Annotated in this window: 54 protein-coding genes and 1 pseudogene (1 of these 55 only partly in view); 21 read left to right on the plus strand and 34 right to left on the minus strand. The window is 66.4% G+C overall.

The window, feature by feature from the left end:
• From U1E69_RS06265 to U1E69_RS06290, 6 genes are all read right to left on the minus strand, one after another.
• Positions 1–711: serine hydroxymethyltransferase (locus U1E69_RS06265; protein WP_322243494.1), on the minus strand; the 711-nt coding region annotated here is incomplete at its 3' end.
• 17 nt (positions 712–728) lie between these two features.
• Positions 729–3,374: a phosphoenolpyruvate carboxylase gene (locus U1E69_RS06270; protein ID WP_322243495.1), complete on the minus strand. Its 2,646-nt coding sequence runs from the start codon at positions 3,372–3,374 to the stop codon at positions 729–731.
• Positions 3,374–4,342 (minus strand): D-glycerate dehydrogenase, encoded by a 969-nt coding sequence (locus U1E69_RS06275; RefSeq protein WP_322243496.1) that lies wholly within the window; start codon positions 4,340–4,342, stop codon positions 3,374–3,376. The genes U1E69_RS06270 and U1E69_RS06275 overlap by 1 nt, the downstream gene beginning before the upstream one ends.
• A gap of 14 nt (positions 4,343–4,356) precedes the next feature.
• The gene (gene sucD, locus U1E69_RS06280; RefSeq protein WP_322243497.1) at positions 4,357–5,250 is read right to left on the minus strand and encodes a succinate--CoA ligase subunit alpha; all 894 of its coding nucleotides are present in this window, start codon (positions 5,248–5,250) and stop codon (positions 4,357–4,359) included.
• Positions 5,250–6,440, minus strand: a complete 1,191-nt coding sequence (locus U1E69_RS06285; RefSeq protein ID WP_322243498.1) for a malate--CoA ligase subunit beta — start codon at positions 6,438–6,440, stop codon at positions 5,250–5,252. Before U1E69_RS06285 ends, sucD begins: the two co-directional genes overlap by 1 nt.
• 12 nt (positions 6,441–6,452) lie before the next feature.
• Entirely contained in the window at positions 6,453–7,700 is a 1,248-nt protein-coding gene (locus tag U1E69_RS06290) for an aminotransferase (protein WP_322243499.1), read from the minus strand.
• Positions 7,701–8,011: 311 nt separating this feature from the next.
• Between U1E69_RS06290 and U1E69_RS06295 the strand changes: the two genes are divergently transcribed.
• Together U1E69_RS06295 and U1E69_RS06300 are read left to right on the plus strand one after the other, a co-directional pair.
• Positions 8,012–8,614, plus strand: coding sequence for a response regulator transcription factor (locus U1E69_RS06295; RefSeq protein WP_322243500.1), 603 nt, complete (start codon positions 8,012–8,014; stop codon positions 8,612–8,614).
• A gap of 78 nt (positions 8,615–8,692) precedes the next feature.
• The gene (locus U1E69_RS06300; protein ID WP_322243501.1) at positions 8,693–9,670 is read left to right on the plus strand and encodes a CoA ester lyase; all 978 of its coding nucleotides are present in this window, start codon (positions 8,693–8,695) and stop codon (positions 9,668–9,670) included.
• A gap of 198 nt (positions 9,671–9,868) precedes the next feature.
• Here U1E69_RS06300 and U1E69_RS06305 read toward each other — a convergent pair whose 3' ends face one another.
• From U1E69_RS06305 to yajC, 4 genes are read right to left on the minus strand one after another with little or no spacing between them, the layout of a single operon-like run.
• Positions 9,869–10,225, minus strand: a complete 357-nt coding sequence (locus tag U1E69_RS06305) for an Mth938-like domain-containing protein (RefSeq protein ID WP_322243502.1) — start codon at positions 10,223–10,225, stop codon at positions 9,869–9,871.
• A 9-nt stretch (positions 10,226–10,234) separates the two neighbouring features.
• The gene (gene secF / locus U1E69_RS06310) at positions 10,235–11,206 is read right to left on the minus strand and encodes a protein translocase subunit SecF (RefSeq protein WP_322243503.1); all 972 of its coding nucleotides are present in this window, start codon (positions 11,204–11,206) and stop codon (positions 10,235–10,237) included.
• 10 nt (positions 11,207–11,216) lie between these two features.
• Positions 11,217–12,884, minus strand: coding sequence for a protein translocase subunit SecD (gene secD, locus U1E69_RS06315; protein WP_322243504.1), 1,668 nt, complete (start codon positions 12,882–12,884; stop codon positions 11,217–11,219).
• A 10-nt stretch (positions 12,885–12,894) separates the two neighbouring features.
• On the minus strand, positions 12,895–13,227 hold the full coding sequence (gene yajC / locus U1E69_RS06320; protein WP_322243505.1) for a preprotein translocase subunit YajC: 333 nt from the start codon (positions 13,225–13,227) through the stop codon (positions 12,895–12,897).
• Between the two features lie 184 nt (positions 13,228–13,411).
• Between yajC and serS the strand changes: the two genes are divergently transcribed.
• Together serS and U1E69_RS06330 are read left to right on the plus strand one after the other, a co-directional pair.
• Positions 13,412–14,716, plus strand: a complete 1,305-nt coding sequence (gene serS, locus U1E69_RS06325) for a serine--tRNA ligase (RefSeq protein WP_322243506.1) — start codon at positions 13,412–13,414, stop codon at positions 14,714–14,716.
• Between the two features lie 62 nt (positions 14,717–14,778).
• The gene (locus U1E69_RS06330; RefSeq protein ID WP_322243507.1) at positions 14,779–15,486 is read left to right on the plus strand and encodes a hypothetical protein; all 708 of its coding nucleotides are present in this window, start codon (positions 14,779–14,781) and stop codon (positions 15,484–15,486) included.
• Positions 15,487–15,544: 58 nt separating this feature from the next.
• On the opposite strand, the gene der is transcribed toward U1E69_RS06330, so the two are convergent.
• The 5 genes from der to U1E69_RS06355 form a co-directional block, all read right to left on the minus strand.
• A complete protein-coding gene (gene der / locus U1E69_RS06335) occupies positions 15,545–17,014 on the minus strand; it encodes a ribosome biogenesis GTPase Der (RefSeq protein WP_322243508.1) in 1,470 nt (489 codons plus the stop codon).
• A gap of 48 nt (positions 17,015–17,062) precedes the next feature.
• A complete protein-coding gene (locus U1E69_RS06340; RefSeq protein ID WP_322243509.1) occupies positions 17,063–18,418 on the minus strand; it encodes a PQQ-binding-like beta-propeller repeat protein in 1,356 nt (451 codons plus the stop codon).
• Between the two features lie 44 nt (positions 18,419–18,462).
• Positions 18,463–19,119 (minus strand): tetratricopeptide repeat protein, encoded by a 657-nt coding sequence (locus tag U1E69_RS06345; RefSeq protein ID WP_322243510.1) that lies wholly within the window; start codon positions 19,117–19,119, stop codon positions 18,463–18,465.
• An 81-nt stretch (positions 19,120–19,200) separates the two neighbouring features.
• Positions 19,201–22,554, minus strand: coding sequence for a caspase family protein (locus tag U1E69_RS06350; RefSeq protein WP_322243511.1), 3,354 nt, complete (start codon positions 22,552–22,554; stop codon positions 19,201–19,203).
• A gap of 98 nt (positions 22,555–22,652) precedes the next feature.
• Positions 22,653–24,551 (minus strand): ABCB family ABC transporter ATP-binding protein/permease, encoded by a 1,899-nt coding sequence (locus U1E69_RS06355; RefSeq protein ID WP_416200259.1) that lies wholly within the window; start codon positions 24,549–24,551, stop codon positions 22,653–22,655.
• Positions 24,552–24,634: 83 nt separating this feature from the next.
• Here U1E69_RS06355 and U1E69_RS06360 point away from each other — a divergent pair, with 83 nt between their 5' ends.
• Positions 24,635–25,003, plus strand: coding sequence for a metalloregulator ArsR/SmtB family transcription factor (locus U1E69_RS06360; protein WP_322243512.1), 369 nt, complete (start codon positions 24,635–24,637; stop codon positions 25,001–25,003).
• Here U1E69_RS06360 and U1E69_RS06365 read toward each other — a convergent pair.
• Positions 24,952–26,466: a LysM peptidoglycan-binding domain-containing protein gene (locus U1E69_RS06365; protein ID WP_322243513.1), complete on the minus strand. Its 1,515-nt coding sequence runs from the start codon at positions 26,464–26,466 to the stop codon at positions 24,952–24,954. The two genes, U1E69_RS06360 and U1E69_RS06365, sit on opposite strands and share 52 nt — an antisense overlap.
• A 95-nt stretch (positions 26,467–26,561) precedes the next feature.
• Here U1E69_RS06365 and U1E69_RS06370 point away from each other — a divergent pair, with 95 nt between their 5' ends.
• Entirely contained in the window at positions 26,562–27,125 is a 564-nt protein-coding gene (locus U1E69_RS06370) for a TIGR00730 family Rossman fold protein (protein WP_322243514.1), read from the plus strand.
• A 51-nt stretch (positions 27,126–27,176) separates the two neighbouring features.
• On the opposite strand, the gene U1E69_RS06375 is transcribed toward U1E69_RS06370, so the two are convergent.
• The 8 genes from U1E69_RS06375 to U1E69_RS06410 all read right to left on the minus strand — a co-directional run bounded on the left by U1E69_RS06375 (position 27,177) and on the right by U1E69_RS06410 (position 34,748).
• Positions 27,177–27,779 carry a superoxide dismutase gene (locus U1E69_RS06375; protein WP_322243515.1) on the minus strand — a complete coding sequence of 201 codons (603 nt, stop codon included), beginning with the start codon at positions 27,777–27,779 and terminating at the stop codon, positions 27,177–27,179.
• 123 nt (positions 27,780–27,902) lie between these two features.
• Entirely contained in the window at positions 27,903–28,310 is a 408-nt protein-coding gene (locus U1E69_RS06380; RefSeq protein ID WP_322243516.1) for a hypothetical protein, read from the minus strand.
• 100 nt (positions 28,311–28,410) lie between these two features.
• A complete protein-coding gene (locus U1E69_RS06385) occupies positions 28,411–28,956 on the minus strand; it encodes a sarcosine oxidase subunit gamma (RefSeq protein WP_322243517.1) in 546 nt (181 codons plus the stop codon).
• Positions 28,949–31,867, minus strand: a complete 2,919-nt coding sequence (locus tag U1E69_RS06390; RefSeq protein WP_322243518.1) for a sarcosine oxidase subunit alpha family protein — start codon at positions 31,865–31,867, stop codon at positions 28,949–28,951. The genes U1E69_RS06385 and U1E69_RS06390 overlap by 8 nt, the downstream gene beginning before the upstream one ends.
• Positions 31,864–32,199 (minus strand): sarcosine oxidase subunit delta, encoded by a 336-nt coding sequence (locus U1E69_RS06395; RefSeq protein ID WP_322243519.1) that lies wholly within the window; start codon positions 32,197–32,199, stop codon positions 31,864–31,866. The genes U1E69_RS06390 and U1E69_RS06395 overlap by 4 nt, the downstream gene beginning before the upstream one ends.
• Before the next feature lie 25 nt (positions 32,200–32,224).
• The gene (locus U1E69_RS06400) at positions 32,225–32,980 is read right to left on the minus strand and encodes an FkbM family methyltransferase (RefSeq protein WP_322243520.1); all 756 of its coding nucleotides are present in this window, start codon (positions 32,978–32,980) and stop codon (positions 32,225–32,227) included.
• A 60-nt stretch (positions 32,981–33,040) separates the two neighbouring features.
• Positions 33,041–33,397, minus strand: a complete 357-nt coding sequence (locus U1E69_RS06405) for a hypothetical protein (RefSeq protein WP_322243521.1) — start codon at positions 33,395–33,397, stop codon at positions 33,041–33,043.
• 103 nt (positions 33,398–33,500) lie between these two features.
• Complete coding sequence (locus U1E69_RS06410) at positions 33,501–34,748, minus strand: sarcosine oxidase subunit beta family protein (protein WP_322243522.1); 1,248 nt, start codon at positions 34,746–34,748, stop codon at positions 33,501–33,503.
• A 242-nt stretch (positions 34,749–34,990) separates the two neighbouring features.
• Between U1E69_RS06410 and ccmI the strand changes: the two genes are divergently transcribed.
• From ccmI to U1E69_RS06425, 3 genes are read left to right on the plus strand one after another with little or no spacing between them, the layout of a single operon-like run.
• A complete protein-coding gene (ccmI, locus tag U1E69_RS06415; RefSeq protein WP_322243523.1) occupies positions 34,991–36,181 on the plus strand; it encodes a c-type cytochrome biogenesis protein CcmI in 1,191 nt (396 codons plus the stop codon).
• Positions 36,178–36,657 carry a Holliday junction resolvase RuvX gene (gene ruvX / locus U1E69_RS06420; protein ID WP_322243524.1) on the plus strand — a complete coding sequence of 160 codons (480 nt, stop codon included), beginning with the start codon at positions 36,178–36,180 and terminating at the stop codon, positions 36,655–36,657. The genes ccmI and ruvX overlap by 4 nt, the downstream gene beginning before the upstream one ends.
• Complete coding sequence (locus U1E69_RS06425; RefSeq protein WP_322243525.1) at positions 36,654–36,884, plus strand: DUF1289 domain-containing protein; 231 nt, start codon at positions 36,654–36,656, stop codon at positions 36,882–36,884. The genes ruvX and U1E69_RS06425 overlap by 4 nt, the downstream gene beginning before the upstream one ends.
• A 117-nt stretch (positions 36,885–37,001) precedes the next feature.
• Here the strand turns inward: U1E69_RS06425 and U1E69_RS06430 are convergent, their stop codons facing one another.
• Together U1E69_RS06430 and U1E69_RS06435 are read right to left on the minus strand one after the other, a co-directional pair.
• A complete protein-coding gene (locus tag U1E69_RS06430; protein WP_322243526.1) occupies positions 37,002–37,742 on the minus strand; it encodes a hypothetical protein in 741 nt (246 codons plus the stop codon).
• Complete coding sequence (locus tag U1E69_RS06435) at positions 37,736–38,554, minus strand: sulfite exporter TauE/SafE family protein (RefSeq protein ID WP_322243527.1); 819 nt, start codon at positions 38,552–38,554, stop codon at positions 37,736–37,738. Before U1E69_RS06435 ends, U1E69_RS06430 begins: the two co-directional genes overlap by 7 nt.
• Positions 38,555–38,719: 165 nt before the next feature.
• On the opposite strand from U1E69_RS06435, the gene U1E69_RS06440 reads away from it, so the two are divergent.
• The gene (locus tag U1E69_RS06440; protein WP_322243528.1) at positions 38,720–39,913 is read left to right on the plus strand and encodes a multidrug effflux MFS transporter; all 1,194 of its coding nucleotides are present in this window, start codon (positions 38,720–38,722) and stop codon (positions 39,911–39,913) included.
• Here U1E69_RS06440 and dusA read toward each other — a convergent pair.
• Entirely contained in the window at positions 39,892–40,917 is a 1,026-nt protein-coding gene (gene dusA, locus U1E69_RS06445) for a tRNA dihydrouridine(20/20a) synthase DusA (RefSeq protein WP_322243529.1), read from the minus strand. The two genes, U1E69_RS06440 and dusA, sit on opposite strands and share 22 nt — an antisense overlap.
• A 351-nt stretch (positions 40,918–41,268) precedes the next feature.
• Positions 41,269–41,460, minus strand: a complete 192-nt coding sequence (locus U1E69_RS06450) for a RidA family protein (RefSeq protein WP_322243530.1) — start codon at positions 41,458–41,460, stop codon at positions 41,269–41,271.
• A 644-nt stretch (positions 41,461–42,104) separates the two neighbouring features.
• Here U1E69_RS06450 and U1E69_RS06455 point away from each other — a divergent pair.
• The 7 genes and pseudogenes from U1E69_RS06455 (at position 42,105) to U1E69_RS06485 (ending at position 46,335) form a co-directional block, all read left to right on the plus strand.
• Entirely contained in the window at positions 42,105–42,248 is a 144-nt protein-coding gene (locus tag U1E69_RS06455; protein ID WP_322243531.1) for a hypothetical protein, read from the plus strand.
• Positions 42,249–42,552: 304 nt separating this feature from the next.
• A pseudogene (locus U1E69_RS22590) lies at positions 42,553–42,831 on the plus strand (EamA family transporter); the annotation flags it as partial.
• A gap of 91 nt (positions 42,832–42,922) precedes the next feature.
• Positions 42,923–43,345 carry a hypothetical protein gene (locus U1E69_RS06465; protein ID WP_322243533.1) on the plus strand — a complete coding sequence of 141 codons (423 nt, stop codon included), beginning with the start codon at positions 42,923–42,925 and terminating at the stop codon, positions 43,343–43,345.
• Positions 43,345–43,941 carry an NAD(P)H-dependent oxidoreductase gene (locus tag U1E69_RS06470; protein WP_322243534.1) on the plus strand — a complete coding sequence of 199 codons (597 nt, stop codon included), beginning with the start codon at positions 43,345–43,347 and terminating at the stop codon, positions 43,939–43,941. Before U1E69_RS06465 ends, U1E69_RS06470 begins: the two co-directional genes overlap by 1 nt.
• A 9-nt stretch (positions 43,942–43,950) precedes the next feature.
• Complete coding sequence (locus U1E69_RS06475) at positions 43,951–44,406, plus strand: creatininase family protein (protein ID WP_322243535.1); 456 nt, start codon at positions 43,951–43,953, stop codon at positions 44,404–44,406.
• Positions 44,407–44,409: 3 nt separating this feature from the next.
• Entirely contained in the window at positions 44,410–45,651 is a 1,242-nt protein-coding gene (locus U1E69_RS06480) for an amidohydrolase family protein (RefSeq protein WP_322243536.1), read from the plus strand.
• A gap of 210 nt (positions 45,652–45,861) precedes the next feature.
• The gene (locus U1E69_RS06485) at positions 45,862–46,335 is read left to right on the plus strand and encodes a LysR substrate-binding domain-containing protein (RefSeq protein WP_322243537.1); all 474 of its coding nucleotides are present in this window, start codon (positions 45,862–45,864) and stop codon (positions 46,333–46,335) included.
• A gap of 168 nt (positions 46,336–46,503) precedes the next feature.
• On the opposite strand, the gene U1E69_RS06490 is transcribed toward U1E69_RS06485, so the two are convergent.
• Together U1E69_RS06490 and U1E69_RS06495 are read right to left on the minus strand one after the other, a co-directional pair.
• On the minus strand, positions 46,504–47,556 hold the full coding sequence (locus U1E69_RS06490; protein ID WP_322243538.1) for a flavin monoamine oxidase family protein: 1,053 nt from the start codon (positions 47,554–47,556) through the stop codon (positions 46,504–46,506).
• A gap of 67 nt (positions 47,557–47,623) precedes the next feature.
• Entirely contained in the window at positions 47,624–47,854 is a 231-nt protein-coding gene (locus tag U1E69_RS06495) for a hypothetical protein (protein ID WP_322243539.1), read from the minus strand.
• Between the two features lie 85 nt (positions 47,855–47,939).
• Here U1E69_RS06495 and U1E69_RS06500 point away from each other — a divergent pair, with 85 nt between their 5' ends.
• Complete coding sequence (locus U1E69_RS06500; protein WP_322243540.1) at positions 47,940–48,131, plus strand: hypothetical protein; 192 nt, start codon at positions 47,940–47,942, stop codon at positions 48,129–48,131.
• A 160-nt stretch (positions 48,132–48,291) separates the two neighbouring features.
• Here the strand turns inward: U1E69_RS06500 and U1E69_RS06505 are convergent, their stop codons facing one another.
• Positions 48,292–49,227, minus strand: coding sequence for a hypothetical protein (locus tag U1E69_RS06505; protein ID WP_322243541.1), 936 nt, complete (start codon positions 49,225–49,227; stop codon positions 48,292–48,294).
• Positions 49,228–49,384: 157 nt separating this feature from the next.
• On the opposite strand from U1E69_RS06505, the gene U1E69_RS06510 reads away from it, so the two are divergent.
• The 3 genes from U1E69_RS06510 to U1E69_RS06520 are packed head-to-tail and all read left to right on the plus strand — an operon-like array spanning position 49,385 to position 52,007.
• Positions 49,385–49,924 carry a hypothetical protein gene (locus U1E69_RS06510; protein ID WP_322243542.1) on the plus strand — a complete coding sequence of 180 codons (540 nt, stop codon included), beginning with the start codon at positions 49,385–49,387 and terminating at the stop codon, positions 49,922–49,924.
• A 44-nt stretch (positions 49,925–49,968) separates the two neighbouring features.
• Positions 49,969–50,628 carry a response regulator transcription factor gene (locus U1E69_RS06515; RefSeq protein WP_322243543.1) on the plus strand — a complete coding sequence of 220 codons (660 nt, stop codon included), beginning with the start codon at positions 49,969–49,971 and terminating at the stop codon, positions 50,626–50,628.
• Positions 50,628–52,007: a HAMP domain-containing sensor histidine kinase gene (locus U1E69_RS06520; protein WP_322243544.1), complete on the plus strand. Its 1,380-nt coding sequence runs from the start codon at positions 50,628–50,630 to the stop codon at positions 52,005–52,007. Before U1E69_RS06515 ends, U1E69_RS06520 begins: the two co-directional genes overlap by 1 nt.
• A gap of 100 nt (positions 52,008–52,107) precedes the next feature.
• On the opposite strand, the gene U1E69_RS06525 is transcribed toward U1E69_RS06520, so the two are convergent.
• The 3 genes in view from U1E69_RS06525 to U1E69_RS06535 are tightly spaced (each overlapping or abutting the next) and all read right to left on the minus strand, a layout consistent with a single transcriptional unit that may run on beyond the window.
• Positions 52,108–53,367 (minus strand): glycerate kinase, encoded by a 1,260-nt coding sequence (locus U1E69_RS06525; RefSeq protein WP_322243545.1) that lies wholly within the window; start codon positions 53,365–53,367, stop codon positions 52,108–52,110.
• Positions 53,367–54,362, minus strand: a complete 996-nt coding sequence (locus U1E69_RS06530; protein WP_322243546.1) for a LacI family DNA-binding transcriptional regulator — start codon at positions 54,360–54,362, stop codon at positions 53,367–53,369. The genes U1E69_RS06525 and U1E69_RS06530 overlap by 1 nt, the downstream gene beginning before the upstream one ends.
• A protein-coding gene (locus U1E69_RS06535; protein ID WP_322243547.1) for a dihydrodipicolinate synthase family protein crosses the window boundary here: on the minus strand, positions 54,362–55,347 show its 3' portion. Its footprint extends 184 nt past the window's final position; the window shows 986 of its 1,170 coding nt (coding positions 185–1,170); its start codon lies beyond the right edge, outside the window; it ends in the stop codon at positions 54,362–54,364. The genes U1E69_RS06530 and U1E69_RS06535 overlap by 1 nt, the downstream gene beginning before the upstream one ends.

Consider the following 55,347-nt stretch of genomic DNA (forward strand, 5'->3'; position numbering starts at 1 on the left):
CTTGTGCGTCGTGGTGGTGGCGACATGGGCGTGCGGGAAGGGGCTGGGGTAGAGGCCCGCCGCGACGAGGCCCGCGAAGTGCGCCATGTCGACGAGGAGGTAGGCGCCGACCGAATCCGCAATCTCGCGCATTTTCGCGAAATCGATGATGCGCGGGATGGCCGAGCCGCCGGCGATGATCATCTTCGGCTTGTGCTCGGTCGCCAAGGCCTGGACCTGGTCGTAGTCCAGCGTCAGGTCCTGCTTGCGGACCCCGTATTGCACGGCATGGAACCATTTGCCGGACTGGTTCGGCGCGGCGCCGTGGGTCAGGTGGCCACCGGCGTCGAGGGACATGCCCAGGATGGTGTCGCCGGGCTTCAGCAGCGCCTGGAACACGCCCTGGTTCGCCTGGGAACCCGAGTTCGGCTGGACGTTGGCGAAGCCGCAGTTGAACAGTTGCTTCGCGCGGTCGATGGCCAGGTTTTCCGCGATATCAACGTATTGGCAGCCGCCGTAGTAGCGCTTGCCCGGGTAGCCTTCGGCATATTTGTTGGTCATGATGGAGCCTTGGGCTTCCATCACGGCGCGGGAGACGATGTTTTCCGAGGCGATCAGCTCGATCTCGTGGCGCTGGCGGCCAAGTTCCTGGGTCACCGCCCCGAACAGCTCGGGGTCGCGCGAGGACAGGGGTTCGGTGAAAAAACCGGTGTCGCGGTGGGGGGCATTCATGGGTGTGCTCCTATGGGTCAGCCGGTCCAGCCAAGGCCGGAGGCGATGCAGGTCATCGATTGCATGAGGGGGACGGTGGTGCCGCCGGAGCCCTGCCGGGATTGGCGGAGAAGGTCGATCTGCAGGCGGTTCAGGCGGTCCAACTGCGGGCGCAGGTCCTCGCAACGGGATTGCATCTTGGGGAAACGGTGGCCAAGCGCGGTGCCGGTGATGTCGCGGAGGCTTGCAAGAGCGGCAGAGTGTTCGGCCTGGATGCGGCCGAGGATCGGGGCGCGGATGGCGGGGTCCTCGACGAGCGAGGCATAAGCTTCGGCTATTCCCATGTCGGTCAGCATCAGGGATTTTTCCACCTCGTCCACCATCAGGCGGAAAAGGGGATGGCGGGCGAACATGTCGGCGAGGAGGCGGTCGGCATTGGGGCCGCGCACCTGACGGAACGAGCGGAGCGCCGATCCGAAGCCGTACCAGCCGGTGATCATGTGACGGTTCTGCGACCAGGCGAAGACCCAGGGGATCGCCCTGAGGTCGCCCAAGCTGCGCGCCCCGAAGCGGCGGGCGGGGCGGGAGCCGATCTTGAGCATCGCCAGTTCCTCGACGGGGCTCGCCTGCTGGAAGTAGTCGAGGAAGCCGGGCATCCCGAGGAGGTTGACGTAGGCGGTCTGCGACAGCCCGGCGAGGGCCTCAAGCGCGTCGATGTGTTCGGGATCGGCGGCGGGTTGCACGCGGACCGGAAGGTGCGACAGGACCGAGGACGCTAGAAGCTCCAGGTTGCCGACGGCGGTGCCCCGGTTGGCGTATTTCGAGGAGACGACCTCGCCCTGTTCAGTCAGGCGCAACCGGCCCTGCACGGTGCCGACGGGCTGGGCGGCGATGGCGCGGCCGGTGGGGGCTCCGCCGCGGCTGACCGATCCGCCGCGTCCGTGGAAGAAGACAGGGCGCAGGCGGTGGCGGGCGAGGCTTTGGGTCAGGCGGCGTTGCGCCTTGTCCAGTTCCCAGGTGGAGCAAAGGAAGCCGCCGTCCTTGTTGCTGTCGGAGTAGCCGAGCATCACTTCCACGGTGCCGTCGCGGGTGCGGAGGCTGCGTTCGGCCAGCGGGACCTGAAGGACCGCGTCGAAGACTTCCGGCGCGCGGCGGAGGTCGTCGATGGTCTCGAACAGGGGGACGACTTGCAGGTCCAGCTTCTCGGCCCCGAAGCCTGCGTGGCGGGCGAGGAGGTAGATGCCGAGGATGTCGTCGGCGGTGCGGGTCATCGACAGGATGAAGGGGCCGATCGCCTCGGGGTCCTCGGACATGCGGGCCTGGCGCATGAGGGCGAGGAGGTCGAGGAGTTCCTTTGCCTCAGGTGACAGGCGGGCGCGGTCGGCGTGGGTCAGGTCGGGGCGCGAGAGGTCCTCACGCAGGCGGCGGGACCAGTCGGGGGTGCCGTAGGCGGGGGCCGGGGCGGTCAGCGACCACAGTTCCGCGATGACCGCGGTGGTGACGGTGGAGTTCTGCCGGACGTCAAGGGTGTGGGTGCGGAAGCCGAAGACCTGGGCCTGCCAGCGCAAGGGCGTGATGTACCGGGCGGCAAGGCGGTCGGCGCGCAGGGCGTGGAGGGCGTCTTCAAGGCTGCGGAGGTCGGCCAGGAAATGGCTGACCGAGGGGTAGCCCCCTGCCCCGTCGCGCGTGGCCTGCAGCCGGTCGGCGATGGCGGTCAGGGCCTGACGGAAGACCTCTCCCGGGTTGCGGGAGGCAAGGTCGGTGGCGCGGAGGCCGAGGATCGCACGGATGCGGTCGTCCAGCGCGGGGGGAAGCGGCGTGATCCGGGTGGTGATGCTGATCCGTGCGGCGGCAAGGCGGGCGGCGTCGATGTAGCGTTCCAGGATTGCGCGGCGGGAGCCGTCGAGTGCGTCTTTGGTCGTCTCGGTGGTGACGTTCGGGTTGCCATCGCGGTCGCCGCCGATCCAGGAGTGGAAGCGGACGCAGGGGGTGATGGCGAGGCCCTCGCCAAAGCGGTCGGTGGCGGCGGCGGTGAAGCGGTCGAAGAGCTGCGGGATGGCGTCGTAGAGGGCGTCGCGGAAGAATTGCAGGCCCCATTCGATCTCGTCCGCAAGACGCGGGCGTTCGATGCGCAACTTTCCGGTCATCCAGAGAAGGTCGATCTCGGATTCGATGTCGGCCAGGATGTCGTCGCGTTCGCGCGGGGTCCAGCGCTGCGTTTCGAGCGAGACGAGAAGCCGGTAGATGCGGCGGTGGATTTCCAGGACCGTGACGCGTTTCGCCTCGGTCGGGTGGGCGGTGAGCGTGGGGCCGACCGAAAGGCGGGTGGACAGCTGGGCGAAATCCTCACGAGTCATTGACGGATCGAGGGCGGACAGGGCGGAGGCGAAAGAGCCTTCGACGGCTGCGGGGCCTTCGGCGGCTTCGGTCATGCGGCGGCTGCGCATGGCGGCGTTTTCGTCAATGATCCTGGTCAGTTGGAACCAGATGTTCACAGCCTGCATCAACGGCACTGCTGCCTCGGGCGAGGGCAGATGTGCCGCTGGCGTCATTGCCGCGTAAAGCACCTCGGGCGCGCGGCGCTGGATGACGTTGGTCCAAAGACGGCGGAGGTCCTGGCGGAGGGCGGCGGTATAATCGTCGCCGTCTTCGGCTGCGTCGGCAAGCTGCGGGACGGCGGACATCAGGCCACCCTGTCGCGGGGGGCGCGGCCGTCGAAGAAGGCGGTCAGATTTTCGAGGACGCGGAAGCCCATTGCCTCACGCGTTTCCCGCGTGGCCGAGCCGAGGTGGGGGAGGAGGACGAGGTTGTCGGCGTTCAGAAGGGCGTCGGGGACTTGGGGTTCGCGTTCGAAGACGTCGAGGCCTGCGCCGGCGATGGTGCCGAACCACAAGGATTGCGCGAGGGCGTGTTCGTCGATGACCTCACCCCGCGCGGTGTTGATGAGGAAGGCCGAGGGCTTCATCAGGTCAAGGCGGCGGGCGTTGATGAGGTGGCGGTTGGCGGTGCCGCCGGGGCAGTGAAGCGAGACGAAGTCGGCTTGCGGCAGGAGGTCCTCGACGGTGGGGACCTGGGTGGCGTTGTAGCGGGCGAGGACTTCGGCCGGGACCGGGGAGCGGTTCTGGACGATGATCTTCATCCCGAAACCGAAGTGCGCGCGTTGGGCCATGGCCTGGCCGATGCGGCCGAAGCCGATGATGCCAAGGGTCGCGCCCGAGACCTTGGTGCCGATCAGGTGGGTCGGGCGCCATCCGGTCCAGCGGCCTTCGCGGAGCTCGCGCTCCCCTTCCCCTGCCCGGCGGGCGGTCATGAGGAGGAGGGTCATCGCGATGTCGGCTGTGCATTCGGAGAGCACGTCGGGGGTGTTGGTGACGGCGATTCCCCGGTCCTTGGCGGCGTTGGTGTCGATGTGGGCGAAGCCGACGCCGTAGTTCGCAAGGATCCTGGTCCGGGGGCTGGTCTCGAAGACAGCCGCCGGAAGCTTGTCGGTGACGGTGGGGAGGATGGCATCGTAGCGGGTCATCGCGTCGCGGAAGTCGTCCTGAGACAGCGGTTTGTCGGCGCTGTTCAGGTCGACGTCGAAATTGGCGGCCATCTGCGCCTCGACAGCGGCAGGCCAGCGGCGCGTGACCAGGACCTTGGGCTTTTGCATCCTCCCCTCCCCCATCACGCGGCGCGCTTGGCCATGACGCGGGCCACGGTTTCGCCGATGACCGAGGGGTTCTCGGCCACGGTCACACCGGCGGCGGTGAGGATTTCCACCTTTTCCGACGCGCTTTCGCCGAAGGCCGAGATGATCGCGCCCGCGTGGCCCATCGTGCGGCCTTTGGGGGCGGTCAGGCCCGCGATGTAGGCGATGACCGGTTTGGTCATGTGGTTCTGGATGTATTCGGCGGCTTCGGCCTCTTGTGGCCCGCCGATTTCGCCGATCATGCAGACGATGTGGGTGTCGGGGTCGGTCTCGAACCGCTCCAGGATGTCGCGGAAAGAAGAGCCGTTGATCGGGTCGCCGCCGATACCGACGGAAGTCGAGATGCCGATGCCGCGGTCCTTCAGCTGCTGGGCGGCCTCATAGCCAAGGGTGCCCGAGCGGCTGACGATGCCGACGTTGCCCTGCAGGTAGATGTGGCCGGGCATGATGCCCAGAAGCGCCTTGCCGGGGCTGATGGTGCCGGCGCAGTTCGGCCCCGTCAGGACCATGCGGCGTTCGCGGGGGTAGCGCATCATGTAGCGCTTCACCCGGATCATGTCCTGCGCCGGGATGCCGTCGGTGATGCAGACGCAGTAGCGGATGCCCCCGTCGGCGGCTTCCATGATGCTGTCGGCAGCAAAGGGCGGTGGCACGAAGACGAGCGAGGTGTCGCAAGAGGTGGCGGCGACGGCCTCTTTCATCGTGTTGAAGACCGGGATGCCCATGACGGTTTCGCCACCCTTGCCGGGGACCACGCCCGCGACGACTTGCGTTCCGTAGTCGAGCATTTCCTTGGTGTGGAACTGCGCCATGCGGCCCGTGATGCCCTGCACGACGACGCGGCTGGAACGGTCGAGAAAGATGCTCATTACACGGCCCTCATCATTTGCTTGCGGTCGTTCTTCCAGGCGATCACGGCGCGCTCGGCGGCTTCCATCAGCGTGTTGGCGCGGATGATCGGCAGGCCGGATTGCGCGAGGATCTTCTGGCCTTCCTCGACGTTGGTGCCGGACAGGCGGACGATGACGGGCACGTCCACGGGTTCGGCGCGCAGGGCCTGGACGACGCCTTCGGCCACCCAGTCGCAGCGGTTGATCCCGGCGAAGATGTTCACAAGGACCGCCTGCACGTTCTTGTCGGACATGACGAGACGGAAGGCCTTGGCCACACGCTCGGGCGTGGCACCGCCACCGATGTCGAGGAAGTTGGCGGGCTCACCCCCGGCCAGCTTGATCGTGTCCATCGTCGCCATCGCCAAGCCCGCGCCGTTCACGATGCAGCCGATGTTGCCCGAAAGGCCGATGTAGGCGAGGCCCCGGTCGGCGGCGCGGCTTTCGCGGGGGTCCTCCTGCGACTTGTCGCGAAGCTCGGCGATCTGGGGGTGGCGGAAGAGGGCGTTGGTGTCGAAGGTCATCTTCGCATCGAGCGCGAGGATGCGGTTGTCGGCGGTCACGACCAGCGGGTTGATTTCCACCATCGTCGCGTCAAGGTCGCGGAAGGCGCGGTAGCAGCCCTGCAGGGTGCGGACCATCTGCTGGGTCAGCGCGGCGGGGATGCCAAGCTTGTAGGCAATCTCACGCGCCTGGAATTCTTGCAGGCCGACGGCGGGTTCGACGGTGGAGCGGACGATCGAATCGGGGCGCGAGGCCGAGATTTCCTCGATCTCCATCCCGCCTTCAGACGACGCCACGATCATCACCCGCTGCGAGGAACGGTCAAGAACGAAGCCAAGGTAGATCTCGCGGTTGAAGGCGACGGCGGCCTCGACATAGACGCGGTAGATGCCCTTGCCTTCGGCGCCGGTCTGATGCGTCACGATCTTGCGGCCGAACATGGATTCGCTTGCCTCGTGGATCTCGCCTTCCGAGTTGCAAAGCTTGACGCCACCGGCCTTGCCGCGGCCCCCGGCGTGGACCTGGGCCTTGACGATCCAGCGGTCGCCCCCCAGCTCGCGCGCCCGGTAAGCAGCCTGTTCGGGGCTGTAGGCGAGCGCGCCCGCAGGCACGGCGACGCCGAATTTGGCAAGGATTTCCTTGGCCTGATATTCGTGGATGTCCATTGGTTCCTCCCGTTATTCGGCAGCGATGGCGGCGGCGTAGTGGGTTTCCAGCGCCTTCAGCGCCTTGCCCACATCGACGTTGGCGCCCATCGCGTTCATCTCGTTGGCGAAGCGGGTGACGATCTCGGTGATCGCGGCCTCACTCAGCTGGTTCAGAATGCCGATGCGGACCTGAACGGGTTCCGACAGGGTCGGCCAGATGCCAAAGCCCTTGGCACGGGCCGAGGCCACCAGTTCCTTTTCGCGGCCCGCCAAGGCGCCGGGCAGGTTCAGCACGACGAGGCTGGTCATGTTGGACGTGACCTCACACCCCAGCGCCTGCACAGCAGACCGCAAAGCGGCCTCGTGGTGGGCGTAGTCGGCGGCCTTTTGCGCGCGGCCGTGCTGGAGGTTGATCCGCAGTGCCTCGTGAAAGGCGGCGACGGCGTAACCGGAGTGGGTGCGGTGGTAGCTGCCCGCGGCGGTGTCCTTGCCGTCAACGATGCCCCAGTGGCGGGCCTCGAAGATCGGGTTGTGGACGTAGGAGTAGCAGCCGTTCTCGCGCAGGTGGGCGATGTATCGGTCGGTGAAGCTGACGGGGGCGTAGGTCAGCGGCAGGCAAAGGACACCCTTCTGCGGGCAAGAGGCCCAGCCGACCACGCCGGGGAAGTCGTCGATGGCGAAATCCTCGATCCCGAGGGAGGAGACGGCGTCGACAAGGCCCATCACGTTGTGCTTGACGCAGGCGTCGGAGAAGCCACGGATGTCGTTGATCCGGCCCGAGCCGGTTTCCCAATGCGCCATCGTGGCCCAGGTGGGTTTGTGTTCGGCGAGGGCCGTTTCGATGATGTCGGCGGTGACCGACTGGCCGTGCGGGACCTGGATGACGGTGGCGCTGGCGGGCTTGGGGTCGAGGGAGTTCGCCTTCAGGTCCTCCCGCGTTGCGGCCCGGGTGCGGACGGTCAGGGCGTCGATGCCGCTGAAGGTTCCGTTCACGAAGCAGACCACAGTGTCGCCCGGCAGGATGGCAGAGAAGAGGGCGTCAAGCCCGCTCCACCCCGTGCCGGCGACGCCGAAGGTGTAGGTGTTCTTGGTGCCCCAGACCTTGCGCAGCATGTGCTTGCATTCGATCATGCCGCGCAGGACGTCGGCCTGCATGTGGTCGGCGATGCCCGCCTGGGCAAAGGCCGCCAGAACCCGCGCGTCGGTGTTGCCAGGACCAGGGCCAGCGGCCAAAGTCTCGGGTATGACAAGTTGCGGAAAAAGTTCGGTGTCGGTCATGCGGCGCCCCTCCCAAGGCCTATGCGTCTGGACCGTCGTCGGGGCGGGACCTGCGACGCTTCCGGGTGCAGCGGAAGAAAGGTCGCGGGGTCTGCCGTGGACGTTGGTCCTTGCTGCACAGGAAAGCGGCAGTCGACAAATGTAACAACATTCCTATATCCTGCTTTTGGATATCTATTTGGGTGGGGTTATCCCTATCCATACCGGTGGGAATACGGTTGTATACCAACCAGAACCCACCCGAACGGGTAGGGTGAGGCGGTTTGATGGCGCTTTGGGACGATCAACAGAAGGTGGTAGCGGTAACGTTGATGCTGGCGGACTCCAATCCGCTGATGCTGACCGCGATGTCCGAGATCTTCGAGAAGGATCGCCGATTCTCCTTGGTCGCCACGGCGGCGACGGCCGAGGGATTCCTGGGCATGGTGATGCGCATGCCGGTGCAGGTGGGGGTGATCGACTGGAACCTGCCGGCGCTTGGCGGCGCGCGGCTGATCGACGTCTTGCGTGCACAGGCGAACGCACCGCGGCTGGTGGTCTATGCCGAGGATACCGGGGACGTCCCCCGGAAGGCGATGGCGGCGGGGGCGGCGGGGTTCGTCTCACGCTCCGAATCGGTGGAGCGGCTGTTGGAGACCTGTGCTGCCGTGGCGAAGGGGCAGATGGTGTTTCCATTCCTCGACGTGCGGGGGTTGAAGCAGGACCCGATTGAATCGCTGTCGCCAAGAGAGCGGACGCTGCTGGAGGCCCTGTCGAAGGGACTGACCAACCGGGAACTGTCGCGCGATCTGGAGATCAGCGAAAACACGGTGAAGTTTCACCTGTCGAACCTGTTCGAGAAGCTTTCGGTGAAGAACCGGGCACAGGCGATTGCGTTTTTCTACGCCAATCGCGCCTCGCGTGGCGAAATGTGATGCATTTTCGGGCTTGACGCGGGGGGCTGGCATCGCCGATGGGTAAGGCGGGTGCAGCTCCTGACTTAGGAGCCCAACATGTCTTTCCACGTCATCACGCAGGCCCCCGCGCGCCTGAACCGCAGCGAGCTGGCCGTTCCGGGCAGCGCCCCCCAGATGTTCGAGAAGGCCGCCGCGTCGGATGCGGATGTGATCTTCCTGGACCTGGAAGACGCCGTCGCGCCGGACGACAAGGCGCAGGCGCGCAAGAACATCATCAAGGCGCTGAACGAGCTCGACTGGGGCAAGAAAACCATGTCGGTGCGGATCAATGGCCTCGACACCCATTTCATGTATCGCGACGTGGTGGATGTGGTCGAGCAGGCGGGTGAGCGGCTGGACCTGATCATGATCCCGAAGGTCGGCACCGCGGCGGACGTCTATGCGGTCGACATGATGGTCACGCAGATCGAGGACGCGAAGGGCTACAAAAAGCGGATCGGGTTCGAGCATATCATCGAGACGGCGCTGGGGATGCAGAACGTCACCGAGATCGCGGGGGCGTCGAAGCGGAACGAGTCGCTGCATTTCGGGGTGGCGGATTATGCGGCCTCGACCCGGGCGCGGACGACGATCATCGGGGGGGTGAACCCGGATTATTCGGTGCTGACCGACAAGCTGGAGGACGGCTCTCGCCAGGTCCATTGGGGCGATATGTGGCACTATGCGCTGGCCCGGATGGTGGTGGCGGCGCGGGCGAATGGGCTGCGGCCGGTGGATGGGCCGTTCGGCGACTTTTCGGACCCGGACGGCTACCGGGCGGCGGCGAAGCGGGCGGCGGTCTTGGGGTGCGAGGGGAAGTGGGCGATCCATCCCAGCCAGATCGCGCTGGCCAATGAGGTGATGAGCCCGTCGGAGGCCGAGGTTACCCGGGCGCAACGGATTCTGGCGGCGATGGAGCAGGCGGCTGCCGAGGGCAAGGGGGCCGTCTCGCTGGACGGGCGGCTGATCGACTACGCCTCGATCCGTCAGGCGGAAGTGCTGGTCCAGAAGGCCCGGCAGATCGCGGCGGGGTAAGCCTGTCCACGCAGGACGAGTCTGGGCGTTCCTGCAATTCCAAGGGGTTGCGCGTGGGCGTTCAGGATAGCTTAACCATGTGATCGGCCGGTGGGAGGTCACTCCCACCGGCCTTCTGCTGTGCTGCGGTCGGAGCCTCCGGCGGGGATATTTGGGCCAGTATGAAAGCTGGACCCGGTGCGTGGGGTACAGCTCGCCCTATTCGACCGGGATCAGCGCGACGGCGACGCGGCGGCCTTCGCCGAGAAGGACGTTGTAGGTTCGGGCGGCGGTGGGGGAGGCCATCACCTCGACCCCGATCCCCTGCCCTTCCAAGGCCGCGCGGAACGCAGGCGGGACGTGGGCCACGTTGGCGCCGGTGCCGACAAAAAGGACGTCGATCTTGTCGACGAGGGACAGGGGCGCGGCGGTATCATTGTAGCCACCCCAGGGGCCGGCGTCCCAGGGGGTGATGAGGCAGGGGCCACGAAAGATGTGCCCGGCCACGCGGAAAAAGCCGGGGCCGTAACCCTCGATCGCCTTGGCCGTGCCGTAGGTGACTTCGGTGAGCCGCATCAGGCCGCCTTACGCATCGACGTTGGCAAATTCGCTCTTGTCCGATTTCTTCGGCTTGTCGCCCCGGTCGAGACCGATGAACAGGACCAGGTTCTTTGCGACGAAGATCGACGAATAGGTGCCAAGCACGACGCCAAGGAAGATCGCGAACGCAAAGCCGCGGATCACGTCGCCGCCAAAGACCAGCATCGCGCCCAGGGCAACCAGCGTGGTCACCGAGGTCATCAGCGTCCGGCTGAGCGTTTCGTTGACCGAAAGGTTCATCACGTCTTTCAGCGGCATCGTCTTGTACTTCAGCAGGTTTTCGCGCAAGCGGTCGAACACGACAACAGTGTCGTTGATCGAATACCCGAGGATCGTCAGCAGGGCCGCGATGATGGTCAGGTCGAACTTGAGCTGGAAGATCGCGAAGACGCCGATGGTGATGAAGATGTCATGGATCAGCGCGATGATCCCGCCCAGCGCGTACTGCCATTCGAAGCGCAGCCAGATGTAGACCGCGATGCCGAGGCTGGCGGCAACCATCGCGGTGACCGCTTTCCAGATCAACTCTCCCGAGACTTTTGGCCCGACGGATTCGACCGATGGAAAGGTGATCGACGGATCCAGCGCCTGCAAGCGGGCTTCGACCTCGGCGATGATCTCGGGGGTGATGGATTCGACGCCATCGACCGGCGCGATGCGCACCTGGGCGACATGCTGGTCTGCGGCGAAGGCAGGGTCGAAAACCTCGGTGATCGCGACGTCACCAAGATCAAGGCCATCAAGCGCAGAGCGGTAGGCACCGACGTCGACGGGCTGCGTCGCTTCGGTCCGGATCGTGGTGCCGCCGCGGAAGTCGATGCCGAAGTTGAGACCCATGACTGCCCAGGCGACGATGGCGACCACCGTCAGCAGCATCGAGCCGCCAAAGGTCAGCCACTGGTTCTTGAAGAAGTCGATGTTGGTCTTTTCGGGGGCAAGTCGGAAACGCCAGGCCATGATCTTCGCCTTATACCGTGATGGTCGCGGGCTTGCGCACGCGGAACCAGAATTCGACGATCAACCGGGTCACGTAGATGGCCGTGAAGACCGAGGTGATGATGCCGATGCCAAGGGTGATCGCAAAGCCGCGGACGGGGCCTGCGCCGACGGTGAACAGGACGGCCGCGGTGATGAAGGTCGTGATGTTGGCGTCAATGATCGCCGACAGCGCCCGTTCGTAGCCCAGTTCCACGGCCCGGCCTGGACTTTTGTTCAGGCGCAATTCCTCGCGGATGCGTTCGAATACCAGAACGTTTGCGTCGACGGCCATCCCGATGGTCAGAACGATGCCCGCGATGCCCGGCAGGGTCAGTGTCCCGCCAACCGCGGAAAGTGCAGCAAATATCAGCGCCATGTTGATCGCAAGGGCGATGTTGGCGAAGAGGCCGAAGAGACCGTAGCTTGCGACCATGTAGATCATGACCGCGCCGCCGGCGACCATCGCGGCAATCTTGCCGGCGTCGATCGAATCCTGCCCAAGTTCCGGGCCGATGGTGCGTTCTTCCAGGAAGGTCATCTCGGCTGGAAGCGCACCCGCGCGCAACAGGACGGCAAGGCGCGTCGATTCGTCGACGTCGAAGTTGCCGGTGATGATGCCCGAGCCGCCGGGGATGTGGCTTTGGATCACCGGGGCCGAGATCACCTCGTCATCCAGGATGATGGCGAAGGGCGCCCCGATATTGGCGGCGGTGTAGTCGCCGAAAGCGCGTGCGCCGGTCGTGTCGAAGCGGAAGCTGACGGCGGGCTGGCCGTTCTGGTCGAACGAGGGCTGGGCATCCACCAGATCCTCGCCCGAAACGACGGGCGTTTGTTCGACAATGTAATAGACCCCCTCTTCGTCCATCGAGGGGAGCAGCACGTTGCGCGGACCCGGTTCCGCGCCGGCGTCCGTCGTCCGGCTGATGACGGCGTTGAAGGTAAGCTGGGCGGTCTGCCCGATCAGGGCCTTAAGCTCCTGCGCCGAGCCGATGCCGGGGACCTGGATCAGGATGCGGTCGGTGCCCTGGCGCTGGATTGTGGGTTCCCGGGTTCCGGCCTCGTCCACCCGGCGGCGGATGATTTCCAGCGACTGCTGGATCGTGCGCTGGTCGGTGGCCTGCTTTTCGGCTTCCGACAGCTGGACGACGATGTCGTTGCCTTCCGAGGTTACGTCGATGGTGCTTTCCCCGACCCCGGTCAGCGTGACGACGCTGGAGCCAAGGGCGCGGACGGCCTCGATCGCCGCAGGCATGCCTTCGGGGTTCGAGACGGTGACCCGCAGCATATCCTCTGGCGAGGGGGCGCGGCGCACCGCACCAACCTGGTCGCGCAAGTCGCGAAGCGCATCGCGCACTTCGGGCCAGAGGGCGTCGATACGGGTTTTGTAAACGTCCGCGACCTGGACTTCAGCCAGAAGATGCGCCCCGCCCCGCAAGTCAAGGCCAAGGTTCATCAGGGCCGAGGGCAGGAAGCCCGGCCATTCGGCCAGGGCGGCCTGTTGTTCGGGTGTCGCGGAGCCCCCGGCGGCCTCGATGGCGGCAGCGGCGTCATTGTGGCGTTCGACCTGCGCGTAGAAAAGATTCGGGACTGCTGCCAGGATGCCCCAGCCGCAAACCAACAGGATGAGAACGCGCTTCCACAGCGCCATCGATTCCATGATTTCGGACCTAGTTCGTTGCCGGTTCGGTCTTGTTCAGGACGGTCGTGATGGTGTGCTTCAGGACCTTGACCTTGACGCCATCGGCGATCTCGACCTCGACCATGCCGTCTTCCTGGACCTTCGAGACCTTGGCGACGATCCCGCCCGAGGTCACGACCTGATCGCCGCGGCGCAGCGCCTCGACCATGGCGCGGTGTTCCTTCATCTTCTTCTGCTGCGGACGGATCAGCAGGAAGTAGAAGATCACGAAGATCAGGATAATCGGCAGGAACTGCGCGAAGACGGCGGCACCTCCGGGCGCGGCTGCGGCGTCCTGGGCGAAAGCGGGCGTGACGAACATGGGCATCCTTTCCTGCGGGGTCGGAGGGTCGGTCTTGCCGCCCCCCTTTGGGATTGTCGGCTGATGTAAGGCCTTTCGCGGCGCTTTGCCAGAGGGGGCGCGCGGTTCGCGTCTGGGGCGACGGCTTCCCCCCTGCCGCGATATCGGGCATAAGCGCCAGCGTACCAATCCACTGAGGTCTGCCATGCACGATATCCGCTTCATCCGCGAGAACCCGGCTGCCTTCGATGCGGCGCTGTCGCGTCGGGGGCTGGCGCCGCTGTCGGCGGATTTGCTGACCATCGACGAGGCGCGGCGGGCGAAGATCCTGGCGGCAGAGACGGCCGCGGCGGCGCAGAATGCGGCGTCGAAGGACGTGGGTGCAGCGAAGGCGCGCGGGGATAATGCCGAGTTTGAACGGCTACGCGCGCTGGTGGCCGAGAAGAAGGCCGAGGGCGCGCGGCTGACCGAGGAAGCCGGGGCCGAGGATGCCCGGCTTCGCGATGCCTTGATGCGGATCGCGAACCTGCCGCTGGACGAGGTCCCCGAGGGCCCGGACGAAAGCGGGAACGTGGAAATCCGGCGCTGGGGCTCGCCCCGTGTCTTGGACTTCAAGCCGTTGGAACATTTCGATATTCCGGCTGCGAAGGGCGGGTTGGATTTTCAGACTGCAGCCAAGCTTTCGGGCAGCCGCTTTGTCGTGCTGCGCGGTGCGGTGGCTCGGGTGCATCGGGCGCTGGCGCAGTTCATGCTGGACCTGCACACCTCGGAGCATGGGCTGGCCGAGACCTGGACCCCGGTCCTGGTCAAGGAAGACGCCATGTACGGCACCAACCAGCTGCCGAAATTTGCCGAGGACAGCTATCAGACGACGAATGGTTGGTGGCTGATCCCGACGTCAGAGGTGACGCTGACCAACTCGGTCGCGGGGGATATCCTGGACGAGGGCGCGCTGCCGCTGCGCCTGACGGCGCACACGCATTGCTTCCGGTCCGAGGCAGGGTCGGCGGGCAAGGATACCACGGGCATGCTGCGCCAGCACCAGTTCGAGAAGGTCGAGATGGTGACGATCTGCACGCCGGAAACCGCTTTGGCCGAACACGACCGCATGACCAAATGCGCCGAGGCCGTGCTGGAGCGGCTGGGCCTGCCCTACCGCACCATCGTCCTTTGCACCGGCGACATGGGATTCGGCGCGCAGAAGACGCATGATCTTGAGGTCTGGCTGCCGGGGCAGAACACCTTCCGCGAGATTTCCTCGGTGTCCACCTGCGGCCAGTTCCAGGCGCGGCGGATGAATGCGCGCTATCGTCCTGCCCGTTCCGAAAATGCAGGCGGCAAGCCCGAGTTCGTGGCGACGCTGAACGGCTCGGGCCTGGCGGTGGGGCGCTGCCTGATCGCGGTCCTGGAGAACGGACAGGAGGCCGATGGCTCGGTGACTTTGCCTGCGGCGCTGGTGCCCTATCTTGGCGGCAAGACCCGGATCACGGCCGAGGGCGTGCTGGTCTGACGCAGGAGCCGATGGAAGGGTCGCGGGTTCCCCCTACCCTGTTGTTTTTCATGGAGGCCGGAATGTCCCGACCGCTTGCGCTGATCCTGTTCCTGGCCACCATCGCATTCGCCGTGGCGCCCTTCATCACGCCGCCTTTCACCGGATATCGGCCCGGCCAGTTCCCGGTCGAAATTGTCCGCCCGGCCATCCAGCCGGCGGGCTATGCCTTTGCGATCTGGTCGGTGATCTATCTGTGGCTCATCCTCCACGCGGGATATGGGCTGTGGAAGCGGAAGGACGATCCGGCCTGGGTCCGGGTGCGGCCTGCGCTGACGGTGGCGCTGCTGCTGGGGACGGTTTGGCTGGCGATTGCCGGGGCAAGCCCGATCTGGGCGACGGCGGTGATCCTGGTGATGGCGGCAGCTGCGATCACGGCCTTTCTGCAGGCCCCGACCGAGCCGGACCGCTGGTTGCTGTCCGCTCCGCTGGCGATCTTTGCGGGCTGGCTGACGGCGGCCTCGCTGGTGTCGACCGGGGTGCTTCTGGCGGGTTACGGCTACGCCGGGAACGAGGAGGCTGCCTATGACATGCTGGGCGTCATCCTGATCCTGGCGCCGTTGATCCAGTCTCGGCGGCCCCGCATGCCGGTCTACTCGCTGACGATTGGCTGGGCGCTGATTGGCGTGGCAGTGGCGAACTGGGGCGCTGGGACCTATGTCGCTGGCGCGGCGCTGGGGATCGGTGCGGTGGTGTTGGCGGCGGCAGTCTGGTTCTGGCGGCGCGCATAGCGGAGCCAAATTCCTTGAGTAAGGAATTTGACAAGAATTTTACTTAAAATTCTTGGGCTTACTGCCCGGTGTTCTTTTCCTTGTGCTTGCGCAGGCGCGACGGCGTGTGGAACTTGCGGTCCTTCCACGGATTCTCGTTGCCCTGGCTGCGCAGGAACACCCGGATCGGTGTGCCCGGCATGTCGAAATGGTCGCGCAACCCGTTGACCAGATAGCGCCGGTAGCTTTCCGGAAGCTCGTCGGGGCGTGAGCACTTGATCATGAAGCCAGGCGGCCGGGTCTTGGCCTGCGTCATGTAGCGCAGCTTGATCCGGTGGCCGCCGGGGGCTGGCGGCGGGTGCGCCTCGGTCATCGCGCCAAGCCAGGAGTTCAGCTTGGCGGTCGGGATGCGGCGGTTCCAGACGTCATGCGCCTTGCGGATCGCGTCGTGCAGGCGGTCAAGGCCCCGTCCGGTCTTGGCGCTGACGGTGATCAGCGGCGCGCCGCGCAGCTGCGGCAGAAGGCGGTCGAACATCTCTTTCAGCTCGGGCAGCTTTTCCTGCTTTTCGTCTTCCAGGTCCCACTTGTTGACTGCGACCACGACAGCGCGGCCTTCGGTCTCGGCGAAGTCGGCGATGCGGAGATCCTGCACCTCGAACGGGATTTCGACGTCCAGAAGGACGACGACCACTTCGGCAAAGCGCACGGCGCGGATGCCGTCAGAAACGCTGAGTTTTTCCAGCTTTTCGGTGATCCGGGCCTTCTTGCGCATGCCCGCGGTGTCGAAGATGCGGATCGGGGTGCCCTGCCATTCGGCGCGGACCGAGATCGCGTCGCGAGTAATTCCGGCCTCGGGGCCTGTGAGCAGGCGGTCGTAGCCAAGGATCTTGTTGATCAGCGTCGATTTTCCGGCGTTCGGGCGGCCAATCACGGCGATCTGCAGCGGTTTCTTTGCCGTCGGGTAATGGGCGGTCTCGTCCGCCTCAAGTTCGGCGTCGGCTTCGGAAAGATCGATGTCGACTTCGGGGGCGTTCTCGGCCTCACGCTCGGCGAATTCGCCTTCGAGGGGTTTCAGCTCGCGGTAGAGGTCATCCATCCCCTCGCCGTGTTCGGCAGAGATGCGGATCGGTTCGCCAAGGCCCAGGGAGTAGGCCTCCAAAGCGCCGGCATCACCGGCCTTGCCTTCGGCCTTGTTGACGGCAAGGAAGACGCGGGCGTTCTTCTTGCGCAGGATGTCGGCGAAGACTTCATCGGTTGGGGTGACGCCGACCCGGCCGTCGATGACGAAGAGGCAGGCGTCGGCCATCTCAACCGCGCGTTCGGTCAGGCGGCGCATCCGGCCCTGAAGGCTGTCGTCGGTGACTTCCTCAAGCCCGGCCGTGTCGATCACGGTGAAGCGCATGTCGAAAAGCTTGGCATCACCCTCGCGCAGGTCGCGGGTCACGCCGGGCTGGTCGTCGACCAGCGCAAGCTTGCGGCCCACGAGGCGGTTGAAGAGCGTCGACTTGCCCACATTGGGGCGTCCCACGATGGCGAGGGTAAAGGTCATGGTCTAGGTCCGGCAATGGCGAAGCGGTTGCCATACACGGGATGGCCCCTAGCGGAAAGCGTGAAGTTGCCCGTTGCCGCCAACGACATACATCGTGCCGCCCGCGACGGCGGGTTGCGCGGCCGCTCCGCCGGGGATTTCGGCGGTGTAGGCCAGCGTGCCGTCCGTGGGGTCGAAGGCGCGCAGCAGGCCGTCGGAGGAGACGACCATGATGCGCCCACCCGCCAGGACCGGCCCGTAATGGGCGAAGATGCCCTTGCGGCGCTTGGGCTTGTCGTTGGTGAAATAGGGCATCTCGACGGCCCAGATCACCTCGCCCGTGCTCGCATCAAGGCGCACGAGTTTGGCTTCGTCGTTCACCAGGAAGAGCGAGCCACCCGCAACGGCGACGGGGCCGAGAGCGCCCTCACCAGCAGACCAGATCCGTTCGCCCGAGGAGGCGGACATGGCGACAGTGCGGCCGTTGCCGGTCCCGGCGAAGATGGTCTTGCCGGCGATGACGGCGTCTCCGGTGACGTCCGCGGTCAGGGCATAGGCGCGGCCAAGGCGCTTGCCGGCCAGCGAGGATTGCCAGACCTTGGTGCCGCCGCCGATCTTCAGGACGGCCATCAGGTCACCCGCAGCCGAGGGGAAGATCACCGCCCGGTCGCCGATGGTGGGGGCGGCAGAGCCGACATAGGCGGTCTTGCCGGGGGTGCCGATGACCTGCCAGATCACCTTGCCGTCGGCCGCATTGATCGCCCAGGCGGACCCATCGCGGCCCGAGACGTAGACGGCTTCTCCGTCCGTGGCGGGTGCGCCGCTGATCGGCGCATCGACACGCTGGCGCCAGATCACCGCACCAGAGGCTGCGTCCAGGGCGACAAGCTCGCCGTAGCCGGTGGTGGCGTAGACCCGGCCCCCTGCAGTGGCAAGGCCGCCCGAGGACTGGCCGCCGCCCTTGTCGAAGCTGGCGGTCAGGTCGGTGGACCAGAGTGTGCCTCCACTGGTAGAGGTGGCGGTCACGCCGGTGCCGGAGTCGATGGTGTAGATGCGCCCGTCGGCGACGACGGGGGCGACCGAAATGCGGTTCTTGCGGTTGGAGCCGGAACCGATGTTGGCCGACCAGACACGCTGCGGTGTGGCCGACAGCGCGGCATGCGGCATCAGGTGACGCGCGTTGCCGGCGCGGTGGGTCCAGTCACCGCCGGTCTGCGGTCCCAGCGAAATGGCGACGCTCAGGTTCTCTGGGGCAGCGGGGGCCGTCGGGGCCGGTTGGCCCTCGACCGGGACCGAGGCCGCCAGGTCGGCGCGGACCGGGAAGCGTTCGCCCGAAAGGATCACTTCGCGCTGCCCGCAGGCCGCCAGAAGGGCCAGCAGACCGATCCCGGTCACCAGCCTGCCGCCCATCTGCCTGACCTTCATGCCTGCCACCTGAATCGACATTTCCGATCTTTCCATCCCGTGTCTCAGCCGCCCGCGGTTTCGGGCAAGGTGCCGCCCAGCGCGGTGACGACCTGCGCCAGCCGCGCCCGAAGCGAGGCCGAAGCCTCTTGATCCTGCATCAGGGAGGTCAGGGCGGCGATCGCCTCGTCCGGCTTTCCCTCTTCGATCAGAAGGTAGGCCAGCTGTTCCTCGGCCAGCGCGCGGTAGGGACGCCCTGGGGCCGCGATGCCTTGCAGGGCGGTCCGCCGCTCGGCCAAGGGCTGGTCGGTCCCGGCCACCAGCACGCGGCGCAGCGTGGCAAGGTCGCGGTAGGGAACGGCAAGCGTGGTGTCCGCCGCCACCTTGTCAAGCGCGGCCAGCGTCGTGGCTTTGTCCTCGTCGGGGTCAGAGGCAAGGATCAGCTGCAGGACGGCCGTCTGTTCGGTCGCCGACGGCACGGCGGCCAGCGCCTCGCGGCGTTCTTCGGGCGTACCCTGGTCAAGCGCGTCGATCAGGGCGTTGCCGAAAGCCTCGGCCCGGGCGGTCTCGCGCGAGTTCGACCATTCGGTCCAGGCCGTGCCACCGACAAGGCCCAGAATCAGGACCACGCCGACCCAGCCGTATTGGCGGAACAGCCGGAACAAACGGTCGCGGCGCACCTCTTCGGTGACTTCTTCGATGAAGCTGTCGGGATTGCTCAACGCCGTTGCCTCTGCTTTCGTTTTCCCCGTCTTACAGGCAAAGCCCGCACATTGCCAAGCCCTGCCCCGTCCGGGCGGCGGTCAGAAGTCCGTAGGCAGGCCCAGCGCTTTGCGGAACCCGGTGATCCAGGCGTCATATCCCTGCGGCAGCGTGCCCGCAGACTGCATCTCTTGCAGGATCGTCAGCGCCTCCTGGTTCTCGGCCGTGGGGTCTTGCAACAGAAGCGCCGTCTGGTCCAGGGCGCGAACGACGTCGATCTTGTACCAGGGATCGTCCGGATAGGCGGCGGCAAGGTCGCGCATGATGCGCAGCGACTCTTCCTGGTGCGTCAGCGCGGTTTCAAAGTCATTGCGGTCCTTCAGCGCGGTGGCGACGCTGGCCTGGCTGAGCGCAAGGTTGCGATACCACAGCGGGTTGGACGGGTCCTGCGCCACCAGCCAGTCGCGCAAGGCAAGCGCGTCCTGGTGGCTTTTCAGCGCGGCGGCGACGTCTCCTGTGGCACTTTGCGCGTCGCCCAGCCGTTCCAGCGCCAGGGCCAGGTCATTGGCCCAGGCGGTGCTGTAGGGGTCGACGTCCAGCAGAGCGTTGCCCTGGTCCACCATCGCCTTGAACGTCTGCCCGGCGGCCTTGTTGTCGCCAAGTGCCGCCTGCGCATCGCCCAGCCGGTTCAGCGTCACCAGCCGGTCATGCATGTGGTCGGTCACCTCGGGTCCCAGCTGCAAAAGCCGGTCGGCGGTCTCCAGCGAGGCCGTCGCCACGGCAACCGCCTCGCTGTTGCGGCCAAGCTGCATCAGGGTCGAGGCGTGGATGTTCTGCGCGATGGAGAGGTCGCGCAAGGCCAGCGTGTCGCCTGGGGCCGCGCCCGCAAGCAGGGTCTGGCGCGCGACGGCATCGGCGATCAGCGGCTCGGCGGCGGCAGGGTCGCCCTCGGCCAGGTCCAGTTCAGCCATCGCGCTGAGGGAAAGTGCGGCATCACGCTGAAAGCGCGGGAGCGGGTCGGCATCGGCGACGGCAAGCCGCAGCGTCAGGGCGGATTGCAGTGTCTCGCGCGCGCCCAGGCTGTCGCCCATTGCGGCCTTGATGTCCGAGATCTTCTGCAGGGCAAGGCCAAGGTCGGCCTGCCGGGTCGGCTCGTCCGGGATCAGCGCGACGATGTTTTCGGCGATGGCGCGGGCGGTTTCCTGCGCCTCAAGCGCGGCGACAAAGTCGTTCGCGGCGAAATGCAGGTCGCCCATCCGGTCCAGGCTGACCAGCAGGTCCTGCTGCCAGACCATGTTCGTCGGATCAAGAGCCGCCAGGTTCTGCCGGATCGACAAGGCCGCCTGATGCGCCAAAAGCGCCGAGTCGGTGTCCCCAAGGAAGCGCTGCACATCGCCGATGCGGTCAAAGTTGATCGCAAGGTCGCGCTGGCGCGGCTTGTTGTCGGGGTCGAGGGCGGCCAGTTCCTCGCGGATGGTCAGGGCCTTGCCGTAGGTGTCCAGCGCGGCCGGGTAGTCGCCTTCGTCGACCAGCATGTCGCCGATGCGTTCATAGCTGACCGACAGGTTGCGGCGGATCACCGTGTCGCCGGGGTAGTCGGCGACCAGGCCCTCCGATATCGCCAGCGCGGTCTGGAAGGCGGCTTTGGCACCCTCTTTGTCGCCCAGATCCAGCTTGGCGTCGCCGATGCGTTCCTGGGTGTACGAGATGTCCATCCGGTAAGTGACATTGGTCGGGTCGCTGTCAAGCAGGGTCTGGGCGATCCCCAGCGCCTCGACATGGGCGTCAAGCGCGCCCTGGGCGTTGCGGCGGGCCAGGCGGATCGACCCCACGCGGTTCACCGCCACCTGCCGGTCGCGCATCAGGTCGACGTCGTCGGGCATCTGGTCGGCCTGCCACTGCGAGAATTCAAGCGCGCTGGCATAGGCGGTTTCGGCTTCCTTGAGGTAGCCCTGCTGTTGCAGCACCATGCCAAGGTCATTCAGCGACCAGACCAGTTCCCGGACCCATTCGACATCGGTCGGATCGGCCTCGATCCGTGCCTGCGCAAAGGTCGCGCGGGTGTTGTAAGCCGACCAGGCGGCCTCGGTATTGCCAGCGACCAAGTGCAACTCGCCCAGCGATGTCAGCGTCGTGACATAGGAAAACTGCGCCTCGCGGTCAATGTCGGCAGAGACCTCGGCATAAAGGGCGGCGGCTTTCGTCAGGTCCGAGATGGCAAGATCGTAGCGCAGGTCCGTCTTGGCCGCGTTGGCGTTCAGCATGTGGGTCGCCGCTTCCGACAGGGTGCGGGACAGGAACGTCTCCTTGATCGTGGTGCGGGCGGTGGCGTCGATTTCCGCCGCATCGGTCAGAAGCGACCGGGCGGCGTCGAAGGCACCCAGGGTCAGCTGTTCTTCGGCCTGGGCCCGCAAGGTGGCGACACGGGGGTCGTCGGACTGGAACTTCTGCAGCTCGGACTGGAAGCTTTCGTAGGATTGCGCGGCCTCGGCCAGCATTGCGGCGCGTTCCTCGGGCGTCTGGGCGTCGAGGTCAGCGGACAAGAGAGCGGCGTACAGCGGCGCAAGCGGCAGGTTGCGGGCGGTGGCAAGGGTTTCAACCTCGGCCCGGATGTCGGGGGTCAGGTTGGCCATCGCGATGAGCAGCTGGTCGCGTTCGGGAAGCGCGCCCTGGCCGGTGATGAAGACAAGCTCGGGCAAGCCGGATTCGATGTAGGGCAGCTGCTTGCCGCGGCTGCGGTCGTAGACGTCCTGCTGGACAAGCGTAAGCGCCGTGCGCAGTTCGACCCCGGCGGTGGCGAAGTGGCGGACCAGGGCCGAGGTGAAGGGCGAATTCGTGCCGTCGCCGTCCGAGGCGGTCTCGCCAGGGGCGGCGGCGAAGGCGAAAAGAACGCCGTCGGCGCGGCCGATGCGACCAAGGCCGGGGGTAGGTTTCGGGGCGGTGGGCGGGTCGTCGTCCAGAGCGGCGGCACCGCGCCCCTCGGTTCCGCCACCCGCAAACGGGTCGTCGCGGCACGCGTCAAGCAGGATGATGGCGACGGGGGCGACGGACTGGATCACCGCTTGCGCCTCGGACAAAGGCAGCGAGGTCTCGGCAAGCCTGGCGGCCGAGGAGGCGTCGGCGTCGGTGGGCAGAAGGTAGTTCACCCCGTCGATGGCAACTCCGTGGCCTGCGAAGAACAGAAGCGCCACGTCAGCCGCGGCGGCGTCTTCCTTGAAGTCTTCCAGCGCGCGGCGGGTGCGCTTGAGGTCGCGGTTGGTCTCGACAAACACCTGGAAATCCAGGTTTTCCAGAACCGTTTCCAGGGCGCGGGCGTCGTTGGACGGGTTCTCCAGCGGGCGGATCGACTGGTAGTCGTCGGCGGCGATCAGAAGAGCCACGCGCTTTTCAGCCAGTGCGACGGTGACGCCGCACAGCCAAAGGATCAGGCCAAATCCGAGACGCCGCAGAAGCATCGCTCCCTCCCGAAGGGTGGCGGCAGAATGCTGAAGCCTGACCGGATGGTCAAAGGAAAAAGCCTGTCATCTTGCGGGCTTCACGGGCCCGAGAGCGGTCAGGACCCCGCCGCGACACGTGCCGCTGGGGTCACGTCTGCAGCAAGGCCCAGCGCGCCGTCTTCGACCTCGATTTCGCCCTCCATCACCTGGCGCTGCCACATGGCGTGATAGACGCCGCCAAGGTCCAGAAGTGCGTCGTGGGTGCCGCGTTCGATCACCTTTCCCTCTTCCAGCACCAGGATCTGGTCGGCGTCGGCGATGGTGGACAGCCGGTGCGCGATGGTGATGACGCTGCGGCCCTGCCCCATCTCGGCCAGGCTTTCCTGGATGGACCGTTCGGTCTGGGTGTCCAGAGCGGAGGTCGCCTCGTCCAGGATCAGGATCGGCGGGTTTTTCAGAAGCGTCCGCGCAATGCCGACGCGCTGCTTTTCGCCGCCCGAAAGCTTCAGCCCGCGTTCGCCGACCTTGGTCTCATACCCCTCGGGAAGCCGCGACACGAAGTCATGGATACGCGCGGCGCGGGCGGCGGCGACGATCTCGGCTTCCGTGGCGTTGGCCTTGCCGTAGGCGATGTTGTAGCGGATCGTGTCGTTGAACAGGACGGTGTCCTGCGGCACGACCCCGATCTTGGCGTGAAGCGAGGTCTGCGTCACGTCGCGCAGGTCCTGCCCGTCGATCCGAACCGCGCCCGACGTCACGTCATAAAAGCGGAACAGCAGCCGCCCGATGGTGGACTTGCCGCTGCCAGAGTGTCCCACCAGCGCCAGCTTCTGGCCGGGCTTCAGCGTGAACGTCACGCCTTTCAGGATTTCCCGCGTCGGTTCATAGCCGAAGTGGACGTTGTCGAAGGTGATCTCGCCCGCAGTGACCTCCAGCGGTTTGGCGTCAGGGGCATCAACGATTTCAGCGGGCTGGCCCAAGAGACCGAACATCTCGCCCATGTCGACAAGGGCCTGCCGGATCTCGCGGTAGACGGTGCCAAGGAAGTTCAACGGCATGGTGATCTGGATCATGTAGGCGTTGACCATGACGAAATCGCCCACGGTCAAAGTGCCCGCACGGACGCCCAGGGCGCTCATCCCCATGACGATGACCAGGCCGGTGGTGATCAGGGTCGCCTGGCCCATGTTCAGGAACGACAGCGACAGGCCGGTCTTGACGGCGGCGGTTTCATACTGCCGCATCGCGCCGTCATAGCGGTCGGCCTCGCGCTGTTCGGCGTTGAAATACTTGACGGTTTCGTAGTTCAGAAGGCTGTCGATGGCCTTCTGGTTGGCGTCGGTGTCCTGGTCGTTCATCTCGCGCCGCAGCTTCACGCGCCATTCGGTGACGGTGAAGGTGAACCAGACATAAAGCGCGATGGTGACAACGACGACGGCAGCGTATTGCCAGCCGAAGACCAGGGCGAAGATCACCGCGACCATCGTCAGTTCCAGGATCAGCGGCCCGATGGACAACAGCATGAAGCGCAACAGGAAATCGACGCCCTTCACCCCGCGCTCGATGATCCGGGACAGACCGCCGGTCTTGCGGGTGATGTGGTAGCGCAAAGAGAGCTGGTGGATGTGGGTGAAGGTCTCGATCGCCAGGCGGCGGATCGCACGCTGGCCGACGCGGACGAACACGGCATCACGCAGTTCTCCGAAGACCACTGCGCCAAGCCGGGCAAGGCCGTAAGCCACAACCAGCCCCACCGCGCCAAGGCCGATCAGCGCGCGCGGGTCCGATCCCGCCTCGTTCGACAGGCTGTCGACGGCCAGCTTGTATAGGTACGGGGTCGAGACCGAAACCAGCTTTGCCGCGACCAGGAACAGAAGGGCCAGCACCACGCGGCGCTTCACCCAGGCCTGCCCCTCGGGCCAGAGGTAGGGTGCCACCCGGCGGATGGTGGTCATGGCCGGAGCGCGGGCGGTGCTGGCGTCGGCGGAAGTCACGGTCGAGGTGGTACGGCGCATCGGGTGTCCTGGCCCGCCAACGGCGTTGCGCGGCGGTCGTGCTTGGGGTAATGTCAATTCAAGGCTTCTTGAATAGTTGAACGATGGATCGAAGTAAAGCCCTCGCCGCCCTTTCGGCACTGGCTCACGAGACCCGGCTTGACCTGATCCGCCTGCTGACCCCGCAGGGCGAAGACGGCATGGCTGCGGGCCAGATCGCCGAGACGCTGGGCATCGCGGCACCGCGCCTGTCGTTCCACCTGTCCGCGCTGGAGCAGGCGGGCCTGTTGCGGTCGCGCAAGGTGGCGCGGAACGTCTTTTACAGCGTCGATCCGGCGGGGATCGGCCAGACGATATCCTATGTCCTGAACGATTGCTGTTCGGATCATCCCGAGGTGCTGGCTGCGTGCACGCACAAGCCTCAGGGTGGGCTGGCGGTCTCGTTGGCGGTTTCGGGGACCGAGAAGACCTGACCGGGGTAGATCAGGTTCGGGTCCTTGATCTTGTCCCTGTTCGCCTCGAACACCTGCACATACAGAACCCCATCGCCGTAGCGTTCCTGCGCGATCCCCCAAAGGGTGAAGCCGGGCTGCACCGTGACGGTCACCGGGGACGCAGCGGCGGCCGGGGCATCGGCCTGGGCGGCTGCGGGGGCCTCGGGGGTCTGGGGGGCCTCGGGGGTCTGGGGGGTGGTGGCGGACGGGTCCAGCGCGGCGATCTCGGCCGGGTCGGCTTCGGGGTCCTCGGGCATCGCGGGCTGGGCCGGGGCTGCGGTGGCGGCAGTCTCCTGCAACGCGGGTTCGGGGGTGGCGCGTTCGGAGCTTCCCGGTTCCGGGGCAGCGCCCTGCACTTCGGCAAGCGCCTCCAGCGTCTCACGCTTGAAGGGCGTCTCGAAGCGCGAGGTCACCTTGCCCGCTGCGTCCAGCTGATCGACCCGCAGGGAGTAGACCCCGGGCGCGGTGTCGGGAAGCGCCGTGCTCCACAGGCCCGTCTCGGGGATTTGCAGGGTCAGCTTTTCGGCATTGTCGAGGTAGATCCGCAAACCCGACCCGGGCGCACCGCGTCCGCCGACCTGCACCTCCCCTTCTGGCGTGTAGGTGATGGTGTCGATCATCACGGTGGTCGACAGCGCGGTCTCGGGGCGGGCTGGTTCCTGCAGGACAACGGCACCGTCGTCGGAAAGAAGCAGGGCCGGAGGCGCATCAGACGCTGCTGCGGCCGTCTCTTCGGCTGCGCCATCGGTTTCCGAGGTTGCTTCGGCGACGGTCTCGGCGGTGGGCCCGGCGATGGGACCAAGCGCCACCATCTGCTCCGACAGGACCGGGGGCTGATCTGCAAGACCCATGGACAGCCACATCAGACTGGGCGCGGGATTGGGTGGCAGCGTGAAGAGAATGGCGAAATCGCCCGACGCGGTGGCCTGACCACTGGCGACAACGGTGTCACCCACCACGACCGACACGGTCGCCCCCGGCGCTGCGTTCCCCGAGACGACGGCCGACCCGTCCCCGGCGACGCGCCAGGTGTCGATCACCGGCGCGGCGGGAGGGGCGGCTTCGGGTGCGGCGGCTTCGGGTGCAGGTTCGGCTGAAACCTCGGTGGCGGGCTGCCCGGCCTCGGGCGCTTCAGTCACGGGCGCTTCGGTCACTGTCTTTTCAGTGACGGGCGTTTCAGTGACGGGCGTATCAGTGACGGGCGCATCGGATTCGGGATCGGTCGAAGCCGGTTCAGAACCGGCGGTTTCGGGGGCGGCGGGTGCGGTAGCGGCCGGTTCGGATGCAGCCGGTGCGGTTGCAGAGGGATCGGTAAGGGCGACGGACGCGGGCACGGGCCGGAAGGCTTGCCAGCCGAACCACCCTGCCCCGGCCAGCAGCGCCGCGGCCAGTGCCACCACACCCAGCCGCGTTCCCCGGCCCAAGGCCCCGAATGCCGACATCCGCGTCTCCCCTTCGGCGGTTCGCGCCGCTTTGCGTTTCTTGTGATCAGGAATCTCTATATGACGGGGCAAAGCAACTGTTTTCAGGCCATGCCATGACCCTTCGTTCTGTCTGCGTCTTCTGCGGCTCGCGTCCGGGCCGGAACCCAGCCCATGCGACCGCAGCCCGCGAGACCGGCGCGATGCTGGCTCGCAACGGCTGGCGGCTGGTTTACGGGGCCGGAGATGTGGGCCTGATGGGCGAAGTGGCGACAGCGGCCGGGGCGGCAGGGGCTCCGATGCTGGGCGTGATCCCGATCCACCTTCTGGGGCGCGAGCGGAGCGAACGCGACCGCGCGGCGATGGTCGTGACCGAGGACATGCACGAGCGCAAGAAGGTGATGTTCATGAACTCGGACGCCGTGGTGGTGCTGCCGGGGGGCGCGGGGTCGCTGGATGAGTTTTTCGAGGTCCTGACCTGGGCGCAGATCGGGTTGCACCGAAAGCCGATTTTCCTGGTCAGCGTCGACGGCTACTGGCAGCCCCTGCTGGCCCTGATCGACCACGTCGTCGACGAGGGCTTCGCCGACCCGTCCGTGCGCGGGCTGTTCCGGCTGGTCGCCAACCCCGCCGAACTTGATGCGGCGCTGCAGGCCAGCTTTGCGGCGGGCCGGAACTGAAAGCGGCCCGCAGATCGCTCTGCGGGCCGTTTTGCCTGACTGTGCGGTGACTTACAGCGCCGCAGCGACGGCTTCCCAGTTCACCAGCTTGTCCAGGAAGTTGGTCAGGTAAGCCGGACGCTTGTTGCGGAAGTCGATGTAGTAGCTGTGCTCCCACACGTCGCAACCCAGAAGGGCCGTCTGGCCGAAGCAGAGCGGGTTCACGCCGTTTTCGGTCTTGGTGACCTTGAGGCTGCCGTCCTTGTCCTTGACCAGCCAGGCCCAGCCCGAGCCGAACTGGCCCGCACCGGCGGCAGAGAAATCGTCCTTGAACTTCTGGACCGACCCGAAGCTGTCGGTCAGCGCCTTTTCCAGCGCACCCGGCATACCCTTGTTTTCACCCGGAGCCATCCAGGTCCAGAACTGGGCGTGGTTCCAGTGCTGCGAGGCGTTGTTGAAAATGCCGTTCTGGGCAACCGCACCGGCCTGGTAGGTGCCGCGGATGATGTCCTCGACGGATTTGTTCTCCCACTCGGTGCCGGCGATCAGCTTGTTGCCGTTGTCGACATAGGCCTTGTGATGGAGGTCGTGGTGATACTCCAGCGTCTCCTTCGACATGCCAAGCGAAGCGAGCGCGTCGTGGGCATAGGGCAGATCGGGAAGGGTGAAGGCCATTGGAATACTCCTGTTGATTGCTTGCGACGAATAAGAGGTCTCGACGCGGGAAGGTCAAGGCCAAGCGGCATCAAGAGAACGGTTGTGCGGGGAAAGAGGTTCCCGAAGACCGCCAAGGGCGGGTCAGACCGGCGTGCAGCGACCGCGCCCCTCGAAGCTGTTGGTGTAGTCGCCTCCCGGCGAGGCGCGGACGACCAAAGTCTTGTCGGCTTTGAAGAAGGACGCGCGGAACTGCATGTTGGCGGTCTGGCCCGTGCGGTTCGTCATCCGGACTCTCCAGGTCAGGACCAGCTTCTTTGCCGTATCCTCGGACACCTGGGCTGTCATCGGCTGCTCGTCGTTGAAATACAGGATCAGCCCATCCGAGACGATCGCCCGCCCGCTGTCCGCATCATGCTGCAGGATGTAGACGTCGGTGATATAGCCGCCCCCGGCGTTGGAGCGGGTGATGCTGCACTCCAGGGTAAGGGCCTGCAGGACCGAGGGAAACGCAACAAGGACGGCAGAAAACACAAGGCTGCGAAGGGTCATGCGATCACTCGTCCGGGCTACCAGGGCCCAGTGAAGCGAACGGCGACAGCCCCGTCAAGAGAGCCGTCGCCGCACCGCTGTCAACGCTGTGGCGCGCCGGTCAAAGCTCGCTGCCCGGCTGGGCGGAATGGGTCAGAAGCCCCATCACATAGCCGGCGACCGAGCGGAAGCAGACGACAGTGTAGCCGTTATCCTGCTGCCACATCGCCGCGGCGACCTGGGCGGCGCGGGTGCGGCGCAACTCGCCGGGTTCCAGCGCTTCGAAGTCCACCGGGGACAGCTTGCGCAGCACGTCGGCGGCCTTGTCGCCCTCGACCCGGAAGATCGCGCGGGCGTCCGAGACGTCGACGGCAAGGTGGTGTTCACCCGCCAACGCCTTGGCAAGGGACGCCAGGGCTGCAGTGACCTCGGCATAGGGAACGACCAGCAGGTATTCGTCCGGGCTCATCCAGCCGCAGGCCTTGTCGCCATTGACCTCGATCCGCCGGGTTGCGGGCAGTTTGGTGCCGGTGACGGCTTTCACCGCCTTCTCCAGCGCCTTCACGCCCTTGGCGCGCAGGGTGATCATGCCAAGGGGGCCGATCTCGCGGATCGCAGCGAAGCCCTGGAAGCTGGCGCCATTCAGGGCGCTGACCGGGTTAGACATTCTGCTTCTCCCCATCCTTGTCGAAGAACATCGTGTCGCGGACACGGGCCTTCACGGTGCCGCCTGCGGCGGTGTTGAACTCCACGATCTCGCCCATGCGGGTGGGGCCGTGCTTCAGAAGCCCCATCGCGATGCCGCGCTTGAGGGTGGGCGAGTAGTAGGTCGAGGTGACGCGACCCTGCACGTTGCGCTGGCCGTTGCCGTTGACGCCGTCGGCGATGATGTAGGCACCGTCCGGGACGACCGAGCCGTCCAGAGTGTCGAAGCCCACCAGCTTCCAGCGGTCGGGGCTGGCAAGGAAGGTGCGTTCCTGGCCGCGTTTGCCAAGGTAGTCGGTTTTCTTCTTGGAAATCGCCCAGTCCAGGCACAGGTCTTGCGGGATCACGGTCCCGTCGGTTTCGTCCCCGATCATGATGAAGCCCTTCTCGGCCCGCATGATGTGCAGACATTCCGTGCCGTAGGGCATCGCACCCAGGGCCTTGCCAGCTTCGGTGCAGGCCTTCCAGAAGGCCGCGCCGTGGCTGGCGGGGACGGCGATTTCGTAGGAAAGTTCGCCCGAAAAGCTGATCCGGTAGACCCGGACCGGGAAGCCTGCAAGCGTGCCGTCTGCCCATTGCATGAAGGGGAGCGTTTCCTTGGAAACATCCATGCCGCCAAGGACTTGCAGCAGTTTCCTCGCGTTCGGGCCGACGATGGCGACTTGGGCGTATTGCTCGGTCACGTTGGCGGTGTAGACCTTCCAGTCCCACCATTCGCACTGCAGCCAGTCCTCCATCCAGGCGTGGATGCGGTCGGCCCCGCCAGAGGTGGTGTGGCAAAGCCAGGTGTCCTCGTCGATGCGGGCGACGACGCCGTCATCGCTAAGGAAGCCCTGTTCGTTGCACATCAGGCCGTAGCGGCATTTGCCGATGGGCAGCGTGGACATGACGCCGGTGTAGAGCATGTCGAGGAAGCGCCCTGCATCCGGCCCCTTGACGATGATCTTGCCCAGGGTCGAGGCGTCGAGGAGGCCGAGGTTCTGGCGGGTGTTCAGCACCTCGCGGTGGACGGCCTGTTCGTGCGTCTCGCCAGCGCGCGGGAAGCAGTAGGGGCGGCGCCAGAGGCCGACGGGTTCGAAGTAGGCCCCGGCGGCTTCGTGCTGGGCGTGCATGGGGGTCATGCGGAGGGGCTGGAAGATCTCGCCCCGGCTTTCGCCTGCCAGCGCGCCGATGGTGACGGGCGTGTAGGGCGGGCGGAAGGTGGTGGTGCCGACCTGCGGGATCTCTTGACCCAAACTGTCAGCAAGCACGGCGAGTCCGTTGATGTTGCTGAGTTTTCCCTGATCGGTCGCCATACCCAGCGTGGTGTAGCGCTTGGTGTGTTCGACCGAGACATAGCCCTCGCGGCTGGCGAGCTGGACGTCACTGACCTTCACGTCGTTCTGGTAGTCGAGCCACATTTTGCTGCGCAGCTGGATCGGAGCGCCTTGCGGCATGACCCAGACGGGCGGGATCGAAACGGGTACGCCGGTGAGGGTGAGGTCCCCGGCAGCGGAGCCGACAACTTCCACCATTGCGCTGCCATCGTGGTTCAGTGGCGGGCGGGCGGGGTCGGGGATGAAGGCCGAGAGGGTCTCGTCCCAGGTCAGCTTGCCGCCGCAATGGCTCCACAGGTGGACGACGGGGGACCAGCCGCCGGACATGGCGACGGCCTCACAGGCGATTTCTTCCTGGACGGAGCCTTCGCCGGCCTGGGCGCAGACGGCCACGCCGGTGACGCGCTTGCCACCTTTGACCTTGGCGATGGCCTTGCCGGTCAGGACGCGGATGCCTGCGGCACGGGCGGCTTGAGGCAGCGCTCCGTCAGCCTTTTCGCGGGCGTCGAGGATCGCGGGGACGTCGAGGCCTGCGGCTTTGAGGGCCAGCGCAGTCTGGTAGGCGCTGTCGTTGTTGGTGACGACGACGGTGCGGTCACCGGGCGAGACGGCGTAGTTCACGACGTAGTCGCGGACGGCGGCGGCGAGCATCACGCCGGGGATGTCGTTTCCGGCAAAGGACAATGGCCGTTCGATCGCGCCCGTGGCGGTGATGATCTTGCCCGTGCGGATGCGCCAGAGGCGGTGCTTTGGGCGGCCGTCTCCCGGCGTGTGGTCGGCGACGCGTTCGTCGGCAAGGACATAGCCGTGGTCATAGACCCCGAAACCGCAGGTGCGGGTGCGGATCGTCACGTTGTCGCGGGCCATGAGGTCGGCCTCGATGGCCGAAATCCAGGCGTCGACGGGTTTGCCGTCAACCTCGGTATCGTCGACGGGGGCGCGGCCGCCGAGGACCGGCTGCTGTTCAAGAAGGATGACGCGCTTACCTGCGTCGGCGGCGGCTTTCGCGGCTTTCAGACCGGCAACCCCTGCCCCGACGACCAGCACGTCACAGAAGGCGTAGGCCTGCTCATAGCGGTCGGCGTCGCCTTCGGTGGGCGCTTTGCCCAAGCCTGCGGCGCGGCGGATGAAGGGTTCGAAGATGTGCTTCCAGGCCGGGCGCGGGTGGATGAAGGTCTTGTAGTAGAAGCCCGCGGGCATGAAGCGGGCGGCGTAGTTGTTCACGACGCCGACGTCGAATTCCAAGCTGGGCCAGTGGTTCTGGCTGGTGGATTCAAGGCCATCGAACAGCTCGGTCGTCGTCGTGCGCTGGTTCGGTTCCAGCCGCGATCCTGCCCCGAGGTTCACCAGCGCGTTCGGTTCCTCGGGTCCCGAGGCGACGATGCCGCGCGGGCGGTGATACTTGAAGCTGCGGCCGACAAGCATCTGGTCGTTGGCCAGAAGGCCAGCGGCGAGCGTGTCGCCCTGATAGCCCTTCAAACGCTTGCCGTTGAAGGAAAATTCGACGGGCGCGGTGCGGTTGATCAACCGGCCGCCCTTGGCGAGACGCGTGCTCATTTCGGGGCCTTTCCATCAGGCTGCCAGCCGGGGCGGCGGGCCTGGATCTTTGCGATGATGTCGGCGGGGGGTTCGGAGACCTGAGCGGGGTAGGTCCCGAAGACCTCCAACGTGGCGGTGCAGCGGGCGGCCAGGAACCACTTGCCGCAGCCGTAGCTGTGGCGCCAGCGTTCGAAGTGGACGCCCTTTGGGTTCTTGCGGGCGAACATGTAGGCCTCGAACTCCTCGGGGCTGGCACCGGGGCCGAAGCGCTTCAGGTGCGCCTCGTAGCCGGGCGAAAGCTCGGTCTCGTCGGCCTTTACGCCGCAGTAGGGACATTCAAGGATCAGCATGAGGGTCTTCCCAATTCTGGCGGGGTCATTCTTCGTCGTCCTGAGGGGCGCCAAGGCCCTTGCGGAAGAAGGTGAGCAGTTCTTCCAACGGGATCGACAGGCGGTCGGGCGCGAGGCCCACCAGCCAGTCGGCAACGCGGAAGGGCAAAAGGTTGGCAGCGGTCAGCTGCGCGATGCAGTCGTCTTCGGAAGACGTGCCTTGCGTGGGATGGACCAGGACAAGCGAGGGCGCGAGCGCCGCAAGATCGAAGCTTTGCAGCACCTGCGCCTCGTGGCCGCCGGCGTTGATCGCGACAAGCTGTGCGGCCTTGACGCCCAGTTCCTGCAGGACGGTGTCCAGGCGCAGGAAGGGAACTTCGGTGGTGATCAAGAGGTCGTCGGGCGTACCCGCCGGGGCGATCCGGTCGCGGATCAGCGAAGCCCGGCGACGCAGCCCGCGACGGCTGCGAGCTTCAGCCTCGGGCGCAAGGGAATAAAGCGGCAGGGTTGCAGGAACGTCGGAAATGCCGAGGTTCAGAACGGCCACACGCTCGCTGGCGGCATGGACGTCTTCCAGGCGGGCGAAACTGACCGGCTGGGGTTCGATCAGAAGGCCGGACCAGCCGTCGTCGCGAAACCGCTGCAGGAAGGGAAGTCCGGTTTCGCCGGTGCCAGAACCGACCTGCAGGACAAAGACCCGCCCCTTGTGGCGGTCGTGGACGCCGTTCAGCAGCATCGCGAGGATCGCTGTATCCAGCTTGTGCGCCCGGCGCGGGGTAAAGGGGCCAAGGTCGCGGATCATGGCCGCGCCCCTGGCCGGGTCAGGGCGCGCACCGTTGGGCGCGCGCCCGGAAGGCCCGAATTACGGGTTGGTTGCCGGTGCTGCCGGTTCGACCGGGGCAGGCTCGGCCGGAGCGGTTTCGACCGGGGCGGCCGGGGCCGGCTCGGCCGGGGTGACAGGCTCGACTGCGGGTTCGTCCGCGTCGATGGTGACGTTGGTCGTGCTGTCGGCAGGCTGGGTCGGCTCGACGGTGACGTTGGTCGTGTCAGCGCCGGGCGTGTTGTCGACGACAGCGCCGTCGCCGTTGCCGAAGACAAGCCACAGGATGAAGCCCACCGCGACGACAAGACCGCCGACGATGAGAGCCATGCTGGCGCCAGAGGTTTCGGTGGTGCGGGTGTCGCGGACGTAGGTTTTGGTCGTGTCGTTGTCAGCCATTGGAGCATCTCCATGCACAGTTGATCTGGCAAGGAAACGCCGGTGCGGGACCACAGGTTCCGCAGCGCGCAAAGATCGGCAGGGAGTTGCCGATCCTGGGTCATCAGTGCGCCACCCCCGCGGCGACGGATTCGTCGATGAACTGGCCTTCCTTGAAGCGCCACATGCTGAAATCTTCTGCCAGCGGGCCGGGTTCGCCCTTGGCCATCAGTTCGGCCATCGCCCAGCCCGAGCCGGGGATCGCCTTGAACCCGCCGGTGCCCCAGCCGCAGTTGATGAAGCAGTTGCCCAAGGGCGTCTTCGAGATCAGGGGCGAGCGGTCGCCGGTCATGTCGACGATGCCGCCCCATTGCCGCAGCATCTTCAGACGGCTGATCATCGGGAAGGTTTCCACGAGGGCGCGGAGGGTTTCCTCGATGTGGTGGAAGCTGCCGCGCTGGGTGTAGTTGTTGAACCCGTCGGTGCCGCCGCCGATCACCATCTCGCCCTTGTCGGATTGCGACATGTAGCCGTGGACGGTGTTGGCCATCACGACGACGTCCATGCAGGGCTTGATCGGCTCGGACACCAGGGCCTGCAGCGCCACGGCCTCGATCGGCAGGCGGAAGCCCGCCATCTCGGCCAGCTGGCCCGAGTGACCGGCGACAACCATGCCAAGCTTCTTGCAGCCGATGAAGCCACGGGTGGTGTCGATGCCGGTGACCTGGCCGTTTTCGGACCGCACCCCTTTGACTTCGCAGTTCTGGATGACGTGCATGCCCATTGCGCTGCAGGCCCGGGCATAGCCCCAGGCCACAGCGTCGTGCCGGGCGGTGCCGCCGCGGGCCTGATACAAGGCGCCAAGGATCGGGTAGCGCGGGCCGTCGATGTTGATGATCGGGACCAGCTCCTTCACCCGCTGCGGGCTGATCCATTCGGTCTGCACGCCCTGGAGCGCGTTGGCATGGACAGTGCGCAGGTAGCCGCGCACCTCGTGGTGGGTCTGGCCCAGCATCAGCAGGCCGCGGGGGCTGAACATGACGTTGTAGTTCAGATCTTGGCTGAGCGTCTCATACAGGCTGCGGGCCTTTTCGTAGATCGCGGCCGAGGGGTCCTGCAGGTAGTTCGAGCGGATGATCGTGGTGTTGCGGCCGGTGTTGCCACCGCCCAGCCAGCCCTTCTCGATGATCGCGACATTGGTGATGCCGTAATTCTTGCCAAGGTAGTAGGCCGTGGCCAACCCGTGACCCCCGGCGCCGACGATGATCGCGTCGTAGGACGCTTTCGGCTCGGGCGAGGCCCAGGCGCGTTCCCACCCCATGTGGTAACGGGCGGCTTCACGGGCGATGGCAAAGACCGAATAGCGCTTCATCGGGGCCTCTTGTCGGACGGATTGCGCCGGACAGCCCGGCTGTGATGTCTTGGAACGGTTGTGGGATATAGCCACACCCCACTGCGGCACAATCGGGAAAAATGCGACATTCTGCCAAGGCATGCGCCGGGGGGCAGTCTCTGCGGCCCCGCGGCAGCCCCCGATGCGGCCGAATGCCCCTTTCTTGGCGGGTCGGGAAACACTATGTCGGGCGGGCAAACGTGGGTGGAGTGACGGACAGCATGACAGCGGGAGTGTTCTGGGCAGTGGCGGTCGGGCTGGCAGCCGTGGTCGCCTATGTGCTGATCGCAGCCCTGCGCCGGGTCCCTGCCCCAAGCAACAGCGGCGAGGCGGACATGGCCGTCTACCGCGACCAGCTGGCCGAGATCGAGCGGGATCTGGCGCGCGGGACCATCGGACCGGCAGAAGCCGATCGTCTGCGCGCCGAAGTCGGCAAGCGGGTGATCGACGCGGACAAGGTGCGCCTGGCCGGGCGGGTGGCCACCGGCCGGACCCCGACGGCCGCCATCGTGGCGCTGATCGTCGCCGTGGTCGTGCCGGGAGGCGTGGCCGCCTATTGGGGGCTGGGCGCGCCCGGCTATCCCGACATGGCGCTGGAGCCGCGGCTGGCCGGGCTGGACGACGGGATCAGGGCTCGCCCCTCGCAAGAGGCCGAGCTGGCGACCCAGGGGCGCACAAGGGACGCCGTCCTTGATGCTGCGCTTGCGACTGACCTTGCGGCAGTGACCGACCTTGACGCCTTGCGCGCCCGGTTCCAGCAGCATTTCGAAGCGGGCGAGATGCAGCAAGCCGTCAGGGTGCAAGAGCGTCTCCTGGCGTTGCAGGGCGACACGGCCGGGTCGAACGACCACGCAAACCTGGCTTTGGCGCTGGTGGCCGAGGCGCAGGGCTATGTCTCGCCCGAGGCGGAAGCCCAGCTGGTCGATGCCCTGCGGCGCGACATGGAGAACGAACTGGCACGCTATCTGGTGGGCGAGATGTTTCTGCAGGGTGGCCGCTTTGACAAGGCCTTCCAGTTCTGGCGTCCCTTGGCCGAAGGCGGCGATCCCGCAGCCCCCTGGACCGGATCGATCCGCGAGCGGATCGGTCAGGTCGCCGAACTGGCCGGGGTGAACTATGCCCTGCCTGCAGGCTCGGGTCCGACTGCGGGCGACGTGGCCGCTGCGGCCGAGATGACGCCCGAAGAGCGGCAGGCGATGATCGAGGGCATGGTGGCGCAGCTTTCGGACCGGCTGGCGACCGAAGGCGGCGATGTCGAGGACTGGAACCGGCTGATCCGGTCCCTGGCGATCCTGGAACGGCTGCCCGAAGCGCAGACGATCTACGACGAGGCGAAAGAGCGGTTCCAGGGACGCCCGGCCGAGCTGTCATTCCTGCGGCTTGCCGCGGTCGAAACGGGGCTGAGCCCGTGATTTGCGCCACGGTCGAGGCGTTCCTGGCCGCCCTGCCCCCGAACCGGGCCATTGCCGGGCTGGACCTTGGCGACAAGACCATCGGCGTGGCGGTGTCGGACCTGCGCCGTCAGGTGGCAACACCGATCGAGGTGATCCGGCGCGAGAAGTTCACGCTGGACGCGACAAAGCTGCTGACGCTGCTGGACGCCCGTGGGGCCACGGGGATCGTGCTGGGCCTGCCGTTGAACATGGACGGCTCGATCGGCCCGCGGGTGCAGGCGACTCAGGCCTTTGCGCGGAACCTGGAGAAGCTGACGGCGCTGCCGATCTGCTACTGGGACGAGCGGTTGTCGACGGTTGCGGCAGAAAGGGCACTCCTGGAGGCGGATACGTCGCGAAAGCGTCGGAAAGAGGTGATCGACCAGGTCGCTGCGGGCTATATCCTGCAAGGCGCGCTGGACCGGATGGCGCATATGGGGCGGGGTGAAGCTTGAAGGACGATGTCTGGAAGCGCGACGAGATCGCCAGCCCTTGCGTGAAGCTGTGCGTCGTCCACCCCGAGGAGCGGATCTGCGTCGGCTGCTTTCGCTCGATCGACGAGATTTCCGGCTGGTCGCGCATGACGCATGAAGAGCGGGCCCTGGTCATGGCCGAACTGCCCGAGCGCGCGCCCCGTCTGGCAAAGCGCCGTGGCGGGCGGCTGGCCCGGCTAGAGCGCTAGCAAAGCGGAGCGCCTTGCGGCGCAGAGTCTTCAGGGCGCCTGCGCGGGACTGCGCCCGCTTGGCTTCGAATGGGGGTTTCACCCCCAAACCCCCAGGATATTTGTGGACAGATGAAGTCAGGGCTGGGTCAGCCAGGCCTTGACCGTGGGACGCTGCGGGCGGAGGTAGGCGATCATCCGGCCTTCGGGCGGGGCATCGTCCTGCGGTTTCCACGGGGCGACACCGTGGAGGGTGAGGCGGTGGAGAAGCGTGGCTTCCCCCGGTCGGGCGGGGAGTTCGATCCGGCGGCAGGTGGCGAAGACCGTCTTCCGGGCGGCCTGATAGGCGTCGGTCATGTCGATATCCCCCCAGGTTTCGGACGGGTGCGGTTCCAGGGCGGCGAGGAGGGCCTTGCGCAGGATTTCGTGACTGCCCTCCCAGACGGTGAGGGGCGAAGCCGTGGTGTCGTTCAACGGCAGACCGAGAATCCAGGCGTGGGGCTCCTTGACCATGCGTCGTTTGTCGGGGCCGATGGGGAGAAGGCCGTCCAGGTGGGCGGCGTCCCGGTCACGGCGGAAGGCGAAGGCGGAGGGGGTTTCGTCCGGCGAGGGTTGAGGGTAGCCGGGTTTTATGACCGAGAGCTGGGCCTGATGCAGCGGCTTTGGGTGCAGCGGCAGGGCCTCCCAGGGAAAGGGCGTGCCGCGGATGCAGCCGTCAGGTGCGTTCGGAAGGGCGTCCACGCCGACAAACCAGGTGCCGCCGCAGCGCCAGGGTTCTGCACTGGTGGCAAGAACGTCCAGGGCAGCGGTATGGGCGGCATCGGCCCAGGCGCGGATGGCCGGGTGCGGACCGATCTTCTGCCAGCCCGTCGCTACCATCCAAGGACCTTGCGCAGCATGTTCAGCGCGACCAGCGTCAGGAAGACGGCAAAGGCGCGCTTCAGGGGTTTGGGGTTCATCGCATGGGCGAGGCGCACGCCCAACGGCGTGGTCATGAGCGTCGTGCCGATGACGACAAGGAAAGCGGGAAGGTTGACGGCGCCGATGGTATAGGGGGGCGCGTCCGCGACCGGGAGCAGCAGGAAGCCCAGGACCGAGGGCACGGCGATCAGGACCCCAAAGCCCGAGGCGGTGGCGACGGCGCGGTGGATCGGCAGGCCGTAGAGCGTCATCAGCGGCACTCCGAAAGTGCCGCCACCGATGCCCATCATGGCGGAAAAGAAGCCGACTGCCCCCGCCAGCAGGCTGCGGACAGGCTGGCCGGGCATCTTGTCGCCGAGCCGCCAGGCGTCGCGGCCAAAAGCCATCCACAGGCCGGCAAGGCCCGCAAGCGCCCCGAACACCGCTTGCAGGGTCATCGACGAGACCTTGCCGGCCACGAAGGTGCCCACCGCAGCGGCGATCACAAGGGCCGGGCCCCAGGTCTTCAGCACCTCCCAGTCGACCGCGCCCCTCTTGTTGTGCGCCGAGACCGACCGCAGCGAGGTGATGACGATGGTGGCCATCGACGTGGCCACACAGACCTGCATCAGCTGGTCGCCTCCGTAGCCAAGGTGGCCGAAGGCGTAGAAGAAGGCCGGGACCAGCACGATCCCACCACCGACGCCAAGCAGGCCTCCGACCACGCCCGCGAAGGCTCCGATCACCAGAAGGACGGCGAGCATGGGAAGAAGATCGGCGAGTTCGGGCATGGGGCACCTTCTGGCTTCGGCCCTTGGACATAGCCCGGAGGTTGGCGGGAGGCCAGTGCGGAAAAGGACTGGTCGAAGTGGATACCGAATGGTATGGAGCGCTTCCAACAGGTTTGCCGGGGTCCACTCCCCCGCCACCGAAAACGATTTTCAACAGGTTTCCAAATGTCTGAGCGTATTCTGCGCCCCGCGCTGGTGCTGGGGTTGTTGTCGTCGATCGGGCCCTTTGCCATCGACATGTATCTGCCCGCGATGCCCGAGATCGGGGCGGCCCTTGGCACGACGGTGCAGGGGATGCAGGGCACCATCGTCGCCTATTTCATCGCCTTTGGCCTGGCGCAGCTGATCTACGGTCCCTGGGCCGACCGGTCGGGGCGCAAGCCTCCGCTTTATGCCGGGATTGGCGTTTTCATCATCGGCTCGCTGGTCTGCACCTTTGCGCCGACGGTGGAATGGCTGCTGGTCGGCCGGGCGATCCAGGGTTTGGGCGGGGCCGCGCTGATGGTGGTGCCCCGCGCGATCATTCGCGACCTTTACACCGGGCACGCAGCCACACGGCTGATGGCGGCGGTGATGATGGTGATCTCGGTCTCGCCCATGCTGGCACCCTTGGCGGGGTCCGGGTTGATGGCGGTCGCCGACTGGCGCTGGATCTTCGGCGCGCTGGTCGTGGCGGCGGTGGCAAGCCTGACGATCCTGGCGCTGTTCCAGCCCGAGACGCTGCACGAGGCGGACCGGCAGCCCTTCAACCTTGCGGCAATGCGGCGAGGCGCGCGGGTCCTGTTCACCGACCCCTTGTTCATGGGGCTGACCTTCCTGGGCGGCTTCGGGATGGCGAGCTTCTTCGTCTTCATCGCCAGCGCAAGCTTCGTCTACACCGGGACCTTCGGGCTGTCGCCCACCGGGTTCTCGCTGGCCTTTGCGGTCAATGCGATCGGCTTTTTCGGAGCCTCGCAGGTCGCGGGTCCCCTGGGTTTGCGGCATGGCGCGCCCAAGGTGATGGCCTGGGCCTCGGCCGGGTTCGCGGTCTTTGCGGTGGTGCTGTTTGCGCTCGCGCTGGCTGGGTTCGTCAGCCTGTGGCTGTGCATGGTCGGGCTCTTTCTGGCCAATGCCTGCCTGGGGCTGATCATCCCGACGGCGATGGTGATGGCGCTGGACGAACATGGCGACATCGCGGGGCTTGCCTCGTCTCTGGGCGGCACGTTGCAGATGCTGGCGGGTGGTCTGATGATCGTGGCCGTGGGGCCGTTCTTCGACGGGACCGCCGTGCCGATGCTGGGGGCGATTGCCTTGTGCGGCGTGCTGGTGCTGGCCCTGTCGCGGCTGGTGCGGTCGCGTCAGGCGGCGGCGGTGGCCTGAAGCTCGGCCAGGGCGCGGTCGATCACGTCAAGCCCCGCGCCCGGACGCGAGGCGTTTTCGGACAGAACCCGGCGCCACCCCCTGGCGCCGGGTTTGCCCGTGAAGAGACCCAGCATGTGCCGGGTGATCTGGTGTAACCTGCCGCCCTGGGCAAGGTGATCCGCGATGTAGGGGCGCATGGCGTCGACCACGGCGACGGCGTCCGGCGCATGGCCGTCGCCCCAAAGCGCGTCGGCCCCGATCAGGACCGAGGCCGGGTCATGATAGGCCGCACGGCCGATCATCACTCCGTCAAGGCCCAGGGCAAGCAGGTCGCGGGCCTGATCCAGCGTCGTGATGCCGCCGTTGATGCAGATCGTGAGGTCGGGGAACCGCTGCTTCATCCGCAGCACCAGGTCATGGTCGAGAGGCGGGATCTCGCGGTTTTCCTTCGGGGAAAGGCCCTGCAGCCAGGCCTTGCGGGCATGAATGATGACGTGGCGCACCCCTGCCCCGGCAATCGTCTCGATGAAGGCGGGCAGCACCGTCTCGGGGTCCTGATCATCGACGCCGATCCGGCACTTCACCGTGACGGGGGCCTCCGTCTCGCCGCGCATCGCGCGGACGCAGTCGGCGACAAGGGCCGGCCGCTCCATCAGCACCGCGCCGAAGCAACCGGACTGCACACGGTCCGAGGGGCAGCCGCAGTTCAGGTTGATCTCGTCATAGGCCCACGGTCCCGCAATGCGCACCGCCTCGGCCAACTCGCGCGGGTCCGAACCGCCAAGCTGCAGGGCGACGGGGTGTTCCATCGCAGAGTAATCCAGCAGGCGCGGCTTGGGGCCGTGGACGATGGCGGGGGCAGTGACCATTTCGGTATAAAGCATCGCCCGCCGGGTCATCTGGCGATGAAAGACGCGGCAATGCCGGTCGGTCCAGTCCATCATCGGGGCAACGCTCAACCGCCAGGGCTGGTTGCCCTGATCGCCACGCTGCTTTTCGGACTGATGCTGGCTGCTTTGCATTGGGTCTTCATCGTTGGGACGCGGGCGGTCGTACCGTTCGCTGCGAAATCCGAAGCGCCGGCGACCGATGGGTCATACACGCACGCGGTCCAGGATGGCAGAGCAATTTGCGCCTGAGTAGACGTCCAGCATGCGAAAGCCGGACAGGCCATCTTCCGACACTCCGGTTGACCGCAGGACGGTGCCACAGTCCTGGATCACGCCCTTGGGCAGCACTTGGCCTCGCGAAGCGCAGGCCGCCCTCTTCAGTATCCACAGCCAAAGCGTTCAGGGCGACAGCAGAGGGAAAGCCCTTCGGGCACCTGCAGCCCCGCATGGCGACAGCAAAGCGCATCGTCCGTGACCGGGCTTTCAGTCCGAAGCGGCCCAGACTTCGATTTCGACCTTGAACTTCGGCCGCGAAAACCTGGCAACAAGAAGCAAGGCGGATGCCGGCAACACGGCAGACCCGCCAAGGAAGGCATCGGGTGCAGCCATGTAGGCGGGAAGGTGGGCACCATCGGTCAGCCAGGCCGAGATGTGGCAGATATTGTCGATGCCCACGCCACCCTCGGCCAGGATGGCGCGTATGTTGGAAAGGCAGATGGCGGCCTGCTCAGTCCCGGTGGGGGCACATGGCCATCGGCCGAAAGGCCCAGCTGTCCCGAGGTGCGAATGATCCGCGCGCAGGCTGGAACTTCGACGCCGTGGGCATAGCGGGCCAACAGGGGCGCGATGGGAGGCGGGAATGAGGGGACACATGGCATGTCTCACAAAAGCGATCCGTCCAGTACGACTGTGGCTTCGGCCTTTCACTGCCAGAATGAACCGAGTGTCACGCCCCCGATTTCCTTTAGCCAAACCGGGGCCGGACCGCACCAATCTCGGCCTGCGTCCGAATGGAGAGACACATGCCCCGCCAGACGACCGGGTGGTGACGTTCGCCGTTCAGAACGGGTTCGATCCGGTTTTCTCGCGCCCCTTCAAGGGGGACAGGCTGGGGCTGCCGGGGCCGGATATGGCGGGGCCGGTCGTCTATGGTGGTCCCTTCAAGGTGTTCGAGGATGACAAGCATCCGTTCCTGCGCGACGAGGTCGACTGGATGCGCGCCTGCTTGGCCCAAGGGGTGCCGCTTTTGGGGCTCTGCCAGGGGGTTCCAGCAGATCGCCCGTGTCCTTGGGGCCGAGGTCGGCCCCTATACTTAGCCAGTGCATGAACTCGGCCATTACCCGATCTCACCCACGCCTCAGGGCGGCGATTTCCTGCCTGAAACCCAGCACATGACCCAGGCGCAGTTTCACACCTTCGCCATTCCCGAGGGCGCGGTGCATCTGGCCTGCAGCCCTTTCTGACACAACCAGGCCTTTCGCAATGGCGACACGGCCTCCAGTTCCATCCCGAAGCCACGATCGAGGGCCTCCGCCGCTGGCAAGCGAACGAATGGGCGGCCTATGGCAAGCCCGGTGCACAGAGCAAAGCAGAACGGGATGCGCTTATGGCACGGCATGACGCGCGTCAGGCCGCCTGGTTCCACGACGTCCTGCGAAAGTTGTTCGGCACAGACACATGACCGCTCTGGCCGACCGCAATCCACAGGCCTTCGGCATCCTTTTGACGCTGGCTGGCGTGATGATCTTCGTCCCCGATGCTCTGGTGATGCGACCGATCGGCGGCGACATGCTGGCGCTGGCCGTCTGGCGGGGCCTTCTGTCAGGCGTGATCCTGCTTCTGGGCAACCTGCTTCTGGCCCCCCGGACCCTGCCGGCACGGGGCGAATGGTTCGACCGAAAGGGCCTGCTGATCATCGGGCTGAACGCGGTCGGGATGCTGTCGTGGTGCTCGGCCATGCAGCACACCTCGGCCGCCAATGCACTTCTGGTCCTTGCCGTCGCCCCGTTCCTGGCCGCTATCCTGTCCTTTGTCCTGCTGGAGGAACGGATCGACCGCACCACTGCACTTGCCACCGCGCTGGTCTTCGCGGGGGGACTGATCATCGCCTCGGGCAGCCTGGGTCACGGTCGGCGGCTTGGCGACGGGTTCCCCCCTGTTCAATGCCATCACCATCGCCGGCGATTACGTCACGCAGCGCACCACCGGCCACCGCAACATGCTGACGCACCTGGCGTCGGGATCAATCCGGGGCGGTATTCCGGCCCTGCCCTTCGCCGATTTCGTGCCGGCCAGCTCTGCCCTGATGCTTCTGATCCTGCTGTCCGGCGCAGTCATCCTGCTGAGAGCCGTGGGGCTTTTGATCCTTGGGCCACGCTACCTGCCCGCCCCCGAAGTCGCGATGACCACCCTTCTGGAAGTCATCCTTTGCCCCCTCCTCGTCTGGGCCGTGATCGGCGAGAAGCCCGGCCGCTTGACCCTGATCGGCAGAGCGGTGATCGTGACCACCGTCGCGCTGCATACGCTGCGCCGCCTGGTCAGGATCGAAAGCCCCGCCTGATGCGCCTTCTCTTCATCCACGCCCATCCGGTGCCCGAAAGATTCAATACCGCGCTGTGCTCTACCGCGGTCAGCACCGCCCGGGATAAGGGCCACGAGGTCAGACTGATCGACCGTTGCGCCGAAAGCTTCAACCCGGCGATGTCGACCGAGCAACGCCGTATCTACAACGATGGCGAGCCTCCGCCCTCCGACCTTCAGCCCCATATCGAAGCCCTGCAGTGGGCCGTGGCGCGGATCTTCGTCTATCAGACCTGGTGGTGTTCCCAGCCCGCGATCCTGAAAGGCTGGTTGGACCGGGTCTGGCGGCCCGGCATCACCTTCACCTTGTCGGCGCCGACCCAGCCCATGCGACCCGCGCTGACCAAGGTGCGCCAGATCGGCGTCATCACCGCGCTTGGCTTGCCCTGGTGGCTCTGGACCTTCCTTTTCGGCGCGCCCGGCCGCACGATCATCCTGCGTGGACTGCGCTTTTGCACCCAACCGCGGACGCGGACTTTCTGGCTGGGCCTGCACGACATGGACACCCAGACCGACACCGCCCGCCGCCGCTATCTTGACCGTGTCCGCGCCTGGATCGCGCGCAGTCCGCTGTAGGAGACAGTCATGGGCCATATCGGACAGGGGGCCGACCTGACCGCCCCCGACTTCGCGGCGCTGGACCGCGCGCAGGGGGTGGCGATCCTGCCCACCGGAGCCATCGAGCAGCACGGGCCGCACCTGCCCCTGTCGGTCGACCGGGACCCGACGCTGGCAGTCCTGACCCGCGCCCTGCCGCTGATCGACCCCGTGCTGACCGTTCTGGCGCTTCCGGTGCAGGCCATCGTCCGCACGGAGCTGGCCGAAGATTTCGGCTCGTCCCATCTTCACTTGCAAGAGGTCCACCCCGCCCTCGGCCTCGGGGCGGCACCGCTTCGCCCCGGCTGGCTGCTGGGCGACCTGAACCCGAAAGGCGCCATCGGCAACGCGGCCGCGGCCACGGCCGAGAAGGACGAGGCGCTTCTGACCAACGCGGCGCGAAACCTCGCGCGCGTCGTCGCCGTCTTCGCGCGCTTCGGCTAGGCCATGCCCGTCCTTCTTCGCAAGATTGCCGTTCCACGCAGCCTGCTGGCCAACCCCGACCGCTTTGGCGGCTGCGCAGACGGCGATCTGCAACGTGGCGACCTTCTGATCCTTGGCGATCAGGTCATCGGTCTGACCCGTTCACCACCTTCCGACGCAAGGGTGGTGAACGGCGCAGGCCGCATCCTGTTGCCGCCCCTTGTCGAGCCGCATCTGCATCTGGACAAGGCCTTCACCCGGCCCCGCCTGCCCGATGTCGGTGGCGATCTCATGGCCGCGATCCATGCACAACAGGCCGACAAGGCGAACTGGAGCGACGGCGACCTCCGCGCCCGCGCCAATACCGCGCTGGCAGAACTGGTCGCAGCCGGTGTCTCCCACGCCCGCAGCCATGTCGACTGGGGGCACGAATCCGACCCTGCTGCCACCCCCCGCGCCTGGCATGTCCTGGCCGAAGTGGCACAGGACTGGGCCGACCGGATCACGCTGGACCTCTCTTGCCTGCCCGACATCGACACCTTCGCCGACCCTGCCAGTGCCGCCCGCATCGCAGGCCAGGTCGCGCGCGACGGCGGCGTTCTGGGTGCCTGGATCTTGCACCACTCCGAACGGGAAAAGGGGCTGGCGCAGATATTCCAACAGGCCGAAGCCCGTGGCCTGCGGCTGGATTTCCATGTGGACGAGGGCCAGGACCCCGATCTTGACGGGTTGGAGCTGATTGCCGCAACGGCACTTCAGACGCGCTTTCAGGGGCCAGTCCTCTGCGGCCACGCCATCAGCCTGATGAACCGGACCGGCACCGGGCTGGACCGGCTGCTGGACGACCTGACCCGCGCCGGGATCGGGCTGTGCGCCCTGCCCACGACCAACCTTTACCTGCAATCGCGCGGCGCAGGAACGCCCGACCGACGCGGTATCACTCGTCTTGCCGAGGCCGCCGCGGCCGGGATCACCACTTGCCTTGGCACCGACAATGTTCAGGATGCCTTCTACCCGCTGGGCCGCCACGACCCGCTGCTGACGCTTGCAACCGCCGTCCCGGCCCTGCACCTTGACCCGCCCTTTGGCGCCCACTTGCCGCTGGTCACCACGCGGGCCGCCCGCGCTTTGGGCGTGACCGAGGGCTTTGTCGACCGCCAACCCGCCGCGCGCCTTTTCCTTGCCGAGGCAACCAGTCTGGCGGCGCTTGTCGGCCAGCAATCCCTCCGCACCCCGCTTTCCAGGGTCCTGCTCTCCAACGCATGACGTGGAATCCTTTGGGATCACGTCCCTGTATTGCTTGCGTGAACGCAGGCCCGCCGGACCTTGCGCTTTTGGACAGAATGCGGAGCGAGGTGTCCTGCAGGTCCTGCATCTGGTCGGCCGACAGGATCTCCATCGGCGCGTAAGGGTGACGCACCACCTCCCACGGCAGCTGCGGGATGGTGGCCCCGGCCCTTTCCCGCCGCCCTCGTCTTGCTCAACTGGCTACAGCCCCGGCTGCGCGCCTTCCGCGAGGCCTTTCCCGAAGTGGGTGTGACTGTCCGCGCCACGATCTGGATCACTCCGCGCCATGCCAACCAGCCTTTGGTCGGGCGCAGCCTGAGAGAAGAGGACCTGGTCATGGTCTGCCCGCGATCCTTTCGGCACGGACCGACCCCGTCTGGCCGCCCCGCCGATCCTGTGCGTTGGCCCTTGATCCATGTTCCTGGCCGACAGGAACACCGGGAGGCCTTTGCGCAGTATCATGGCCTGACCGACCTCCCGCTTGCGCGTGGGCTGACGACCGACAGATCCAATGTCGCCCTGGAAATGGCAATCGCGGGTTTGGGATTTGCGATCACGCTGGCTTCGCGGGCCAAGGTGCATCTGCAACGCGGCCACTTGGTCGAACCATTCCCGGACCGCGTTGCCAGTGGCTGGGACTGCGACCTCCATCCTGGCGAGTGAGCCTTGCACGGGCCAGCGACAAGCTGATGCCGTTCCTTTTGCGGAAGGCGTGAACAAGCCGCAACCCAAGCACCGTCTGCTGCACCTTGCCGCCCCTGGGGATCACCGACCGCTGCGCCACCGGCTCTGCGCAGGTCATGCCGGCAAGAGAGGGACGACATGGCCGGGTCAGATCGACCTCATCACCTGGTCCGACGCCTCCAGCGCCCCTTCCAGATAGCCGCCGAAGCCTTCCGCCGTTTCGGTCGAGCCGAAATGCAGCCCCCCCTCCCAAAGGTCCCTCAGTTCTGGAGGACGGCCGAAGGCGGGGTGACCGGCGGGTCCTGCCCAGTCGCGCCGGGTGGCTATGGTCGCGACCTGGGCCCAATCCGTCATCTCTGTTGCCAGCGGACGGCCTAGGGCGGGACCGAACATGGCCTGCACCTGCGCGACGGCCTGGGTGATCGTCTCGGCGCGATGCTGCGCCCGAATGTCCGGTGGCCAGCCTACGAAGCCGAAAAGCGCAAAAGGCCCGCCGACTGACGGCGAGGCATCGTGGATTTCCACCAGCGGGCCCTTCTGGCTGATGGCGTCGCCGGAAAACCCGGCCTCCCGCCAATATGGGCGATCATAGACCGCAACAAACTTGGCCTGCCCTGCCATCCAGGTCGGGATTGCAAGGGCCGCCTGTATGGCACCCTCACGAAGTGCGGGCGTGAAACGGATCGTTTCGGCGGCAATGCGCGGCGGCACCGCAAGCACAACGCGACGGGCTTCGATCTGCCCCTTGGCCGAGCGCGCGACGATGCGGCCGTCGGTCTGGCGCAGGGCGGCAATCGCCGTGCCAGTCATCACCCTGTCGCCCGGAAGCGCGCGCAGAAGGGCCGTCACGAGTTGCCCCATCCCGCCTGCAACCCGCAACGACCCTTCCATCGAGGCATGGCCGCGGTTGCGGTAAACCGCGCCAGTGGAGTCCTGGAACAGGCGGTCCCCCTGGCTGAACTGGTCAAAGACCTGCAGGCCAAAGCGGCGGATCAGTGCCTCGATCCGGGGTTGCCCCGGCCAGAACCAGGCCGGGCCGACATCAAAGGGCGCGCCGGCCAGCACGGAGGATCGGATCCTGCCGCCACAAGCCTCATGCGCTTCGACAAGCAGCCAATCCCGGCCTTGGGACTGCAGGTGATCCGCCAGCGAAAGGCCCGCCAGCCCGCCACCCACAATCAGAACGTCGGTCCGCTGCAAGACGCTTCTCCCATCCGGCGCAGGTCCGGCGTGAAGGTCGGGACGGACTGCGGCTGCTGCGCCGGTATCAGATGGCTGCGACATCGCGCAACTTCATCATGGTTTCGGGCGAGCCGGACTGGGACGGCGCGACGGACAGCCGTATCAGGAAGTCCAGCCCGCACGGCAGGCCAGCGGCCTCTGACGGGGCAGCCAGCCGCCTGACGACCGGGCAGACGCCGCGGATTTGGGCGCCCGCGTGGCGGAATGCGGGCCGGATGAAGATGAACCGAAGATGAACGCCAGGTTCGCGACACATTAAACATGGATTTGGCAAAGTGATTCCAAGATGAGTCGCAATCCGCCGGCAAGAGCGAACGACCAGTGTATCTGTGGGGGAAGTCATGCTGCGTTCGTCGACCGAGGAAAATCGCCTGTACCTGACTGCCGACCTGCGGGCCTTTGATGGCCAGCCGCTTCAGAAACGCCAGAAATCCTCGGGCAGCATGTTCCCCGCGGATCTGAAGCGGTTCCCGCCGGTCGAGGACGTCGTCGCCGCCCTTGACCGGATTGCGTCTCGGGCATTCGCCGCCTGAGGTTCCCTCTTCTCCGTTGCAAAGCGAAGGCCACCCGGTTTCCGGGTGGCCTTTCTTCTTTGCTGGAATGCTGCCTACCAGGACCGCAATTGCTTGCGCCGTGTTCTGAAATGCAAAACGGCCGGCGAAACGCCGGCCGTTTGCAGTCTGCGGGTTGAGATCAGGGTGCGAGGCCGAGCAGTTTCTTGACCGCAGCCTCGACCTCGGGGGTCACTTCCTTGTTCGCCGCAGCCTCCAGGAGCGAAGTCTCCAGTGCGGGCTGATCCTCGATCTTCTGGGTCAACGCGTCGATTTCGGCGTCGACTGTTTCATAGGCGACGGCATTGTCGTACTCGGCCTGAAGATCGGCCTCCGCCGTTTCGGCGGCGGTCAAAGTGGCGCGGGCCTCGGCAAGCTCGGCGTTGATCGCGTCGACAGTGGCGGTATCGGCCGGATCTGTGTTGGCAAGCTGGGTTTCCAGATCCGTGACGGCGCCCGCTGCGGTGTCCGTCTCTTCCACCGCAAGATCGAGCTCGGTCTTGACCACGTCCGAGGCGCGGGTGGGTTCATCCAGTGCCGCCAGTTCGGCTTCCTTGACCGCAAGTTCCTCGGCCAGGGCCTCACCGGCCAGCACGGAATCGCGGTAGGCGGCGATCCGGCCGACGCGCGAATTCGGCGCGGCGTTCTTGAACGCGTTCTCGTTGGCATGGGCAGCGTTCAGCGCGCCCAGTTCGGACGGATGGACGCCCAGCTCTTCGGCAAGGTCCTTCTTCTTCGGCTTTGCCTTTGCCTTGGCCTTGGTCTTTTCCTTGGTCTTTTCCTTTGCCTTGGCGCTGTCGGACTTCTTCTTGTCCGCCTTGTCGGACTTGTTGCCCCGGTCGGACTTGTCGGACTTGCTGTTGCCACCCGACTTGTCCGAGTTGCCGCCGCCGTTTCCGTTGCCGCCGCCATTGCCGCCGCCGTTTCCGTTTCCGCCGCCGTTGCCGCCGCCGTTGTCATTGCCCGACTTTGCGAATGCCACATCGGGCATCGAGACCGCTGCGACGATGGCGACCGACCCCAGAAGAGCCACCGAAAGCGAGCACGCCTTCAGGAATTGCAGGGACGTCTTCTTCATCTCTTACCTCTATTCAATGGGAGCGACCTGCTGGGCAGAGTCGACCGGGCCGAACCCGAGTCGCAGGTCCATGAGACGACTAGACACCACCGGCGTTTAACTCGGAGAGAACCACCCATTCATTTTCAGTTCACGTCGAATCTGCTAGATCGGCGTCATGAAACTGGCCCGCACCATAGCTCTTGCGTCGCTCCTCGCCCTGGCGAGTCCCAGCCTTGCCGCCACAGTGCGCGAGCTGGACGCGGCAGAATTACGCCAGGCCGCGCGGTCGGGGGACCTGATCAGCCTCAAGCGGGTGATCGAATCCGTCGCGAAATCCACCGGTGGCGAGCCGATCGAAGCGCGCGCCTTCGCGGTCGAGGATGTGTTCTACCGGATCGTCCTGAAAAAGCCGGATGGCGCCGTGATCAGCGTCATCATCAATGCCCGCACGGGCGAGCAGGTCGGCAAGAACTCTGCCATCGGTCGCGACCTGGCCGCAGCTGCCGAGGGTGGCAAGGGCAAGGACAAGGACAAGGACAAGGCTGCCAAGAACAAGTCCGACAAAGCCAAGGGCGCAGGCTCGACGGGTGGCGGGTCGGGCGGCAACGGCGGCAACGGTGGCGGCAACGGCGGCGGTAACGGCGGCGGCGGTGGTAACGGCGGCGGCGGTGGTAACAGCGGCGGTGGCGGTGGTAACGGTGGCGGAAAGAACTGATCGTCGCCATAATTGTTGCCAGATTTGCCTGTAATCCCTGACCCATGAGAATTCTGCTGGCTGAAGACGAAGTGGTCCTCTGCGACCAGATCAAGCGCCTCCTCTCGGCCGAGGGGCGTATCGTCGACGTTGCCCATGACGGCCAGGAGGCCGGCTTTCTGGGATCGACCGAACCCTATGACATGATCATCCTCGATATCGGCCTGCCGATCCGGGACGGGATTTCGATCCTGAAGGAATGGCGCGGGACGGGAATCACGACGCCGGTTCTGATCCTGACGGCGCGGGATGGCTGGTCCGACCGGGTCGATGGCCTGGATGCCGGCGCGGACGATTACCTGACCAAGCCGTTCCATCTGCCGGAACTGGCGGCCCGTGTCCGCGCGGCGCTGCGGCGCAGCTCGGGGCGGACCAATCCGCTGTTTGAACGCGACGGCGTGGTGTTCGACACTCGCCACGGGCGGGCGACAGTGGAGGGCGTGCCCGTGGACCTGACCTCGCAGGAGGTCGCGGTGCTGACCTATCTGATCCACAACGCGGGGCGGCTGATCTCGCGCACCGAACTGTCCGAACATATCTACGAATATGACGGCGACCGCGATTCCAACACCATCGCAGTCTTCATAAACCGGCTGCGCAAGAAGCTGGGGCCCGAACTGATCCAGACCATGCGCGGCCGCGGATACATGATCGACGGCCCCTGATGCTGTCCTTGCGCAAACGGGCGTGGATCAGCGGCGGCATTGCGGCGCTGGTCTCGCTGACCTTAGGCACCCTGCTATTGTATTCCTTCCTGAACCAGCGCGTCCTTTTGCGCTTTGACCGGGCGCTGGTCGACCGCCACACGCAGATCGTGGTCGCGCTGAACTCGGTCTCGGAAGACCCGGGGCAGTTGGCTGAGCTTCTGTTCGATCCGGCCTATCAGACGCCGTTTTCCGGACGCTACTGGCAGGTCACCGGGCCGGACGGGCAGCTCTTCACCTCGGCCTCACTGCTGGACGCGACATTGCCGGGTCCGGTCGATGGGGGTCAGCTCGATGCCGGTTCGGCGCTGAACATCCTGTCCGTCGCCAACCCGGACGTCGAAGAGGTGCGGCTGGCCCAGCAGCTGATCACGCTGGAGGATGGCAGCACCTGGACAGTCGCCGTGGCCGAGACGCAGGCCGAACTGAACGCCGAACGGCTTGAGACGCGGCGCAGCCTGGTGGTGGCCTTCGCGCTGGTCGCGGTGATCGGCCTGGCCAGTGTGCTGGTGCAGACAGCCTCGATCGTGCGCCCGCTGGACCGCCTGCGCCGTGACGTCGCCCAACGCTGGGACAAGGACGAAGAACTGAGCGAGGCCGATTACCCAGAGGAAGTCGCCCCGCTGGTTGCCGACATCAACGGGCTTCTGGCCCGCAACCGCGAGATCATCAGCCGGTCGCGCCGGCAGGCGGCGGACCTTGCCCATGCCCTGAAGACGCCAAGCGCGATTCTGCGCAACGAACTCTCGGTCCTGGCCGAGGGCTCGCATGACATGGACAAGGCGCTGGAGGCACTGGACCGGGTGGATGCCCAGCTGAGCCGGTCATTGGCGCGGCTTCGGGCGGCGAATTCCGGCGAGGCGACGCAGACGCGGACCGACCTCAGCCATTCGCTGGGCCGGTTCAGCCGGATGTTCGGCATGATGGCCGAACGAGAGGGGAAAGGCTTCCGCATCGCCTGCGACCCCGGCCTGACGATCCGGATGGACGCGCAGGACGTCGAGGAAGTCCTGGGCAACCTTCTGGACAATGCGCTGAAATGGTGCCGGTCGGAAATGGCCCTGACCGCCCACAAAGTGCCGACGGGCATCGAGGTGCTGATCGAGGATGACGGCCCCGGCATCCCCGAGGCCGACCGGGTCGAGGCCATGCGGCCAGGCGCGCGGCTGGACACTTCGAAGCCGGGAACCGGACTTGGCCTGGCCATCGCAAGCGACCTCTTGCAGGCCTATGGGGCGACGCTGGCGCTGGAGGACAGCGCGCTGCTGGGGGGCCTGGCAGTGCGGATCACCTTGCCGCCCGATCGGGTCCGGGCGTCGAAAGAGCCGCCGAAGGCGTAAAGGGCGCGGGCCGTGTCCAGCGCGGCCAAAGTCTGACCCCCCATGCAGATCCATGGCTTCCTTGCGGAGGTCATGGTTGCGTTGCGCACTGCCTGAAGGGTCACTCCGGCGGCAGGATCAGGATCGCGCGGAAGTCGTTGACGTTGGTCAGCGTCGGGCCCGTGACAACCTGGGAGCCAACCTTGGCGAACCAGCTGTGGGCGTCGTTGCGGGCCAGCGCCTCGGCCGCGCCGGGGGTTTGCAGCGTCCGGGGTGAGACCAGCGCGCCTGCGACTTCGGCCGCCCCATCGACGCCGTCGGTGTCGCAGGCAAGGGCGTAAATCTGCGGGTGGCCGTTCAAGGCCAGGGCAAGCGCCAGGCAGAACTCGGCGTTCGGTCCCCCTACCCCGTCGCCGGTGCGGGTGACGGTCAGCTCACCGCCAGAAAGAAGGAGGACAGGCCGGTCCCCTGACTTGAGGCTGGCCGCGATGTCCCTGGCCATTGCGGCCTGGTCGCGGGCGACATCGCGCGCCTCACCCTCGATCCGGTCGCCAAGGGTGCGGACGTCGGCCAGCGGGGCTGCGAGGTCGGCGGCGGCGGCAAGCGACTGGGCGGGGGCGGCATAGATCACGTTTTCGGTGCGCGACAACCGCGGGTCGCCCGGCGGAACGACGCCAGAATGATCGAGGACCGCGCGGGCTGACGGTGGGACCGGGATCGCCCAGCGGTCGAGGATCGCACGCACGTCGTCGGGGGTGGTGGCGTCGCCCACGGTGGGGCCCGAGCCGATGAACGCAGGATCGTCGCCGGGCACGTCCGAGATCATCAGCGCTAGCAGTCTGGCCGGGTAGGAGGCGGCCGAAAGCTGGCCGCCTTTGACTTGGGACAGGTGCTTTCGGACTGTGTTCATCGCCACGATGGGCGCGCCCGAGGCAAGAAGCGCCGCGTTCACCTGCTGCTTTTCGGCCAGAGTCATGCCCTGCGCGGGGCCACAAAGCAGCGCCGACGCCCCGCCAGAGACCAGGGCCAGGACGAAGTCATCTTCGGTGAGGCCGTCCAGAAGCTGCAGGATGCGCTGGGTCGCATCGACCCCGGCCTGATCGGGAACCGGATGGGCGGCCTCGATGATCTCGATGCCCTGGCAGGGACGCCCGTAGCCGTAGCGGGTGATGACAAGGCCGTCGCAGGGACCCCAGGCAGCCTCGACCGCTTCGGCCATGCGGGCGGAGGCTTTGCCCGCGCCGATGACAAGGACGCGGCCCTTGGGTTTTTCCGGCAGGAACCCGGCCAGCGAGCGCATCGGGTCGGCGACCTCGACGGCGCGGTCGAAGAGGCTGCGAAGAAAGCGGGCGGGGTCCGGAATATTCGACTTTGGGATCATCAAAGGCTCGACGCGCGGGGGATCAACGTGACCGGTGTAACGGTTTCCGGCGGCGGGCGATGGTCGTTTTCCAACCAGTTCAGCACGGTTTCCGCCATCTGTCGCCCGAACCCGGCGATGTCGCAGCGCACCGAAGACAGCGCGGGATAGACCTGGGCGCAGTCCTCGATGTCGTCGAAGCCGACGATCTTCAGACTTTGGCCGATGGCGCGGCCAAGTTCGGTGCAGCCGGTCAGGAGGCCAAGCGCGGTGAGGTCGTTGAAGCACAGGACGGCGTCAACGGTGGGGTGCTCTTCGGCCAGACGGAGGGCGACCTCACGCCCGAAGGCGCGGCCGGGGCGGCCGGGAAGGTGGAGGGGCGTGAGGCCGCTTGCGGCCAGGGTGGCAAGGTAGCCGGACATCCGAAGTTGCGTCACGGCGCGGCCTTCGAACCCACCGACGAAGGCGATGCGCCGTGCGCCCTGGGCGATCAGGTGTTCCGTGGCAAGGCGGCTGCCAGTCGGGTAATCCGGGGCGGCGAAAGGGAAGCGGTCACTGGGCACGACCTGGCGCAGCACCTGCAGTGTGGGCACATTGGCGCGGGCGATGGCGTCGAAGGCGGCCTCGTCGCCGTAGGCGGGGGAGACGATCAGCGCCGCGACCCCGTGTTCCAGCATCGCGCCGACGACCTGGGCCTGCAGCTTGGGGTCTTCGTCGGTGTTGGCCAGAACGGTCGCATAGCCCCGGGCCGAGAGCGCCATCTGCAGCGATGTGGCGAATTCGGTGAAGAACGGGTTTCTCAGATCGTTGATGACGACGCCGATCAGCCCGGCATTGGACGAGCGCAGGTTGGCGGCAGCGCGGTTGTAGACATAGCCCAGCTGGGCCATTGCGCGGCGGACCTCGTCGCGGGTTTCCGCTTTCACCAGCGGGCTTTGCTGCAGGACCAGGCTGACGGTCGACTTGGAGACGCCAGCCAGCGTCGCCACGTCGATGATCGTCGGCCGTTTGTCCATCAGTCCTGGTCGATCCCGTGGAGGGCGAGGAGCGTCTTCATCCGCGCTTCTGCCAGATCGGGGCGGGAAAGCAAGCCTGCTTGGTCCGCCAGGCGGAAGACCTGGGCGTAGTGGGTGATGTCTCGGCTGGATTGAAAACCCGCGGGCATGATGAAGTGGGTCTGGTGGCCGTTCAGCCAGCTGAGGAAGGCGATGCCGGCTTTGTAGAAGCGGGTGGGCGCGCGAAAGATCTCGCGGCTGAGAGGGACAGTGGGGGCGAGGAGGCGGTGGTAGGTCTGATGGTCGCCTTCGGCCAGGGCTTCGAGAGCCTGCGATGCCGCCGGGGCGATGGCGGCGAAGATGCCGAGAAGCGCGTGGGAGTGGCGGGTGCCGTCGCCCTCGATCAGGGGGGCGTAATTGAAGTCGTCGCCGGTGTAGAGGCGGACCCCGGCGGGAAGACGGGCGCGGAACTGTTCTTCGTGCGCCTGGTCGAGGAGGGAGATCTTGATGCCATCAACCTTCGCAGGGTTCTCGGCGATGAGCGACAGGACGAAGTCGGAGGCGCGGGCGACGTCCAGGCTGCCCCAATAGCCGGCAAGCGCCGGGTCGAACATGTCGCCCAGCCAATGCAGGATGACCGGGTCCTTCGCGCCGTCGAGGAGGCGGCGGTAGACCTGGTGGTAGGTGTCTTCCGTGGCGTTCATCGCCGGGAAGGCGCGGGAGGCCATCACGATCAACTGTCCGCCTGCGGCCTCGATCGCCTCGGCCTGGGTGGTGTAGGCTGCCAGGATGGCGTCGGGGGTGGTGAGGTCGCTGAGAGGCATGTGGTCGGTCCCTGCCCCGCAGGCGACGCGGGGCCGCATCGGGTGGGCCTTTGCTGCACGCAGGGTGCGCTGGATGAGGTCGAGGGCGGTGGGCCAGTCCACGCCCATGCCGCGTTGGGCGGTGTCCATCGCTTCGGCGAGGTGGAGGCCCTGGTCCCAGAGCTGTTGGCGGAAGTTCAGCG

Origin of the sequence: Tabrizicola sp., from assembly GCF_034366665.1 — a bacterium.
GTDB lineage: Bacteria > Pseudomonadota > Alphaproteobacteria > Rhodobacterales > Rhodobacteraceae > Tabrizicola.

Bases quoted from the DNA above. Each gene is read 5' to 3' on its own strand.
- U1E69_RS06270 (WP_322243495.1), bottom strand. From the start codon at position 3,374: ATGTCCGCCGTCCCGCAGCTTGCCGACGCAGCCGAAGACGGCGACGAT.
- U1E69_RS06275 (WP_322243496.1), bottom strand. From the start codon at position 4,342: ATGCAAAAGCCCAAGGTCCTGGTCACGCGCCGCTGGCCTGCCGCTGTC.
- sucD (WP_322243497.1), bottom strand. From the start codon at position 5,250: ATGAGCATCTTTCTCGACCGTTCCAGCCGCGTCGTCGTGCAGGGCATC.
- U1E69_RS06285 (WP_322243498.1), bottom strand. From the start codon at position 6,440: ATGGACATCCACGAATATCAGGCCAAGGAAATCCTTGCCAAATTCGGC.
- U1E69_RS06290 (WP_322243499.1), bottom strand. From the start codon at position 7,700: ATGACCGACACCGAACTTTTTCCGCAACTTGTCATACCCGAGACTTTG.
- U1E69_RS06295 (WP_322243500.1), top strand. From the start codon at position 8,012: ATGCTGGCGGACTCCAATCCGCTGATGCTGACCGCGATGTCCGAGATC.
- U1E69_RS06300 (WP_322243501.1), top strand. From the start codon at position 8,693: ATGTCTTTCCACGTCATCACGCAGGCCCCCGCGCGCCTGAACCGCAGC.
- U1E69_RS06305 (WP_322243502.1), bottom strand. From the start codon at position 10,225: ATGCGGCTCACCGAAGTCACCTACGGCACGGCCAAGGCGATCGAGGGT.
- secF (WP_322243503.1), bottom strand. From the start codon at position 11,206: ATGGCCTGGCGTTTCCGACTTGCCCCCGAAAAGACCAACATCGACTTC.
- secD (WP_322243504.1), bottom strand. From the start codon at position 12,884: ATGGAATCGATGGCGCTGTGGAAGCGCGTTCTCATCCTGTTGGTTTGC.
- yajC (WP_322243505.1), bottom strand. From the start codon at position 13,227: ATGTTCGTCACGCCCGCTTTCGCCCAGGACGCCGCAGCCGCGCCCGGA.
- serS (WP_322243506.1), top strand. From the start codon at position 13,412: ATGCACGATATCCGCTTCATCCGCGAGAACCCGGCTGCCTTCGATGCG.
- U1E69_RS06330 (WP_322243507.1), top strand. From the start codon at position 14,779: ATGTCCCGACCGCTTGCGCTGATCCTGTTCCTGGCCACCATCGCATTC.
- der (WP_322243508.1), bottom strand. From the start codon at position 17,014: ATGACCTTTACCCTCGCCATCGTGGGACGCCCCAATGTGGGCAAGTCG.
- U1E69_RS06340 (WP_322243509.1), bottom strand. From the start codon at position 18,418: ATGAAGGTCAGGCAGATGGGCGGCAGGCTGGTGACCGGGATCGGTCTG.
- U1E69_RS06350 (WP_322243511.1), bottom strand. From the start codon at position 22,554: ATGCTTCTGCGGCGTCTCGGATTTGGCCTGATCCTTTGGCTGTGCGGC.
- U1E69_RS06355 (WP_416200259.1), bottom strand. From the start codon at position 24,551: ATGCGCCGTACCACCTCGACCGTGACTTCCGCCGACGCCAGCACCGCC.
- U1E69_RS06360 (WP_322243512.1), top strand. From the start codon at position 24,635: ATGGATCGAAGTAAAGCCCTCGCCGCCCTTTCGGCACTGGCTCACGAG.
- U1E69_RS06365 (WP_322243513.1), bottom strand. From the start codon at position 26,466: ATGTCGGCATTCGGGGCCTTGGGCCGGGGAACGCGGCTGGGTGTGGTG.
- U1E69_RS06370 (WP_322243514.1), top strand. From the start codon at position 26,562: ATGACCCTTCGTTCTGTCTGCGTCTTCTGCGGCTCGCGTCCGGGCCGG.
- U1E69_RS06375 (WP_322243515.1), bottom strand. From the start codon at position 27,779: ATGGCCTTCACCCTTCCCGATCTGCCCTATGCCCACGACGCGCTCGCT.
- U1E69_RS06380 (WP_322243516.1), bottom strand. From the start codon at position 28,310: ATGACCCTTCGCAGCCTTGTGTTTTCTGCCGTCCTTGTTGCGTTTCCC.
- U1E69_RS06385 (WP_322243517.1), bottom strand. From the start codon at position 28,956: ATGTCTAACCCGGTCAGCGCCCTGAATGGCGCCAGCTTCCAGGGCTTC.
- U1E69_RS06390 (WP_322243518.1), bottom strand. From the start codon at position 31,867: ATGAGCACGCGTCTCGCCAAGGGCGGCCGGTTGATCAACCGCACCGCG.
- U1E69_RS06395 (WP_322243519.1), bottom strand. From the start codon at position 32,199: ATGCTGATCCTTGAATGTCCCTACTGCGGCGTAAAGGCCGACGAGACC.
- U1E69_RS06400 (WP_322243520.1), bottom strand. From the start codon at position 32,980: ATGATCCGCGACCTTGGCCCCTTTACCCCGCGCCGGGCGCACAAGCTG.
- U1E69_RS06405 (WP_322243521.1), bottom strand. From the start codon at position 33,397: ATGGCTGACAACGACACGACCAAAACCTACGTCCGCGACACCCGCACC.
- U1E69_RS06410 (WP_322243522.1), bottom strand. From the start codon at position 34,748: ATGAAGCGCTATTCGGTCTTTGCCATCGCCCGTGAAGCCGCCCGTTAC.
- ccmI (WP_322243523.1), top strand. From the start codon at position 34,991: ATGACAGCGGGAGTGTTCTGGGCAGTGGCGGTCGGGCTGGCAGCCGTG.
- U1E69_RS06430 (WP_322243526.1), bottom strand. From the start codon at position 37,742: ATGGTAGCGACGGGCTGGCAGAAGATCGGTCCGCACCCGGCCATCCGC.
- U1E69_RS06435 (WP_322243527.1), bottom strand. From the start codon at position 38,554: ATGCCCGAACTCGCCGATCTTCTTCCCATGCTCGCCGTCCTTCTGGTG.
- U1E69_RS06440 (WP_322243528.1), top strand. From the start codon at position 38,720: ATGTCTGAGCGTATTCTGCGCCCCGCGCTGGTGCTGGGGTTGTTGTCG.
- dusA (WP_322243529.1), bottom strand. From the start codon at position 40,917: ATGCAAAGCAGCCAGCATCAGTCCGAAAAGCAGCGTGGCGATCAGGGC.
- U1E69_RS06470 (WP_322243534.1), top strand. From the start codon at position 43,345: ATGCGCCTTCTCTTCATCCACGCCCATCCGGTGCCCGAAAGATTCAAT.
- U1E69_RS06475 (WP_322243535.1), top strand. From the start codon at position 43,951: ATGGGCCATATCGGACAGGGGGCCGACCTGACCGCCCCCGACTTCGCG.
- U1E69_RS06480 (WP_322243536.1), top strand. From the start codon at position 44,410: ATGCCCGTCCTTCTTCGCAAGATTGCCGTTCCACGCAGCCTGCTGGCC.
- U1E69_RS06495 (WP_322243539.1), bottom strand. From the start codon at position 47,854: ATGTGTCGCGAACCTGGCGTTCATCTTCGGTTCATCTTCATCCGGCCC.
- U1E69_RS06500 (WP_322243540.1), top strand. From the start codon at position 47,940: ATGCTGCGTTCGTCGACCGAGGAAAATCGCCTGTACCTGACTGCCGAC.
- U1E69_RS06505 (WP_322243541.1), bottom strand. From the start codon at position 49,227: ATGAAGAAGACGTCCCTGCAATTCCTGAAGGCGTGCTCGCTTTCGGTG.
- U1E69_RS06510 (WP_322243542.1), top strand. From the start codon at position 49,385: ATGAAACTGGCCCGCACCATAGCTCTTGCGTCGCTCCTCGCCCTGGCG.
- U1E69_RS06515 (WP_322243543.1), top strand. From the start codon at position 49,969: ATGAGAATTCTGCTGGCTGAAGACGAAGTGGTCCTCTGCGACCAGATC.
- U1E69_RS06520 (WP_322243544.1), top strand. From the start codon at position 50,628: ATGCTGTCCTTGCGCAAACGGGCGTGGATCAGCGGCGGCATTGCGGCG.
- U1E69_RS06525 (WP_322243545.1), bottom strand. From the start codon at position 53,367: ATGATCCCAAAGTCGAATATTCCGGACCCCGCCCGCTTTCTTCGCAGC.
- U1E69_RS06530 (WP_322243546.1), bottom strand. From the start codon at position 54,362: ATGGACAAACGGCCGACGATCATCGACGTGGCGACGCTGGCTGGCGTC.